Raw genomic sequence first — 56,968 nt, forward strand, 5'->3', positions numbered from 1 at the left:
GGAGCGCTGACGGGGGAGACCGCGGCAGCCAGCACGCCTGGACCGGGGACAAGGAGGTCCCGGAGGAGGACTTCGAGGACTGAGTCCGTCCCGAGGCCGGAAAGCGGAACCGGCCCGCAGGCCCCGAGGATCGGGGGCCGGTGCGCGCCCTGCGCCCGGACCCCTCTAACGCTTACCCGCCTCCCATTCCTCGCTGGCGCTCGGCGCGGGTCCCGCGGCGGATAACGCTTACCCGCCTCCCACGCCTCGCTGGCGCTCGGCGCGGGTCCCGCGGCGGATAAGCTGGGACCCATGCGCATCGTGGTTCTCGTTTCCGGCACCGGCTCCAACCTCCAGGCGGTCATCGACGCCGTCAAGGCCGGTGAACTGGATGTGGAGATCGCGGCGGTCGGCGCGGACAAGCACGGCACCTACGGGGTGGAACGTTCCGCCGCCGCCGGCATCGAGACCTTCGTGGTGAATTTCAAGGACTACGCCGACCGCGGCGAATGGAACCACGCCCTGACCCAAAAGTGCCTCTCCTACGCCCCCGACTACGTGGTCTCCTCCGGGTTCATGCGCATCGTGGGCCAGGAGTTCATCGACGCGTTCGACGGCACCTACATCAACACCCACCCGGCCCTGCTGCCCAGCTTCCCGGGAGCCCACGGCGTCCGCGACGCCCTGGCCTACGGGGTCAAGGTCACCGGCTGCACCGTCCACATCGCCGACGCGGGGGTGGACACCGGTCCCATCTTGGCGCAGAAGGCCGTGGAGGTGCTGCCGGACGACACCGAGGAAACCCTGCACGAGCGCATCAAGGTCGAGGAACGCGCCCTGCTCATCGAGACCCTGCGCCGGCTCGCGGTCCAGGCCGCGAACTAGCTAACGGCCTCCCACCGCTCCTACCGCTCGCTTCGCTCGCGGCGGGGCCCGGCCTCTAGTCCAGGACCTTGCCGGTGGTTTCCGGGGCGTTGAACGCCATCCAGACAACGGCGAGCAGGACCAGGCCCGCGGCGACCAGGAACGTGGCGGCCAGGCCGAACACCGGCCAGGCGATGGCGAACACCAGCGGGCCGAACCCGGCGCCCACCCGGCTGAACGTCGAGGCCCAGCCGAAGCCGGACCCGCGCAGCTCCGTGGGGTAGAGCTCGGAAACGTAGGTGTAGAGCACCGGGATGGCGATCTGGACGGTGAAGCCGAACACCAGCAGCCACGCCACCGCCACCTGCGGGGTCCCCAGCGTCAGGGCGACCAGCACCAGCACCAGCGCGCTGAGCGGGCCGGTGACGCCCAGCAGCCACTTGCGTCCGGTCCGTTCCACCAGCAGCGCGGACACCCCCACGCCCAGCAGGCCGACGGCGGCCATGCCGGCGCTGCTGAACAGGGCAGCGACGCCGCCCATGCCGGCGTCGGTGAGGATCGAGGGCATCCAGGTCAGCGCCAGGTAGTAGACCAGCAGGACGGTGAAGAAGAGCGACCAGGCCGCCAGGGTGGTCCTCCAGCCGAAGGCCCAGACCCTGACCAGCTGCTCGCCCCAGGAACCGGCCGACAGCCGCGGGGCGCCGACGGCCGCGGGGAGCTCATACTCCTGTACCGGGGTGCCGGTGCGTCGCACCAGGTCGTCGATGACCCGCCGCGCTTCGTCCTGGCGTCCCCGCCTGATCAGGTACAGCGGGGATTCGGGCACGCCGCGGCGGACCCAGAAGACCAGGAACGCGGGCAGCACCATCACGGCCAGGATCAGCCGCCAATTGTCGGTGGAGGCCTGGATCAGGGCGGAAACGAAGAACGCCAGGGCCGCGCCTACCGGCCACCAGCCATCCATTGCCGTGAGCACCCGTCCACGCTGGCGGGTGGGGGTGAACTCGCCCACCAGCGCGTAGTCGACCGGCACGCAGCCGCCCAGGCCGAAGCCGGCCAGGAAGCGGAACGCCGCGAAGAGCGCGAAGTTCGGGGCCAGCGCCCCGGCAACGGTGAAGATGGAGAAGATCAGCAGGGTCCAGGTGAATGCCGTCTTGCGCCCCACCCTGTCGGCTATGGTGCCCCAGACGAAGGCGCCCAGCGCCATGCCGATCAGGTTGGCGGTGCCCAGCAGCGCCGCCGTCGGCCTGTCCAGCGACCATTCCTGCATCACCAGCGGAATCAGGGCGCCGTTGAGGGAGACGTCCCAGGCATCGAACATGAAGCCCAGCCCTCCGATCACGAAGATCTTCCCCTGAACACCCCAGCGCCACGGAAGGTTCTGGACCACTGACTGGCCGGAAGGCAAGCTACGGGTGTCGGTCATGGCAGGCGGATCCCCTCGGTCTTGGAGCCCGTTGTCCGGGCGCGTCGATCCTACCCCTCCGCTCCCCGCCGGGCCGCAGGCGCGCGCCCCGGATCGCCTCTACAGCCGCGGCCCAGACGGGGGTAGAGTTCCGGCATGGGAGTAGATTGGGCAGCCTTGGAAGAAGCGATCCGGAAGTCCGCGCTGCGCCAGGCCAAGGAAATCATCGACAACCATCCCGGCGACGTGTTCTACGCCGTGGCCCTGGACGGAGTGTCCACCGAGCCCGCGGCCCGGATCGAACTGCCCGTCCTGGCCCTGAACTCCGAACAGGCCCTGCGCCGCGACCTTCGCCTCAACGCGCCCGTCCCCGAGGATGAGCCGGAACCCGCCGGAGATCCCGCGCCCGCGGAAGACACCCGCGGCGGATTCTCGGAGGACGGCTCCGATTTCCAATCCGAACTCCACGACGTCGTGGTCTCCGGCACCGAGGACATCATCCTGCACGAGGCCGGCCCCGAAGCCGAAGCCGAAGCCGAGGAAGGCAACGTGGACGCCTCCGCGGCCGAGGAGGACACCGAATCCCTGGATGATCTGCTGGGGGAGGACCTCGAGGAGGAGCCCGCGGAGGACGGAAGCAACTTCTACTCGACCCGCTGGAACCCGCCGGAGTGGCACTGGTGTTCCATGGAGCTGTTCGACGAGTCCGCTTCCGAGCTCTGGAGCGAGGCGCTCACCTCCGTCGCCCGCCGGCACGGGTGGGAAGAGACCGTCCGCCGCTACTACCGGATGCTGGTCTCCATCACCATCGACGTGGGGCGCGAACTGGCCGTGGGACGGAACTCGAACCTGATCGCCTACGTCTCCGACGAGGACCACGCGGACCAGTTGCTGCGGGCCTGCCTGACGCCGGAACAGCTGGCCACGCATTTCCCCGACCTCGCCGCCTTGCCGGCGGACCTGCCCCGTTCCTGAAGGCCGCGGGAAATACCCGTGGCCGCCGTGCCCGGCGGCGGTGATAATGGCCGCATGGAAGCGCATTCGCACTTGGAAATCGAGCGGAAGTACGACGTCGGCGGGTCGGTTCCGGTTCCGGACTTCGCCGCCGTGCCGGGTGTCGCCACGGCCATCGGGTTTCCCCCGGTGGAGCTGCGCGCCGACTACTTCGACACCGGCGGCGGGATCCTGGGTGAACGCAAGATCACTCTCCGCCGCCGCCTCGGCGGGTCGGACGAGGGCTGGCACATTAAGTCGACGGCCGTGGGCGGCCGAATGGAAACGCACTTCCCGCTCGGCGGCCAGGAAGCCAACGTGCCGGAGGCGGTCCTGGACGTGGTCAGGGTCCACACGCGCTCCGATCCGCTGCGCCCGGTGGCCCGCGTCCGCACCCAACGGACCGTGGTGCGCCTGCTCAGCGGCGTGGGCGCCCTGCTGGCCGAGTTCTGCGACGACGAGGTCCGTGCCCGCGCGGTCGGAGGCGCCGAGTTGGTCTGGCGGGAATGGGAGGTGGAGCTGGGGCCGGCCGGGAGCGAGGACCTGTTGGACGGGGTGGAGGCCGTGTTGCTGAAAGCGGGCGCGGCTCCCAGCACGCACGTGTCCAAGCTGCGCCGGGTGCTGGAGGCCGCGGGTCCCGGACGGCGGCCGGACCCCGCCCCCGGACGGGTGCCCCAAACCGCCCCCCGGACCGCCCCCCAAGAACCCGGCCCCCAGAAGCCAGGTCCCGGGGAACCCACGCCGAAGGAACCCCGGCCGCAGGAACCCAAACCCGGCGAGCCTGAGGAGCCCGAACCTGAAGAAACCGGCCCCGACAAGCCCAGCACCGATGAACCCAGCGCCGCCGTCGTACTGACGGCGGCGCTCCGGTCCGGGCTGGAGACGCTCAAGCACTGGGACCCGCTGGTGCGCCGCGACGCGGAGGACGCCGTGCACCAGATGCGCATCGCCACCCGCACCCTTCGTAGCGTGCTGCAGATCTACGGCGACCTGTTCGCCCCCGAGGCCTGCCGGCGGCTGGAGGACGGGCTGCGCCGGTTGGGCCGGGCACTGGGAGGCACTCGCGACGCCGAAGTGATGCGCGACCTGGCCGCCAAGCGGTGCCAAGCGGTGCCCGAGGGCATTCCGGCCGCCGTGGAGAAGAAGCTGTGGGCCGGCAAGGAAGCCGAACGCCAGGACCATTTGGCCCGGCTGCGCCACCGGATGTGTGGCGCCAAGTACTTCGCGCTGTTCGATGACCTGGATGCCTTCGCCCAGGCCCCGCAACTGCTTTTGGTGGCGGCCGGGCCGGCGGGCCAGGTGCTGGAGGCCCGGCTGGAACGCGGCATCGCGGAAGTCCTGGACCTTGCAGGCCGGGCCGCGGCGGCCGAGGTGCGCGACGACAGGATCGAACTGCTGCACGAGGTCCGCAAGACCGCGAAGCGGCTGCGGTACGCCGTCAAGTCCGTGAACATCAGGGATGTCGGGCCCGGGAGAGGGGACGCGGACCAGGCCGCGGGCTTCGAGGTCGGCCCCGGCCCGTCCGCCCACATGCGCCTGGCAACGGACGTGCAGGACGCCCTGGGGACGCACCGGGACAGCGTGATGTTCCAGAGGTACCTGCGGCGCAGCACGGGACGGGGCCGGAAGGCCGGGCGCAACGCGTTCGCCTACGGGATGCTGTACGGGGCGGAGTTCGCCGTCCAGGACCGGTCGCTGCGGGAGGCCGAAGCCGCGCTGGAACGGTTGCGCCCAGCCTAGCGGGCGAGGGACCCGCGGCGAGCGAAGCGAGTCGGGGGAGCCGGTAGGCGCCTAGCGGGCGCCGGGCCGCGGGGCGGGCCGTCGGGCGGCTAGACTGGGTGCCAACCCCCAGCCACCCGTACCAGGGAGACTTTTGTGAGCCATACCGTTCTTGACCGCGTCCCGATCCGCCGGGCCCTCATTTCCGTCTACGACAAGACCGGTTTGGAGGACCTGGCCCGTGGGCTGAACGACGCCGGCGTCGCCATCGTCTCCACCGGCTCCACCGCCTCCCGCATCGCAGCGGCAGGGGTCCCGGTCACCGAGGTCTCCGAGGTCACCGGCTTCCAGGAGTGCCTGGACGGGCGCGTCAAGACCCTGCACCCGCGCGTGCACGCGGGCATCCTGGCCGACCGCCGCCTGCCGGAGCACGTCCGGCAGCTGGCCGAGATGGACATCGAGCCGTTCGACCTGGTGGTCGTGAACCTGTACCCGTTCGTGCAGACCGTGAAGTCCGGGGCCACCCAGGACGAAGTCGTCGAGCAGATCGACATCGGCGGCCCCTCCATGGTCCGCGCCGCTGCCAAGAACCACCCGTCGGTGGCGATCGTGGTGGATCCGGCCAAGTACGGCGACGTCATCGAGGCCGCCCAGGCCGGGGGCTTCGACCTGAAGACGCGCCGCCGCCTTGCCTCCCTGGCGTTCGCGCACACCGCCGCCTATGACACCGCCGTCGCCAAGTGGACCGCCGCGCAGTTCGGCGACGATGCCGACGCCGGCGAGGTCCCGGCCTTCCCGCCGTACGCCGGCGTGGCCCTGGAACGCTCCGAGTCCCTGCGCTACGGCGAGAACCCGCACCAGCCCGCCGCCCTCTACGCCGAGGTCGGCGCGGAGCCGGGCATCGCCCAGGCCGAGCAGCTGCACGGCAAGGCCATGAGCTTCAACAACTACGTGGACGCCGACGCCGCCGTGCGCGCCGCCTTCGACTTCGCCGAGCCGGCCGTCGCCGTCGTCAAGCACGCCAACCCGTGCGGCGTCGCGGTGGCCTCCGCCGACGCCGCGGACCCGATCGCGGATGCCCACGCCAAGGCCCACGGCACCGATCCGGTGTCCGCGTTCGGCGGCGTCATCGCCGCCAACCGCACCGTCACCGCCGGCATGGCCAACACCGTCAAGGACATCTTCACCGAGGTCGTCGTCGCGCCGGGCTTCGAGCCCGAGGCCGTGGAGATCCTCTCCAAGAAGAAGAACATCCGCCTGCTGGCCCTGCCGGAAGGCTTCGCCCGCGACACCGTCGAGTACAAGCAGGTCTCCGGCGGCATGCTGCTGCAGTCCTCCGACGCGATCGACGCCGCCGGCGACGACCCGGCCAACTGGACCCTCGCCGCCGGCGCTGCCGCGGACGAAGCCACGCTCGCGGACCTGGCCTTCGCCTGGCGTGCCGTGCGCGCCGCGAAGTCCAACGCGATCCTGCTGGCTGCCGGCGGGGCCGCCGTGGGCATCGGCATGGGCCAGGTCAACCGCCTGGACTCCTGCCGCCTGGCCGTGGAGCGGGCCAACACCCTGGGCGTGGCCGTCGAGTCCGGCGCGGATTCGGCCGGCGGGGCCGCCAACGTCGAGGGCGCCGGCGCGCCGGAGCGCGCCCGCGGCGCAGTGGCAGCCTCCGACGCGTTCTTCCCGTTCGCCGACGGCCTGCAGATCCTCATCGACGCCGGCGTCAAGGCCGTCGTCCAGCCGGGCGGATCCGTCCGCGATGAGGAAGTGGTGCAGGCAGCCAACGAGGCCGGCATCACGATGTACTTCACCGGCGCCCGCCACTTCTTCCACTAGGAGCCGGCGCACCGGAAGGCAGTGCACTGGAAGAACAGTGCCCGGGTGGCCCGGTCCCCTTGGGGCCGGGCCACCCCCTTTGCGGCAACACCCGGCACGGGTCCCCGGAGTCCGGGACCGGTGCCGCCGAACCAGCGAGGACAGCATGATCACTTACGCAGCAGCCCTTTCCGCCGTGCCCCTGGCCGCGGCGTCCCTTGCGGCGGATGCCGAGCCGGCCTCCGGCCCCACCCCCGGGGTGCTGGTGGGCGTGGGTTTGGTGGTGCTGGTCTTCCTGGGCTGGGTGTACCGGCTGCTGACCGCCCACGGACGCGCCACCCGCCGCTCCCGCCTGGACGGGAACGACGCCGGCCCCCGCGACGCGGGCGCCCCCAGTGCCGGCTCTGACGCTGGCACGGACCCCGGCCCTCGCGACTGAGCCGCACGACGACGGCGGCGGGCGCCTCGCCGCCGTCGTGCCCTGCTGCGCTGCCTTCCGTGCCGGTCTTCCATGCCCCTGCTCGGTCGCAATGTTACGGCCCCCGGCCGGCCCCAAATTGGGCGCGAATCCGCGCGGCTGACGTGTCCGGACGGGCGCCTGGTGGACGGATGTTAAGCGCGGAAACGGTCCGTGGACCGGAACCCTCCGGCACCCGAAGGGCGGCGAGGGCGCCACCTCGGGTAAATTGGGGTCGTTGAGATCAGATCAGATCAGATCAGATTTCCGGATAATCCGTAGACCTTGCAGGGAGACGCCTCACCAATGGCCAAGATCATCTATACCCACACAGACGAAGCGCCCATGCTGGCAACGTACTCCTTCCTGCCGATCGTTGAGGCGTTCGCCTCCACGGCGGGTGTGGAAGTGGAAACCCGCGACATCTCCCTGGCCGGGCGCATCATCGCCGCCTTCGGCGAGTACCTGACCGCGGAGCAGCGCATCGGCGACGCCCTCGCCGAGCTGGGCGAACTGGCCAAGAAGCCGGAAGCCAACATCATCAAGCTGCCGAACATCAGCGCTTCCATCCCGCAGCTGAAGGCCGCCATCGCCGAGCTCCAGGGCCAGGGCTACGCCCTCCCGGACTACCCGGACAACCCCGCCTCCGACGAGGAAACCAGCATCCGGTCCCGCTACGACAAGATCAAGGGCTCCGCCGTGAACCCGGTCCTGCGTGAGGGCAACTCGGACCGTCGCGCCCCGCTGTCGGTGAAGAACTACGCGCGCAAGAACCCGCACACCATGGGTGCCTGGAGCGCCGACTCCAAGACCAACGTCGCCACCATGGGCGTCAACGACTTCCGGTCCAACGAGAAGTCCGTTGTGATCCCGGCCGACACCACGCTGAAGATCCAGCTGGTGGCCGAGGACGGCACCGTCACCGAACTGAAGAAGGCCTTCCCGGTCCTGGCCGGCGAGGTCATCGACGGCACCGTGCTGCGCGCCGCCGCGCTGGACGAGTTCCTGGCCGCCTCCGTGGCCCGCGCCAAGGAAGAGGGCGTGCTCTTCTCCGCCCACCTGAAGGCCACCATGATGAAGGTCTCCGACCCGATCATCTTCGGCCACGTCGTCAAGGCCTACTTTGCCGAGCTGTTCTCCGCCTACGGCGAGCAGCTGGCCGCCGCCGGCCTGTCCCCGAACAACGGCCTGGCCTCCATCCTCAACGGCCTGGCCGAGCTGCCCGCCGACGTCCGCGAGGGCGTCGAGGCCCTGATCAAGAAGGGCCTCGAAGAAGGCCCGGCGCTGGCCATGGTCGACTCCGACAAGGGCATCACCGGCCTGCACGTGCCCTCCGACATCATCGTCGACGCCTCGATGCCGGCCATGATCCGCACCTCCGGCCAGATGTGGGGCCCGGACGGCAAGGCCGCCGACACCCTGGCGGTCCTGCCGGACAGCTCCTACGCCGGCATCTACCAGGTGGTCCTCGACGACTGCCGTGCCAACGGCGCCTTCGACCCGACCACCATGGGCACCGTCCCGAACGTGGGCCTGATGGCCCAGGCCGCGGAGGAGTACGGATCCCACGACAAGACCTTCGAGCTGCAGTCCGCCGGCACCGTCCAGGTCGTCGACGCCGCCGGCGCCGTGCTGATCGAGCACGAGGTCGCCCCGGGCGACATCTGGCGCGCCTGCCAGACCAAGGACGTGGCAGTGCGCGACTGGGTCAAGCTGGCCGTCACCCGCGCCCGCGCCTCCCAGACCCCGGCCGTCTTCTGGCTGGACGAAACCCGCGCGCACGACGCCAACCTCATCGCCAAGGTCACCGAGTACCTGAAGGACCACGACACCGAGGGCCTGCAGATCGAGATCATGTCCCCGGAGAAGGCCACCGCCTTCACCATCGAGCGCATCCGCCGCGGAGAGGACACCATCTCCGTCACCGGCAACGTGCTGCGTGACTACCTCACCGACCTGTTCCCGATCCTCGAGCTGGGCACCTCCGCCAAGATGCTCTCGATCGTGCCCCTGCTCAACGGCGGCGGCCTCTTCGAGACCGGCGCCGGCGGCTCGGCCCCGAAGCACGTCCAGCAGCTGCTCTCCGAGAACCACCTGCGCTGGGACTCCCTGGGCGAGTTCCTGGCCCTGGCGGCGAGCTTCGAGCACCTGGCCGCGACCACGGGCAACGCCCGCGCCCAGGTCCTGGCCGACACGCTGGACCGCGCCACCGGCACCTTCCTGCTGGAGAACAAGTCCCCCAGCCGCAAGGTCGGGGAGATCGACAACCGCGGCAGCCACTTCTACCTGGCCACCTACTGGGCCCAGGAACTGGCCAAGCAGACCGAAGACGCCGAGCTGGCGGCAGCCTTCGCGGACGTCGCCGCCGGGCTGACCTCCAACGAGGAGGCCATCGTCGGCGAGCTGGCCGCCGTGCAGGGTTCCCCGGCCGAGATCGAGGGCTACTACCACCCGAACGCCGACCTGGCGTCCGCGGTCATGCGCCCCTCGGAGACGCTGAACAAGGTCCTGGCCACCCTGGCCTAACCGCGCGGGGCAGGCCCTCTCGTGTCGACTTCGTCGCCACGCAGGGGCCCGGCTGCCCCGCGCTGGCGGGGGACGGCCCTCTCGTGTCGACTTCGTCGCCACGCAGGGGCCCGGCTGCCCCGCGCTGGCGGGGGACGGCCCTCTCGTGTCGACTTCGTCGCCACGAGAGGGGACCCTGCTGCCCCGCGCTTAGCACGGCACGTTCGAACAGCGGGCGGCGCACCGGAATCCTCCGGTGCGCCGCCCGCGCACTTAAGCACCGCGGAGCCCTTCCCGCGGCGCGGGGAGCGGCCGGCCGGTGTGCGGAGCAGGGGGCCTGCGGCAGAATGGGCACATGGCCGTCTTTGAGCACGAGACTTTCCTGCCCCATCCGCGCGAGGAGGTCTTCGCATGGTTCGAACGGCCCGGCGCGCTGCACCGGCTGACCCCGCCCTTCTCCGGGCGGGTCCTCTCGGCTCCCAGCGACGGCATCCGGGTCGGCTCGACGGCGGTGATCGCCATCGGCGCCCCGGGGGTCCTCGGCACGGGGCTGTCCGCCGCGGCCGCGGCGCTCGCCCCCCTGGTGCCGTCGACACCGCGCCCCCAACTGGCCTGGACCGCCCGGCACACCGCCTATGAGAAGGACCGGCTTTTCCGCGACGAGATGGTCCGCGGGCCGCTAGGGCACTGGGTGCACACGCACTCCTTCGAGGACGCGCCCGGAGGCACCCTCATGCGCGACACCATCGACTACGGCGTCCCCGCCGAACGGCTCTTTCCCGGTTCCACCGCCGAGTCGGCGGCCCGGCTGTTCGCCTCCAGCCTGCGCCGCATCTTCGACTACCGCTCCGATCAGTTGGCTGCCGATCTCGCGTTCCACGCCACCCACCCCGGACAACCGCCGGCGGGGCGCCCGCTGACCATCGCGATCTCCGGAGCCTCCGGCATGATCGGCACCCAACTGCGGGCGCTGCTCGAAGGCGGCGGCCACCGGGTGCTCCCGCTGGTCCGCCGCGCTCCGGCGGCCCCGGACGAGGTCTTTTGGGACCCCGCCACGGGAACCCTGGACCCGGAGGACCTCCTCGCCTGCGACGCCGTGGTCAACCTGGCCGGAAGTCGCATCGGCAGGCGCTTCACGCCCGCGGTGAAGGAGGACATCCTGCGCAGCCGCCTCTCCGGGACCGATCTGCTGGCCCGCACCGCTGCCCGGCTGGCCGGGGACGGTTCGGTGCGCACCTTCGTCTCAGCCTCGGGAATCGGCTACTACGGTGCGCACCCGCACCGGGGTCCCGCTCCGGAACCGCTGCGCGAGGACGCCCCGGCCGGGAACGACTTCCTGGCCGCGGTCTGCAGCGCTTGGGAGGCTGCGACGGCGCCCGCCGCGCGGGCGGGGGCGCGGACGGTCCGCATGCGGACCGGCCTGGTCCAGAGCTCGGCCGGCGGCATCCTTGCCCAAATCCTGCCGCTGTACACGGCCGGAGTGGGCGGGCCGTTGCGCGTCCCCGGCACCGGGGAGGATCCGTGGCAAAGCTGGATTTCGCTGGACGACACCGTGGGCGCCTACGCCCATGCGGTGCTGGGAAGCTCTGCGGAGGGTAGCCCGGCGGCGGAGGGAGGTGCCCTGGAAGGCCCCGTCAACCTCGTGGGCCCGGAGCCGGTGCCCGGGTCCGTGTATGCGCGGACGCTGGGCAGGGTGCTGCACCGGCCCGCCGCCGTTCCGGTCCCCGCGGCCGGACCGCGCTTGCTGCTCGGCCACGAGGGCGCGGCGGACCTGGCGTTCTCCAGCCAGCGCGTCTCTTCCTCCAAGCTGGAGGCCTCCGGCTACGCGTTCCGCCACCGGAGGCTTGAGGACGCGCTGCGGCACGTGCTGCCCTAGCATCCCGTTTCGCCAAAGGTTGGTGCCGTGTTTGGGCGCCAAAGCCAGCAGCAACCTTTGGCGAAGCGGGTCCGATTTCAGCGAGCTTTGTCGAAACACGGCAAAGCGCTGCCCCGGCCTGCCCTTGGTGGCGGCAGCCCGGCGCGCCGGTCGATGATGGAGCGTGAGGATCCTGCGCTTCCTGCAGCGGTACCCGCTGGTGACGGCCACACTAGCGGTGGGCCTGGCCGTCGCGGTGCTGCTGCTGGCGGGGCAGGAGCCGGTGGCGCGATGGATGGGGTCCGTGTATTCGCTGGCAGTGGCCGCAAAGGTTTCCGTGGGCATGGTCCGGGACGTGCTACACGGCCACTGGGGGATCGACATCCTCGCCGTCACTGCGATCGTCGCCACAGTGGCCGTGGGGGAGTACGGGGCCTCGCTGATCATCTGCCTAATGCTCACCGGCGGCGGCGCGCTGGAGGACTTCGCCGAACGCCGCGCCACGCGTGAACTCAGCGCCCTGCTGGACCGGGTTCCGGGTACCGCCCACCTGTGCCGTCCGGACGGGTCCCTCGCCGAGGTGCCGGTCGGGGACGTGGCGGTCGGCGACGAGGTGCTCCTGCGTCCGTCCGAGGTCCTCGCCGTCGACGGCATCCTTCTGAGCGAAGCCGCCGACTTTGACGAGTCTTCCCTCACCGGCGAACCACTGCCGGTGGCCCACTGGGCCGGCGATCCGGTCGTGTCCGGCGTCCTCAACGGAAACGTTGCCGTGCGGATCCGGGCCACCGCCGCTGCCGCCGACTCGCAGTATGCGCGCATCGTCGCGCTGGTCCGTGAAGCGGCGGCTTCCCGCGCCCCCGTGGTGCGGCTGGCGGACCGCTACGCCGTGCCTTTCACGCTCTTCGCCTACCTGCTGGGAGGGCTGGGCTGGTGGATCTCCGGCGATCCGGCACGCTTCGCCGAGGTGCTGGTGGTCGCCACGCCGTGCCCGCTGCTGATCGCGGCCCCGGTCGCGTTCATGGGCGGCATGAGCCGGGCGGCCAAGCGGGGCATCATCGTCAAGAACGGCGGAACGCTGGAACGGCTCGCCCGGGTGCGGACCGCCGCGTTCGACAAGACCGGGACGCTCACCCACGGAACCCCGCAGCTGATCGAGGTTCGGGTGGCGCCCGGTATCGCCGACCGGTTCGACGCCGACGCCCTGCTGCGGCTTGCCGCTTCCGCAGAGCAGTACTCCTCGCACGTGGTGGCCGCTTCAGTCATGCGTGCGGCGGCCGCTCGCGGGCTGGGCCTGGTCCCGGCCTCGGTGGCCAGCGAGGAGGCCACCAACGGGGTGCATGCGGTGTTCGACCCCGCCACCGTGCTGGTCGGCTTGCCGGCCGGGACGGCTTCCGGGCCGCCGGGGGCGGATCCGCCATCGACGCGGCTGGACGTGAGGGTCGGCAAGCGCCGCTGGATCGGGCAGCACTGCCGCGGGATGGCGGAGTACCCGCTCGGGGAGGGGGAGATGGCGGTCTACCTCGCCGTGAGCGGCGAGTTTGCCGGGGTGCTGGTGATGAGTGACGTTCTCCGCGAGGACGCGGCGCCGACGCTCGCGAGGCTGGACCGCCTAGGCGTCACCCGCCGGCTCATGCTCACCGGCGATGCGGCCGGCACCGCCAACCACATTGCCCGGAGGGTGGGCCTTACGGAGGTCCGCGCCGACCTGCTGCCGCAGGACAAGGTCCGCGAGATCGCCCACGCCGCCGGGCCCGTGATGATGGTCGGAGACGGCGTCAACGATGCGCCAGTGCTTGCGGCAGCCGACGTCGGCGTGGCGATGGGCGCGAAGGGGGCCACGGCGGCGAGCGAAAGCGCTGACGTCGTCATCATGACCGACGACATCTCCAAGGCGGCCTTGGCCGTGGAGATCGGGCAACGGACCGTCCGGGTCGCGCTGGAGAGCATTTAGCTGGGCATCGCCCTGTCCGTGGCATTGATGCTGGTGGCGGTGTTCGGAGCCCTGCCGGCCGTGTTGGGGGCCCTTAGCCAGGAGGTCGTGGACCTGGTCGCGATCCTCAATGCGTTGCGTTCCCTGAAGGGCCCGCACGGCATCCAATGAGCCTGCGCCGCGGCCATCCCGCCAAGAGCCGTCCCCGGGGATCAGTGGTGGTGGTCGTTGGGGTACTTGAGGCCCAACTGGGCACGCAGGCCGTCGAAGAGGCGCATCGTCGCCAGTGTGTGGTCCCAGGACATGGTCGGGCTCTGCTGCAGGCCCTCCTGGATGCATCGGGTGGTTTCGCGCAGTTCGTAGGTGTAGTTGTGTCCCACCGGCTCGAACCGCTCGACGCGGTCCTCCCCGCCGACCGGGTGGATCTCCAGCAGGGGTGGATTGTGCAGCGGATCGCCCGTGCGCAGCCAGCCGCCCGTGCAGGACACCGTTGCGTTGCGCGGGCAGGAACCGACCAGGCTCATCATCAGCTGCGCCTGCCGCCCGCCGGGATAGGTCAGGGTGACGGCCTCCTGCGGGTCCACGCCGTCGTGGTTCAGCCATCCCGAAGCCTGCGCCGACTGGGGGAAACCCAGGACCCCGACCGCCCAGGTGAGCGGGTAGACGGCCAGGTCCAGCAGGGCCCCGCCCCCGGCGGCGGGATCCCACAGCCGCCACCGCGGGTCCTGGTCGGCGGGGAACCCGAGGTCCGCGTGCAGCCAGGCCACCTCGCCCAGCTCTCCCGATCCGACGACGGACAGTGCCCGGTGGATGCCCGGCAGGAAACGGGTCCAGACGGCCTCCATGAGGAACAGCCCGCGCGTCCGGGCCAGTTGCACCAGTTCCGTGGATTCGGCGGCATTGATGGTCAGCGACTTTTCGCAGAGCACGTGCTTGCCCGCTTCCAAGGCCGCCCGCGCCACCTCGTAGTGCTGTCCGTGCGGGGTGGCGATGTACACGACCTCGATGTCCGGATCGGCGAAGAGGTGCCCGTGGCCAGGCACCCCGCCGTTGTCTCCGTAGGACCGCGGGGCTCCGTAGCGGCCGGCGAACCCGGCGGCCCGGGCGGCGTCGCGCGAGCTTACCGCCACCAGTTGCGCATCCTCGAGCATCAGCAGGTCGTGGGCCACCAGTTCGGCGACGGTGCCTGTGGAAACGATGCCCCAGCGCAGCGTCCGCCCGGTGGCCCGCACGGGGGAGGGGGCGCCCTCGGCGGCGCACGGGGGGACCGGGATGAAGGGCGGGGCGGACGTCGCAGCGGAGGTGAGCGGCGGGCGGGGGCTGGATCCGGTCATGCGCACAGCCTGCCATCGGGGCAGGGGTGCGGCAATGGGCGTGGGGCAAACCCGCGTCTTCGGGACCGCGTGGTTTTCGGAGCACCTATTGACAGAATTGGTAAAGCGTCGACTAATATCGTGATTGTGGGTTGACCGCAGGCGCCTTCCGGAGGACGGACCGGAGGGTACGGTGCGGCAGAGGCCCCCGCTGGGCCGGCACGTCCCTGATCGAAGATCAAGGGACGCGCCAGCGCGGCGGGGGCCTCTGCTTGGTTAAGGTTTCCGGCCCGGGGCTCCGGAAGGGTCAGGCGTTTGCGGCGCGGTGCTTGGCGGCGAGGACCAGGTAGGTTTCGGCGTTGCGGCGGAGCGATTCCACCTCTTCGTCGGTCAGTTCGCGCCGCACCTTCGCGGGTGCGCCGGCGACCAGGGACCGCGGCGGCACGACCGTCCCCTCAAGGACCAGAGCTCCCGCTGCCACCAGCGACTCAGCGCCGATGACTGCGCGGTTCATGATGGTCGCGCTCATGCCCACCAGGGTGTTGTCGCCGATGGTGCAGCTGTGGATAACGGCCGAATGGCCCACGGAAACGCCGGAGCCGACGGTGCAGGGGATCCCGCGGTCGGCGTGGACCACGACGTTGTCCTGCAGGTTGCTGTTGGCGCCGATGCGGATGGGGGCGGAGTCCCCGCGGACGGAGACGCCGTAGAACGCGCTCGATCCCGGCGCCATCCCGACGTCGCCGGACAGGGCGGCGGTCGGTGCGATGAAGGCGTCGTCGGCGACCTGCGGGGTCGCGCCGTCAATGGTGATGATGTGGCTCATGGCAGGATCCTAGCCCCGGGCAAGGGCAGGCGCCCGCAGCCGGAGGCCGCGGGCGCCGGTAGGCATGGGGTCGTCCCCCGCTAGAGTTCCCAGCCGGATACGGGCAAGCGGCCCAGCAGGGCGTATTCGCCGACCTCGCGCCGCTTGTGGGCGGCGGGGTCGTGCAGCTTGTGGCGGTGGGCGTTGCGCCAGAAGACGTCCAACCCCAGCTTGTTGGACGTCGCGGGGCTCCCCGACACCTCGAACACCCGGTCCACGATCTCCAGGGCGGCGGCGGCGGCGCTCTGCTTGGCGGCGGAGACCCGCACCGCGATTTCCCCGCGGTCCTGCGCGGTCAGGGCGCCCCGGTCTCCGTGCAACAGCGCGGAGAGCCGCGCGTCCACGGCGTCGGTCAGGGCCTGGGCCGCCCACAGCTTGGATTGCAGGTCCCCGAAGGTTTCCAGCGCATAGCCCTGCGTTCCGGTCTCGCGGGCCCGGTCCCCGCCGTCCGCCGCCTGCGGGCGGGCGCATTCCAGGGCGGTGCGCAGCGCGCCCTCGGCGATGCCGACGTAGATTTCCGCAAAGATCTGCTGGGCCAAGGGGACCGCCAGCGTCTTGGGGGTGGCGTCCGCCGCATAGCGGGCGGCGCGGTCCCAGCCCGCTTCGACGTCGGTCAGCACGGCGGTGCCGCGCGGCAGTGACTGGGGATCGGGCGCATCCTCGGGGGCGTGGAAGGTGATGCCGTCCTGGCGGGTCGGGACGATCGCGAACACATGGCCGCCGTCGGCTTCCCGGCCCTCGATCACCAGCAGGTCGGACACGGGAGCTCCGGAGGCGAAGGACTTGTGGCCGTTGAAGTACAGGCGCCCATCGCGTTCGATGACCCGCACCGATCCTTCGCCGGGGTCCGTCGCGGCGCCGAAGAACAGGTTGTTGCGGGTGTAGAGCTCCTCGAGTTCGCGGATCTGTTCCCCGCTCCCGCCCACCCGCACCGACCAGGCCCAAAGCAGGTGGCACCCCAGCAGTTCGCCCACCGCGGCGCAGCCGGCGGAGACGGCGCGGATCGCACGCAGGGCGGTGGCCCAGGTCTGTCCGCCGCCCCCGGCGGAGGCCGGGCCCAGCATGATGGTCAGCCCGGACTCCTTCAGGAGGCGCACCTTGAACTCGGGCGACAGGCCGTCGCGGTCGCGATCCGCCGCTCGCGCGGTCAGCAGGGCGGAAACATCCTCGGCACGGGCAAGCCATTCCGAGGCGGTCAGGGGCAGGGAACGTCCTGTCCGGAGGGATTCGGTCAGCGCATCATTCACAATGGTGGCCAAGTAAGGTCCTTCGGTGCGTGGGCGGATACCCGGCCCGCGCCCGCGGTCCGGGGCGCCGGACGAAATTCGGCGCTGTTCCCATGGTTATCACATGTGATCCCGGGCACATAGGGCTATGGACGAATTTGTGCATCCGATGGCGCAAAATGACGCATTTCATCTGCGGGTACCCCATTTTCCGGCAGGGTGTTCCAGCCGGGGCCGCCGGCCGTAGCGGGGCGAGCGAAGCGGTCTTATGCCTCAGCCGGCCCCGGCCGGGGGCACGTCAGTTGAAGACAACCGTGCGGTGGCCATCCAGCAGGACGCGGCGCTCGGCGTGCCACTGCACCGCATGCACCAGGGTGCGGGCCTCGACGTCGCGGCCCATGGCCACGAACTGTTCGGCCGTGCGCGCATGGTTGACCCGGATGACTTCCTGCTCGATGATCGGGCCCTCGTCCAGGTCGGCGGTGACGTAGTGGGCGGTGGCGCCGATCAGCTTCACGCCGCGCGCATAGGCCTGGTGGTACGGCTTGGCGCCCTTGAAGGAGGGCAGGAATGAGTGGTGGATGTTGATCGCGCGCCCCTGCAGCGCCCGGCAGAGGTCGTCGGAGAGGATCTGCATGTAGCGGGCCAGCACCACCAGTTCGATCTCGTGCTCGGCCACGAGTTCCAGCAGTCGGGCCTCGGCATCGGCCTTGGTGGCCGGGGTGACCGGGATGTGCACGAACGGAACCCCGTAGAAGTCGGCCATCGGCTTCAGGTCCAGGTGGTTGGAAACGATCGCCGGAACCTCGATCGGCAGCGTTCCGGTGCGCTGCTGGAACAACAGGGCATTGAGCGCGTGCCCCTCCTTGGAGCACATGACCAGGGTGCGCAGCGGGCGCTCCTCCGCGTACACGCCCAGGGTCATCCCGAACTCCCGCGACACCGGAGCCAGCGACGCGTTCAGCGCGGTTTCGCCAGCCTGCGTCGACACCGCGATCCGCATGAAGAACGTCCCGCTTTCGGGGCTCTCGAACTGCTGGGACTCGGTGATGTTGCATCCGGCCTGCAGCAGGGCGCCGGAGACGGCGTGCACGATTCCGGGGCGGTCGGCGCAGGAGAGGGTCACGATGAGGTTCTGTGTGCTGGTCACCCCGAGATTCTACTGGGGAGCCGCTGCAGCGCCGCCCGGGCCGCGGCCCTGCCGGCGCGGGTGGCTCCGAGGGTTGACGCCGAGGCCCCGTAGCCGACGAGGAACAGCGCCGGCTCCCGCGGGACGGACACGCCGTCGGACCCCATGCGGATTCCTCCTCCGGGCTCGCGCAGCCTCAACGGGGCCAGATGGTCCAGCGAGGCCCGGAAGCCCGTGGCCCACAGCACGGCGTCCAACTCCTCGGCCGAGCCGTCCGCGAACACCGCGCCGGTGGCCGTCAGTTTCCGCAGCGGACCGCGGGAGGCCAGGACGCCGGAAGCGATGCCCGCCCGGTAGTCCGGGGTCAGCGGCAACCCGGTGACCGCGGAGACGCTCAGCGGCGGCAGCCCGGCCTGGGTGCGCCCGTTGACCCGCCGTTCCACCGCGGCGCCCCAGGCGGGGTCGAACGGCCGGTCCGTCCACTCCGGTGCGCGCCGGGTGGACCATGCGGTGCGCGCGCCGGCGGCGTCCAGCTGCAGCAGGAACTGCACCGCCGAGGTGCCGGCGCCCACCACCAGCACCCGCTGGCCGCGGAACTCTTCCGCGGAGCGGAAGTCGTGGGTGTGCAGCTGGCGTCCCCTGAATGTTTCCCGGCCGGGATAGTAGGGCCAGTAGGGGCGGTCCCACGTGCCGGTCGCGTTGACCACCGCGTCCGCGGCCCACGCGCGGCCGTCGGTCGCGCGCACCAGCAGTGAGCCGCCGTCGTGCTCCGGGTACCGGGACACTGACGCGACGCGCACGGGGCGTTCCACCGGGAGCCCGTACCGTGCCTCGTAGGCTCCGTAGTACCGGGCGACGACGGCGGAACTGGGCTCCTGCGGGTCCGGGGCGCCGAGGGGCAGGCCGGGGAGGTCGTGCAGGGCATGGGCCGCGTCGAACGTGAGCGCGTCCCAGCGGTGGCGCCAGGCGCCGCCCGGGCCGGCGTTTGCGTCCAGCACCACGAAGTCGTCCCAGGGACGCATCCCCTGCCGGGCCAGATGGTACGCCGCGCTCAGCCCCGCCTGCCCGGCGCCGATCACCACGACGGCGACCCGCGCCGGCGTCTCGTGGGTGGGGGCCTCGTTTGCCTGGACCCGGTTGGCCGGGACCTCGTTGGTGCGCACGCTTCCTCCTCCTGCCGATCCGTTCCGGGCCCGGCGTGGATGATTGAATCATCAATTACTAGGGAAACATTGCGCGGTTCTCCCGTATTCCGCCGCACTCCCGCCGGCGGGACGGTTCACGTTTCCGCGGCTGGGGGGCTTCTCCGTTAGCATGGAACCCGTCGCGACTGGCGTTGGGTGGATGACCACCGGGGAGCGGCACGAGCGTCGACCACGGACCGCGCGCCTGGGCCCGTGGAGCATGTTTCGGCTGCGTGCCGAAAACCTGACCCAGCCCGCTTCGTACCACGATTCCGCCCCCAGGAGATTACACACGTGAGCAGTGAGAACACCGTGACCAACCAGTCCCTCGCCGAGGTCGATCCGGAAATCGCCGCCGTCCTGACCGACGAGCTTGGCCGCCAGCGCAACACCCTTGAGATGATCGCCTCGGAGAACTTCGCGCCGCGCTCCGTCCTCGAGGCCCAGGGCTCCGTCCTGACCAACAAGTACGCCGAGGGCTACCCGGGCCGCCGCTACTACGGCGGCTGCGAGTTCGTCGACGTCGCCGAGAACCTCGCGATCGACCGCGTCAAGTCCCTCTTCGGGGCCAAGTTCGCCAACGTCCAGCCGCACTCCGGCGCTTCGGCCAACGCCGCCGCGCTGGCGGCGATGATCAAGCCCGGCGACAAGATGCTCGGCCTCTCGCTGGCCCACGGCGGACACCTGACCCACGGCATGAAGCTGAACTTCTCCGGCAAGCTCTACGCGGTTGCCGCCTACGAGGTCGAGGCCGACACGTTCCGCGTCGACATGGACAAGCTGCGCGAGCAGGCGCTGCGCGAACGCCCCCAGGTGATCGTCGCCGGCTGGTCGGCCTACCCGCGCCAGCTGGACTTCGCCGCGTTCCGCTCCATCGCGGACGAGGTCGGCGCGCTGTTCTGGACCGACATGGCGCACTTCGCCGGCCTGGTGGCAGCCGGACTGCACCCGAACCCGGTTCCTTACTCCGACGTCGTCACCTCCACCGTGCACAAGACCCTCGCCGGTCCGCGCTCGGGCATCATCCTCTCCAACGAGGCGGAGATGGCGAAGAAGATCAACTCCAACGTCTTCCCGGGCCAGCAGGGCGGTCCGCTTATGCACGCTGTCGCCGGCAAGGCCGTGGCCTTCAAGATCGCCGCCTCCGAGGAGTTCAAGGAGCGCCAGGAGCGCACCCTCGAGGGTGCGCGGATCCTCGCCGAGCGCCTGACCTCCTCCGACGTCGTGGATGCCGGAGTGTCCGTCCTCACCGGCGGCACCGACGTGCACCTGGTCCTCGTCGACCTGCGCAACTCGCAGCTGGAAGGCAAGCAGGCCGAAGACCTGCTGCACGAGATCGGCATCACCGTGAACCGTAACTCCGTGCCGTTCGACCCGCGCCCGCCGATGGTCACCTCCGGCCTGCGCATCGGCACCCCGGCGCTGGCGACCCGCGGCTTCGGCGCCGACGAGTTCACCGAGGTCTCCGAGATCATCGCCACCGCCCTGAAGGACGGCGCCGCCACCGACGTCCAGGCCCTCAAGGCCCGCGTCGACAAGCTGGCCGCGGCCTTCCCGCTCTACCCCGGACTGGAGCAGTGGTAGGCCAGATGACCGCACGGATTCTTGACGGCAAGGCCACTGCCGCCGCGATCAAGACCGAACTCACCGGACGCGTCGCCGCACTGAAGGCCAAGGGCATCGTCCCCGGCCTGGGCACCGTCCTGGTCGGCGAGGATCCGGGATCCCAGTGGTACGTCGGCGGCAAGCACAAGGACTGCGCCGAGGTCGGCATCCAGTCCATCCGCCGCGACCTGCCGGAGAGCACCACGCAGGAGGAGCTGCTGGGTGTCATTGCCGAGCTGAACGCCAACCCGGAATGCACCGGGTACATCGTCCAGTTGCCGCTGCCCAAGCACATCGACCAGGACGTGATCCTCGAGGCCATGGACCCGGCCAAGGATGCCGACGGCCTGCACCCGATGAACCTGGGCCGGCTGGTCGCCAACGTCAACCGCCCCATGTCCTCCCCGCTGCCGTGCACCCCGAAGGGCTGCGTCGTGCTGATGGAGCGCCACGGAATCGACCTCAACGGCAAGCGCGTCGTCGTGGTCGGCCGCGGCGTGACCATCGGCCGTCCCATCGGGCTGCTGCTGACCCGCCGCGACGTCAACGCGACCGTGGTCCTGGCCCACACCGGGACCGCGGACCTGGCCGCGGAGCTGCGCCGGGCCGACGTCGTCATCGCCGCCGCCGGCGTGCCGCACATGATCAAGGCCGAGGACCTCAAGCCCGGCGCGATCGTGCTGGACGTGGGCGTCTCCCGCGTCGACGACGGCAGCGGCAAGGCCGTGGTGACGGGCGACGTCGACCCGGCCGCCGCCGACGTTGCCGGCTGGCTGTCCCCGAACCCGGGCGGCGTGGGGCCGATGACCCGCGCCATGCTGCTGGCCAACGTGGTCGAGGCCGCCGAACGCCAGGCGGAGGAACTCCAGGGCGCCGGCGCCAGCTAGGCGGCGAGGGCCCCGCGGCGAGCGAAGCGAGACGTGGGAGCCGCGTAGCGCTAGCCACGCAGGAAACACCGCACCAACCACGCAGCACCATCCACGCCACGGCGCCCCACCGGTTTTCCGGCGGGGCGCCGTGGCGCGTTCGGGCGGGGCCGCGCTCGCCCCGGCCCTGCCCGGCCTCGCGGTCCATCCATGTGCGAGTCCTATCCCTGTGCATGGCGGGCCTGTAGTGGTACAAAGAGGCTGGGTACAGTAGCGGGTCCTGTGCAAACAGCCTCCACCGGTCCTGCCGGCGGAGCCACCCACCACCGGGAACGAGGTTCGCGAACCATGGACACCATGCAGATCTTCTGGATCGTCGTCGCCATCGTTGTGGTCGTTGTGTTGGCCGTGGTCATCGCCAAGGCCTCCGGAGCGGCCAAGCGGAAGCGCCAGGCCAAAGAGGCCGAGGAGCACCGGGAGGAGGCCGTCCGGCTGGAGGAGGAGGTGGCGGAACGGGACCGGGCCGCCCGCCAGCATGATGTGGAGTCCCGCCGGGCCAGCCTGCAGGCCGAGGAGGCCGCACTACAGCTGGACGAGGCGAACATGGAAGCCGAGCGCAAGCGCCGGGAGTCGCAGCGGCTTCAGCAGGAGGCGCAGGAGGCCCGCGGCACCATGGCCGAGGAGCAGCGCAAGGCCGAGGAGTTGGAGCCGGGGGACGCGACTACCGCAGCCACTACGGACGCAGCCGCCGCCGGCACGCCGGCCCAAGAAGCGGCAGCACGGGAGCAGGCATCCCCGGAGGCCGGGCAGGCAACGGAAGGCGGCACCGTGCGGGAACGGGGTGCGCACGCAGCGGATGTGCAGGACCCGAACCGGCCGGACGATGAACCCGAGCGGCCGACCCGCAGCGGGGACCAGGCATAGGTCCGCCTCGCGTGATCCAGGTGCCGATCCGACGGTTCCTGAGTGATTTCCCTTGAGTGATTTCATGGATCCGTAGGAAGAGGGACCATGGCTGCCGGAACCGAAACCGCACCGAGCAAGCTCAGCCTGCCCGCGCTCACCGCGATGGTGGTCGGTTCGATGGTCGGCGCCGGGGTCTTCCAGCTGCCGTCCCGGTTCGCGACCCAGACCGGAGTGTACGGAGCGGTCATTGCCTGGGCCATTGCGGGCGCCGGCATGCTCATGCTGGCGTTCGTCTTCCAGAACCTCGCCAACAGCAAGCCCACGCTCGACAACGGCGTGTACGTCTACGCCCGGGAGGGATTCGGGGTGTACCCCGGCTTCCTCTCGGCGGTCGGCTTCTGGGCGTCCTCGTGCGCTGGCAACGCCTTCTACTGGGTGCTCATCATGACCACCCTCTCCCAGCTGTTCCCCGGCCTGGAGCCGGTGCTCGGCGACGGGGACACCTGGTGGGCGTTCCTGTTCTCCGCCGCCGCGGTCTGGGGCTTCTACGCGCTGATCCGCAGAGGCGTGCAGGGGGCCGCGTGGATCAATGCGATCGTGACCGCGGCCAAGCTCATCCCGCTGCTCCTCTTCCTGGTGCTCGTGATCTTCTTCTTCAAGGGGGACGTGTTCGTCGCCAACCTCAGCGGCGGATACGACATTTCGGGTGGCGAATCGCTGTTCGCCCAGGTGCAGGGCACGATGCTCATCACCGTCTTCGTCTTCCTCGGAATCGAGGGGGCGAGCGTCTACTCGCGGTACGCCCAGAAGCGCTCCGACGTCGGAAAGGCCACGGTGCTCGGCTTCCTGTCGGTGCTGGCCCTGTTCGCGAGCATCTCGATCCTGTCCTACGGCATCCTCCCCAAGGCGGAGATCGCGGCGCTGCCGCAGCCCTCGGTCGGCGGCGTCCTGGAGGCGGCGGTCGGCCCGTGGGGCGGCGCGTTCATCCGCGTCGGCCTGATCATCTCCGTCCTCGGCGCCTACCTTGCCTGGCAGCTGCTCGCCGCCGACGTCGTCTACGCCGCCGCGAAGGACAACGACCTCCCCACCTACTTCAGCAGGTCCAACGCACACGGCGCCCCGGAGAACGCGGTGCTGTGGACCTCGATCCTGGTCACCGCCATCCTGTTTGCCGTGCAGTTCCTGGACAATGCCCTCGACTTCACCCTCGACCTCACCGCGGCCCTTGCCCTGGCCCCGTTCGCGCTGGCGTCGGCGTACGCGGTGAAGGTCGCCGTGACCAGGGACGGGTACGACGGCGTCCTGCCGCAAACGCGCAGCCGCGAACTCACCGTCGCGATCCTTTCGCTGGTCTACACGCTGTTCCTCGTCTGGGCGGCCGGGTACCTTTTCCTGTTCCTCGCCTGCGTGCTGCTCGCCCCGGCAACGGTGCTCTACATCATGGCCCGCCGGGAGACCGGGTCGCGGATCTTCACCACCGCAGGCCTGGCCGTCTTCATCGCCGTGGTCATCGGCGCCGTCGTCGGCATCGTGCTGATGGCCACCGGCGTCGTCTCGATCGACGCGCCGATACCCGCCGAGCCCCCGTACCCTCCGCACGAATAGCCAGGAGACCCACGTGACCACTGACCAGCCGTACGGCGTCCACTCCGAGGTCGGAAAGCTCAACAAGGTGCTCGTGTGCCGCCCGGGCCTGGGCCACGAGCGGCTCACCCCCAGCAACAACGATGCCCTGCTCTTCGACGACGTGCTTTGGGTGGACAACGCAAAGCGGGACCACGCCGAGTTCGTGGCGAACCTGCGCGGACGCGGCGTGGAGGTCGTCGAGCTCCACGACCTGCTGGCCGGCACGCTCGCCGTGCCCGACGCGAAAGGGTGGCTCCTGGAGCGCAAGATCGTGCCGAACGAGGTCGGCGCCGGCCTGGTCGCCGACACCCGGGCGTTCCTGGAATCCCTCCCGGACGCCGACCTGGCGGAGTTCCTCATCGGTGGCCTGTCCACCCGCGACCTTCCCTCCGAGTTCCGGTCCGGCTACCTGGCGCTTGCCCGCGAGTCGACCGGCGTGAACGAGTACCTGATGCCCCCGCTTCCCAACACCCTCTACACCCGCGACACGACGTGCTGGATCTTCGGCGGCCTCACGCTGAACCCGCTGTACTGGCCCGCGCGGCACGACGAGACGCTCCTGATGAAGGCGATCTACGGGTTCCACCCCGACTTCGCCGGCAGCACCGTCTGGTGGGGCGACCCGGAGCAGGACTGGGGCCAGGCCACCCTTGAGGGCGGAGACGTCATGCCGGTCGGGAAGGGCGCCGTGCTCATCGGCATGAGCGAACGCACCAGCCGGCAGGCGATCACGCAGGTCGCCGCGGCGCTGTTCGCGGCCGGGGCCGCCGAACGGGTGCTCGTCGCCGCGATGCCGAAGCTGCGCGCGGCCATGCACCTGGACACCGTGTTTACGTTCGCCGACCGCGACCTGGTGACCTACTACCCGGACATCGTGGACGGCATCCATCCGTTCGAGCTGCGCCCGGGCGAAGCAGGGGAGGTGGACGTCGTCGACCACGAGGGGCAGCACTGGATCGACGTCGTCGGCAGGGCCCTGGGCCTGGCGCTGCGCCGGGTCGAGCCCGGCGGCGGCTGGTATGCCGGGGAACGCCAGCAGTGGGACAGCGGCAACAACGTGGTCGCCGTCGAGCCGGGCGTGGTCTTCGCCTACGACCGCAACACCCACACGAACGCGCTGCTGCGGCAGGAGGGAGTGGAGGTCATTGAGATCGTGGGCGCCGAGCTGGGCCGCGGCCGCGGTGGGGGACACTGCATGACCTGCCCGATCTCCCGGGACGCTGTCGAGTTCTAGCCCGTAGAATTCTGGCCGCTGCGGCGAAAGGACCGCGCCGGCGCCGCCTTCCGCCGTCGTGCTCCTCTGGGGTCCGGAGCGTTCCGGGGTTATTGTGAAGCACATGCCTAACAGTCCGGGGTCCCAAGCGGTGGTCTCCGCCCGCGACCTGACCAAGCGCTTCGGCGACTTCGCCGCCGTGGACGGCATCTCCTTCGAGATCTCCGCCGGCGAGTCCTTCGGGCTCCTCGGCCCCAACGGGGCCGGCAAGTCCACCACCATGCGCATGCTCGGCGGCGTCTCCCGGCGCACCTCCGGGGACCTGGAGATCATGGGCCTGGACCCGGAGCGGCAGGGACCGGAGGTCCGCGCGCACCTGGGCGTGGTGCCGCAGCAGGACAACCTGGACGAGGAGCTGCGGGTTCGCGACAACCTGATCGTCTACGGCCGCTACTTCGGGCTGCCGATGTCCTACCTCAAGCCGAAATCCGCCGAGCTGCTGGAGTTCGCCCAGCTGGGGGACAAGGCCGGGGCCCGCATCGACGACCTCTCCGGAGGCATGAAGCGGCGCCTGACGATCGCCCGCTCGCTGATCAACGACCCGGGCATCCTCCTGCTGGACGAACCCACCACGGGGCTGGACCCGCAGGCGCGGCACGTGCTGTGGGACCGGCTTTTCCGGCTCAAGGAACGCGGCACCACGCTGGTCCTGACCACCCACTACATGGACGAGGCCGAGCAGCTCTGCGACCGGCTGATCGTGGTGGACCGGGGCCGGATCATGGCCGAGGGCAGCCCTGCGGACCTGATCCGCGCGCATTCGACCCGCGAGGTCGTGGAACTGCGCTTCGGCGCCGACCGCAACGCCTCCGCGGCGGCCGCGCTCGCCGGGCTCGGCGAACGCCTCGAGGTGCTGCCGGACCGGATCCTGGTCTACGCGGACGACGGCGAGGCGGTCCTGGAGCAGGCGGCAGGGCGCGGGCTTCAGCCGGTCACGTCGCTGGTGCGCAGGTCCTCGCTGGAGGACGTCTTCCTCCGGCTGACCGGGAGGAGCCTCGTTGATTGAGCGCCAGGAGGCCGTTCCCGGGGCGGAACGGCCCGCGCCCCCGCCGTTGCGGCCGCACTCCGCGGCGGCCAGCGCGGCCAGTGCCCGCCGATGGGGCACCTGGTACGTCGCCGAGCACAAGCTGCGCGGCATGCGCGGCTATCTGGGGGTGATCATCGCCTACTCGATCGGCAACCCGTTGATGTACCTGTTCGCCATGGGGGTGGGGCTGGCCTCGCTGGTGGACTCCAACTCCGGCGCCGAGGCGTTCGGCGGGGTGACCTACCTGCAGTTCATCGTCCCGGCGCTGCTGGTCTCCGCGGCGGTGATGGCGGCCTCGGAGGAGTTCAGCTACCCGGTGGTGAGCGGGTTCAAATGGAGGCGCACCTACTACGGGCCGCTGGCGTCCCCGATCTCGCCCCAACAGATCTGCCAGGGCCACGCGCTGGCCGTCGCGGTGCGCCTGCTCGCCCAGTCCGTGGCCTACCAGGCGATCGTGATCGCCTTCGGGGCCACCGGGGCGTGGGGATGGGCGTCCTCACTCGTGGCGATGCTGGCCGGCCTGGCCTTCGGACTGCCGATGATGGCGTATTCGGCCTCCATCCGCGAGGACCGCGGGCAGTTCGCTCTGGTGCAGCGGTTCGTGGTGATGCCGCTGTTCCTCTTCTCCGGGACCTTCTTCCCGCTGTCGACGCTGCCGTGGTTCCTGCAGTGGATCGGCTGGATCTCGCCGGTCTGGCACGGTTCCGAACTGGCCCGGGTGCTGGGCTACGGGCAGGCGGAGCCGTGGTGGCTCTCGGTGGTCCACCTGGCCTTCCTCCTGCTGCTGGCCGGGGGCGGGCTGGCTGCGGCCCGGCGGGTTTACGTCCGACGGCTGGAGGCCTGAGATGGCCCTGGAGCACGACGCCGCCCCGCGCCTTGCGCCCGACGAGCGCCCGTTGGCGGGCCTGTACTCCCGCAACGCGCGCGCGGTCATCGCGCGCGGGCTGCTGGCCACCCGCACCAGCAACTGGACGGTGATGGTCTCCGGGTTTTTCGAACCCGTGCTGTACCTGCTGTCCATGGGCATCGGCCTGGGCGCCCTGGTGGGGGAGGTGGCCGGCCCCGGCGGCCAGCAGATCAGCTACGCGGCCTACATCGCCCCGGCCTTGCTGGCGGTTTCGGCGATGAACGGGGCGGTCTACGACTCCACCTGGAACGTGTTCTTCAAGCTCAACTTCGCCAAGCTCTACCAGAACATGCTCTACACCTCGTTGGGACCGCTGGACGTGGCGATCGGGGAGATCTTCCTGGCGCTGCTGCGCGGCTTCCTCTACGCCACCGGCTTCACCGTGGTGATGGCTGCCATGGGGCTGCTCACCTCGCCGTGGGCGCTGCTGATGGTGCCCGCCTCGGTGCTCATCGCCTTCGGTTTCGCGGCGATCGGCATGGGCATCACCAGCTTCATGACCCGCTTCCAGCAAATGGACTGGATCGGGTTCGCGCTGCTGCCGATGTTCCTGTTCTCGGCCACCTTCTACCCGCTCTCCGTCTACCCCGAGCCGATCCAGTGGTTCATCCAGGCGCTGCCGCTCTGGCACGGCGTCGAACTGCTGCGTGAGCTGAGCGTGGGCCAGGTCGGCACGGCCACCCTGGGTCACCTGGCCTACTACGTGGCGATGGCCGCAGTGGGGCTGGTCCTGACCACCGCCCGGCTGCGCGCCCTGTTCCTCCGCTAACGCGCGGGGCAGCCGGGAGGCATGGCCAAGACGGTGGCGAGCGAAGCGAGACGGGGGAGCCCGGTAGGCGCTAGGGTGTGGGAAAACCCAGTCCCAGGAGGCGTCCCCCATGATTGGAAAATGGCAAGCGATGGTCATCGACTGCGAGGACACCGACCAGCTCGCCACGTTCTACGAGCAGTTGCTGGGGATGGTGCGGGTCCAGCAGGACGGCGACGGGTGGATTTCGATCGGCGACGCCCCGGATCGCCCGGCCATCGCCTTCCAGCGCGTGGACCCCTATGTGGCCCCGGAATGGCCGGGGCACCTGCATCCGGCGCAGGCGCACGTGGACGTCCGGGTCGAGGACCTGGACCTCGCGGAGGAGCAGGTCCTCAAGCTCGGCGCGGTGTCGATGAACTTCGGCGGTCGCAACCACCGCGTCTACCTTGACCCGCAGAAGCACCCGTTCTGCCTGGTGGCCTGGTGACCCGTGGCCGGGTGAACGCGGCACGGTGACCCGGACCCGAGGTAGCCTGCCGCACAGCCCCCTGTTCGCCCCCGGTTGAACCGGTACGGGGCAGTCCGCGCGGTTTGAGAGAATGGATCCATGCAATCTCTCGGCAGCACTCCCGGCACGCAGTCCAACAGCGCCTCGGGCAAATCGCTCACCCTTTCCGCGAGCACCCTCTCCCTGGCCGTTATGGTCACGGTGTTCCTTGTCGCCGTGGTGTTCGCGGCCAACCAGAACGATGTCATCGGCTGGTTCGTCGTGATCATTTCGCTGGGGTGGCTGCTGCTGTCCGCATTCCTGGTGTTCGGCCTGCGCCGCGGCGCCAAGGCCGTCGGCAAGCAGCTGCAGCAGGCGACGGCGGGCATGGCCACCCGGGGCGACGCGTCCCTGCCGGTGGTCGTTGACGAGGCCACCAGCGCCCGCGACCTGAAGCTGGACCACTCCTTCAAGATCGTCCAGGTCCAGGCCGGGGTCATCAAGGAGCACTTGTCGCAGGAGGGGCCCGAGGCCCGCGAGATGGTGGCGCGCGCCCTTGAGACCATCGAGATCACCGCCTCCAACGCCCGCGACCTGATGAAGCCCTCCGGCGGCGCCAAGCCGATGACCGGCGAGATCATCGACTAGCCCAAGGTCTGTAAGGTGGATGGGGTGAGTGCTGCAGTGGAAACGAATGAAATCGCCGTTGCCCTGGATGCCGCTGCCGGCGGCACCGGGGCCATGAACAACTACGGGGCCAAGAACGCCGGTGCGCTGCGCGTGGCCAGCGTCAACGTGAACGGAATCCGGGCCGCCTACAAGCGCGGCATGGACGCGTGGCTGGCCGGCCGGGACGTCGACGTCCTGTGCCTGCAGGAGGTCCGCGCGCCCGACGCGATCGTGCGCGAGCTGATCGGCGAGGGGTGGCACGTGCTGCACGCCGAGGCCGAGGCCAAGGGCCGCGCCGGGGTCGCCATCGCCTCCCGCGTCGAACCGGTCGCCGTCCGCGAGCACATCGGCGACGACTACTTCACCACCACGGGCCGCTGGGTGGAGGCCGACTTCGCGGTCGACGGCGGCAAGATCCTGTCGGTGACGAGCGCCTACGTGCACTCGGGCGAGGTGGACACGCCCAAGCAGGTGGACAAGTACCGGTTCCTCGACGTCGTCTCCGAGCGCCTGCCCAAGCTCCGTGTCGAGAAGGACTACGCGCTGGTGGTCGGGGACCTGAACGTCGGCCACACCACCCGCGACATCAAGAACTGGAAGGGCAACGTCAAGCGCGCCGGCTTCCTGCCCGAGGAACGCGCCTACTTCGACCGCTTCTTTGGCGAGGAGATCGGCTTCAAGGACGTCCACCGCGAACTGGCCGGGGACGTCGATGGCCCCTACACCTGGTGGTCCTGGCGCGGGCAAGCGTTCGACAACGACGCCGGCTGGCGCATCGACTACCACATGGCCACCCCCGAGCTCGCCCAGCGGGCGGGCAACGCGGTCGTCGACCGCGCGGCGACCTACGACGCGCGCTTCTCCGACCACGCCCCGATCGTCGTCGACTACCAGTTCTAGAAGGACCAGATGACCCAGACCAGCACCGCATCCAAGACCACTGCGCAGGAGTCCGGCACCGCCGCCGTTCCCGAAGGCACGCGCCAGCGCGTGGTGTCCGGGATGCAGCCCTCCGGGGACTCCCTGCACCTGGGCAACTACCTGGGGGCCCTCGTCAACTGGGTGAAGTCGCAGGACGAGCACGACGCCTTCTTCTTCATCCCGGACCTGCACGCGATCACCGTCCCGCAGGACCCGGCCGAACTCCGGGCGCGCACCCGCAAGACCGCTGCCCAGTACATCGCCGGCGGCATCGACGTGGAGAAGTCCACCCTGTTCGTGCAGTCCCACGTGCCCGAGCACGCCCAGCTCGCCTGGGTGCTCAACTGCATCACCGGCTTCGGCGAGGCCTCCCGGATGACCCAGTTCAAGGACAAGAGCGCCAAGGGAGGGCAGGAGGCCGCCAGCGTCGGCCTGTTCACCTACCCGGTGCTGATGGCCGCCGACATCCTGCTCTACCAGCCCCACGGCGTGCCGGTCGGCGACGACCAGCGCCAGCACGTGGAGCTGGCCCGCGACCTGGCCCAGCGCTTCAACCACCGCTACGGCAAGGCGTTCACCGTGCCGCAGGCCCTCATCCAGAAGGAGGGGGCCCGCATCTACGACCTGCAGAACCCCACCTCGAAGATGTCGAAGTCGGCCTCCAGCCCCAACGGCCTGATCAACATCCTGGACGACTCCAAGACCGTCACCAAGCGGATCAAGTCGGCCGTCACGGACACCGACACGGTCATCGCGCACGACCGCGCGAACAAGCCCGGCGTGACCAACCTGCTGGAGATCCTCTCCACGCTCACCGAAACCCCGATCCCGGACCTGGTCGCCGGCTACGAGGGCAAGATGTACGGGCACCTGAAGGTGGACGTCGCCGAGGCCGTGGTGGCGCGGATCGAACCGATCCGCACCCGCACCCTGGAACTGCTGGACGATCCGGCCGAACTGGACCGGCTGCTGGCGCGCGGTGCCGAGAAGGCCCGCGAGGTCGCCTCCGCCACGCTGGCCGACGTCTACGACAAGGTGGGCTTCCTGCCGCTGGCCGGGCCGGGGACGGCCCGCTAGGCCATGCGCCGCACGGGCGAGGTGCCGGCGGCCCCGGGGGAGTCCTCCGGGCCCGCGGAAGAACGCCTCGGGATCGTGATCCCGGTTCCCGAGCCGCTCTCGGGGGAACTGGGCCGGGCCCGAGCCTCCTACGACGACCCGCTGGCCTCCGTCGTGGCCCCGCACATCACGCTGGTCACCGGGGGCTTGACGGACGACTTGGCCGGGGCGACCGCGCACGTGCGCGCGGTCGCGGCCGCCACGGCCCCGTTCACCGTGCGCCTGCACGGGACCGGGACCTTCCGCCCGGTCTCCCCGGTGGTCTACCTGGCGCTGGCCGAGGGCGGCGACGCGTGCGCGCGGCTGCACCGCCGCCTGCTCGAGGGCCCGCTGGAGGCGGAACCCACCTTCGACTACCACCCGCACGTGACGCTCGCGCAGGAGGTCGCCGAGGCCTGCCTGGACCGGGCGATGGCGGACATGGCAGGCTTCACGGCCGAGTTCCGGGTGGACACGATCGGCCTGTTCCAGACCGACGCTTCCGGCCTGTGGGCCCTGCGGGAGGAGCTGCCGCTTGGCCGCGCCACCGAGGCGCCGCACTAGCGCGGCGATGCCGGTGCGCGTCCACGCGGGCACCGGCGTCCGCCACCGGCCGCCCCAGCCCGACCCGCTGAACCGGGACGCCCTGCGCACCGCCGCCTTGCGCCGGCGGGCCCTGTACGGGACCGCCCGGCGGCGCGGCGACGGGCGGTTCAAGGTGGCTGGCGCCGGATTCCAGTGGCTGGAGGCGCAGGCCGCCGCCGCCCGGCCCATGCGCACCTGGAACCTTTACCTCCGGCGCCACGGCCCGCTCATGGCCGCCGGCTGCGCCTATAACATGTTCTTTTCCATCGCCGCGCTGTTGGTGGTGGGGTTCTCCATCCTGGGGCTGGTCCTCAGCGACAACCCCCGGTGGCAGCAGGCGGTAATCGATACCGTCGCGCGCGCCATCCCGGGGCTCATCGACACCGGAAACGGTGGCTTGGCGGACCCCGCGCAGCTGTTCAGCGCCAGCAGCTTCAGCTTGGCGCTGGCCATCTCCACCGTGACCATGATCTTTACGTCCCTAGGCTGGATCCACGGGGTACGGCAAGGCACCCGCGGGATGTTCGGGCTGGGGCCGGAGCGCATCAACCCGGTCCTCAGCGTGGTCCGCGACCTGGGCCTGCTGGCCCTGCTGGGCGTGGCGCTGCTGCTGACCACCGGATTGGGCCTGCTCACCGGCGCGACCCTGACCCGGCTCATTGGGTGGCTCGGGGTCGAGGACGTGCTGGGGGCGCCGCTGGCGCGGGCCACGGGCCTGGGCGTGATGCTGGTGCTGGACATACTGGTGGCCCTGGGCCTGCTGCGGCTCGCCTCGGGGGTCAGGATGCCGCGGGCCGCGATGCTCCAATCCGCGCTGCTGGCCGGCGGCGGGGCGACGGTGCTGCGCTACTTCTCCTCGACGCTCCTCGGCGGGGTTGGAAACAACAACCCCTTGCTGGCCCCCTTCGCCGTGGTCCTGGGCCTCTTTGTCTGGTTCTACCTGCTCAGCCAGATCTACATGGTCGCCACGGCGTGGGGAGCCGTTGCCGAGGCGGACTACCGGGCGCACGCCGCCACGGCTGGGGGCCGCGACGGACTGAGTCTCCGGCGTCGTGCCCTGCTGCGCAAGCCCGGTCGCGTGCCCACCCGCAGACACGGTTAAAGCGCGAAGGCGCCGCGCCCCGCAGCGGGGGAGCGGCGCCTTCGCGCGTCGGCCGAAAGCCGGACGGCTAAAGGGAGCGGGCCAGGATGGCCTGCTTGACCTCGGCGATCGCCTTCGTGACCTGGATGCCGCGCGGGCAGGCCTCGGAGCAGTTGAAGGTGGTGCGGCAGCGCCACACGCCTTCCTTGTCGTTGAGGATCTCCAGGCGCATGTCGCCGGCCTCGTCGCGGGAGTCGAAGATGAAGCGGTGCGCGTTCACGATCGCTGCCGGGCCGAAGTACTGGCCGTCGGTCCAGAACACCGGGCACGAGGAGGTGCACGCGGCGCAGAGGATGCACTTGGTGGTGTCGTCGAAGCGTTCGCGGTCCTCGACGGACTGGTAGCGCTCCTTGGACGGCTCGTGGCCCTTGGCGACCAGGAACGGCATGACCTCGCGGTAGGACTGGAAGAACGGCTCCATGTCCACGATCAGGTCCTTCTCGACCGGCAGGCCCTTGATGGCCTCGACGGTGATCGGCTTGGACGTGTCCAGGTCCTTCAGCAGGGTCTTGCAGGCCAGGCGGTTGCGGCCGTTGATGCGCATGGCATCGGAGCCGCAGACGCCGTGGGCGCAGGAGCGGCGGAAGGACAGCGAGCCGTCATGCTCCCACTTGACCTTGTGCAGCGCGTCCAGGATACGGTCCGTGCCGTACATGGTCAGCTTGAAGTCCTCCCACGAGGCATCGTCGGAGACCTCGGGGTCGTAGCGGCGCACGCGCAGGGTGATGTCGAACTTGGGGATCTCCCCGCCGCCGCCCACGCCCGGCGCGAGCTTGACGACAGATGCTGGTTCCGGAAGTTCCGTGCTCATTAGTACTTACGCTCCATCGGCTGGTAACGGGTAAAGACGACGGGCTTCGTCTCCAGGCGGATGCCGGAGATGCCCTCGGAGACGGCGGTGGCGTCCTTGTAGGCCATGGAGTGCTTCATGAACTGCACGTCGTCGCGGTCCGGGAAGTCCTCGCGGTAGTGTCCGCCGCGGGATTCCTTGCGGTGCATGGCCGTGGTGGTCATGACCTCGGCCATGTCCAGCAGGAAGCCCAGCTCAACGGCCTCGAGCAGGTCCAGGTTGAAGCGCTTGCCCTTGTCCTGGATGGCCACGTTCTTGTAGCGCCCGCGCAGGGACTCGATGACGTTCAGCGCCTCCTGCAGGGACTCGGCGGTGCGGAACACCTGGACGTTGGCGTCCATGGTGTCCTGGAGCTCCTTGCGCAGCACGGCGACGCGCTCGGTGCCGTTGGCGTTGCGCAGGTCCTCGAGCAGGGCGGTGGTGTACGTCTCCGGATCCTCCGGCAGCTCGACGTACTCGGCGTCGCGGGCGTACTTGGCGGCGGCCAGGCCGGCGCGCTTGCCGAACACGTTGATGTCCAGCAGGGAGTTGGTGCCCAGGCGGTTGGAGCCGTGCACGGACACGCACGCCACCTCGCCGGCGGCGAACAGGCCCGGGATGACGGTGTCGTTGTCCTGCAGGACCTGGGACTCGATGTTGGTGGGGATGCCGCCCATCGCGTAGTGCGCGGTCGGGTAGACCGGCACCGGCTCGGTGAACGGTTCCACGCCCAGGTAGGTGCGGGCGAACTCGGTGATGTCCGGCAGCTTGGACTCGATGTGCTCCGGCTCCAGGTGGGTCAGGTCCAGGAGCACGTAGTCCTTGTTCGGGCCGCAGCCGCGGCCCTCGCGGACCTCGTTGGCCATGGAGCGGGCCACGATGTCGCGCGGGGCCAGGTCCTTGATGGTCGGTGCGTAGCGCTCCATGAAGCGCTCGCCCTCGGAGTTGCGCAGGATCGCGCCCTCGCCGCGGGCGCCCTCGGTGAGGAGGATGCCCAGGCCGGCCAGGCCGGTCGGGTGGAACTGGAAGAACTCCATGTCCTCCAGCGGGATGCCGCGGCGGAACGCGATGCCCATGCCGTCGCCGGTCAGGGTGTGGGCGTTGGAGGTGGTCTTGAAGACCTTGCCGGCGCCGCCGGAGGCGAAGACGACGGACTTGGCCTGGAACACGTGCAGTTCGCCGCTGGCCAGGTCGTAGGAGACGACGCCGGCAACGCGCTTCTGCTTGTAGGCGGTGCCGTCCTCGCGGACCGCGTCCTCCTCGACGAGCAGCAGGTCGAGCACGTAGTACTCGTTGTAGAACTCGACGTTGTGCTTGACGCAGTTTTGGTACAGCGTCTGCAGGATCATGTGGCCGGTGCGGTCGGCGGCGTAGCACGCGCGGCGGACCGGGGCCTTGCCGTGGTCGCGGGTGTGGCCGCCGAAGCGGCGCTGGTCGATCTTGCCCTCGGGGGTGCGGTTGAAGGGCAGGCCCATCTTTTCCAGGTCGAGGACCGCGTCGATGGCCTCCTTGGCCATGACCTCGGCGGCGTCCTGGTCAACCAGGTAGTCGCCACCCTTGATGGTGTCGAAGGTGTGCCACTCCCAGTTGTCTTCCTCGACATTGGCCAGGGCGGCGCACATGCCGCCCTGGGCGGCGCCCGTGTGCGAACGGGTCGGGTAAAGCTTGGTGAGTACCGCCGTGCGCGCGCGCTGGCCGGACTCGATCGCGGCGCGCATGCCGGCGCCGCCTGCGCCGACGATGACAACGTCGTACTTATGTACCTGCATACCGGATGCTCTCTCTAATCTTTCGAATTCTCAGTGTCGGCGAACGGTGCCGGGACTACTTGCAGACCTCGAGGGTGGACCCCGGGATGCACGGATCGAAGGTGAAGATGACCAGGGTGCCCAGGATGATGATCACGGCCGTGCAGATGTACAGCACGGTCTTGAGCCACATGCGGGTGCGGGTCTTCTCCGCGTAGTCGTTGATGATGGTGCGCAGGCCGTTGGTGCCGTGCAGCATGGCCAGCCACAGCATGGCCAGGTCCCAGAACTGCCAGAACGGATCGGCCCACTTGCCGGCAACGAAGCCGAAGTCGACGGCGTTGATGCCGTCGCCGACCAGCAGGTTGGTGATGAGGTGGCCGAAGATCAGGACCACCAGGACGACGCCGGAGAGGCGCATGAACAGCCAGGCGGCCATCTCGAAGGTGCCGCCGCGGTTCTTCATGCGGTTGTACTGCGGCTCGATGCGGCCGGTGCGCGGCGCTACGAATTCCGTCGATGCCATGGCTTAGTGACCTCCGAAAGCGAGGGAGAGGTGGCGGATGGCGAATCCGCCAAGGGCGATCGCCCAGAGAATGATGACGCCCCACAGCATCTGGCGCTGGTACTTGGGACCCTGCTTCCAGAAGTCCACGAGGATCAGGCGCAGGCCGTTGAAGGCGTGGAAGATGATCGCGGCCACCAGGCCGGTCTCGCCCAGAGCCATCAGCGGGTTCTTGTAAGTGGCGATCACGGCGTCGTAGGCCCCGGGCGACACGCGCACCAGGGACGTGTCGAGCACGTGCACCAGAAGGAAGAAGAAAATGACGACACCGGTGATACGGTGTCCCACCCAAGACCACATGCCTTCGCGGCCGCGGTAGAGGGTGCCTGACGAAGTCTTCGACACTGAATTAACCTCCATGCATCGCAAGGGCGTTGTGCGGTTTCCACACAAGAATTGACGCCGGTGCGTGAGCGTTCCTACGCATACCCTAAACCACTATGGGGGGTTGCGTCGGGTCGGGGTAGGTGCCATGTGTGCAGGGTCACTATCATGACGCGGCCCGCCCGAAAGCCTTGGAATCTCGCGGAATTACGCAACGTTGGAGTGGCCTAAATCGGAGCCCGGGGGTGGCCGCCCCCGTCCGCGCCTGGCGCCCCGGCGCCGGGTACATCGACTAGCCTTGGACAAATGAGTGAAGACCTGTTGCAGCGATTCCACGGCGTCATCCCGGCCGGTGGGGTGGGAACGCGGCTATGGCCGCTGTCCCGGGCCGCTGCCCCCAAGTTCCTCCATGACCTGACCGGATCGGGCAGCACGCTGATCCGCGCCACCTACGAGCGGCTCGCCCCGCTGACGGGAGACCGCATCATGGTGGTCACCGGGCAGGCGCACCGCACCGCCGTGCTGGCGCAGCTTCCCGAGCTGGGCGATGACAACCTGGTGCTGGAGAGCGAACCGAAGGATTCGGCGGCCGCGATCGGGCTGGCCGCGGCGATCCTGAGCCGGCGCGATCCGGACACCATCATGGGTTCCTTCGCCGCCGACCAGGTGATCGGTCCGGTGGAGGTCTTCCAGGAGGCCGTCCGCGAAGCCGTCGCCACCGCGGCCACCGGCAAGATCGTCACGATCGGCATCCGGCCCACCCTGCCCTCGACCGCCTTCGGCTACATCCGCCAGTCCGGCCGCCTTGACGTCGAGGGCGCCCCCAGCGCGATGGCCGTCGCCGAGTTCGTCGAAAAGCCCGGGGAGGACCTGGCCCGCAAGTACCTCGCCAGCGGCGACTACCTGTGGAACGCCGGCATGTTCGTCGCCCCGGTGGGCCTGATGCTGCGCCACCTGGCGGCCAGCGAACCCGAACTCTACGTGGGCCTGATGGAGATCGCCGCCGCCTGGGACACCCCGATCCGCGACGAGGTCATGGCCCGCATCTGGCCGGACCTGCCCAAGACCGCCATCGACTACGCGGTCGCCGAGCCGGCCGCCGCGGCCGGCGACGTGGCCATGATCCCGGGCGTGTTCACCTGGGACGACGTGGGGGACTTCGCGGCGATCGGGCGCCTGAACCCGGCCAGCGAAAGCAACAACATCACGGTCCTCGGCGAGGGGGCGCGCGTCTACGCGGACCAGGCCTCCGGCGTCGTCGTCTCCGACACCAAGCGCGTGATCGCGCTCATCGGGATCTCCGACGTGGTGGTGGTGGACACCCCGGACGCGCTCCTGGTCACCACCAAGGACCACGCGCAGTCGGTGAAAAAGGCCGTCGAACACCTCAAGGCCGCCGGCGACGTCGACGTCCTTTAGCCGGGACGTGCGCGGCACCCGCCACGGCGGCGCCGCGTCATTGCGGGGCGGCGGCGCTGCCGGAGGAGGGAAACCCGAGTAGGGTTTTGCCGTGCGATTCACTTCCGAGGCCCAGTACCAGATTCCGACGCTCGCCGGCTGGGTGGACCCGCTGGTCGACCGGTTGGTCGAGTTCCGGCGGGACATCCACGCGAACCCGGAACTGTCCTTCCGCGAGTTCCGGACCACCGGCCGGATCATCGCCGCCCTCGAGGAGGCCGGGCTGGTCCCGCAGCGGTTCGAGGGGGTCGGGGCGTTCGTCGACGTGGGTAGCGGCCCGATCGCCCTGGGGCTGCGGGCGGACATCGACGCGCTGCCGGTCCTCGAGGAGACCGACCTGCCCTACGCCTCCGGCAACGAGGGCGTCTGCCACGCCTGCGGCCACGACATCCACACCACCGTGATGCTCGGCGTCGCGCTGCTGCTCAAGAACATGGACGACGCCGGCCAGCTCCACGGCCGCGTCCGCGTCATCTTCCAGCCGGCCGAGGAGACGCTGCCCAGCGGCGCGCTCTTCGTCATCTCCCAGGGGGCGCTCGAAGGGGTTCCGCGCATCCTGGCCCTCCACTGCGAGCCGCGCATCGACGCCGGGAAGATCGGCACTCGCATCGGCGCTATCACCAGCGCCAGCGACACGATCAAGATCGAGCTCACCGGCCGCGGCGGCCACACCTCCCGCCCCCACCTCACCGAGGACATGGTCTTCGCGCTGGCCCAGATCGCGGTGAACGTGCCCGCGGTGCTGAACCGGCGCATCGACGTGCGCAGCGCCGTGTCCGTGGTGTGGGGACAGATCCACGCCGGTTCGGCTCCCAACGCGATTCCCGCCTCCGGCTACATGGCCGGCACCATGCGCTGCCTGGACGCGGCGGCCTGGCACAGCGCCGGGGAACTGCTGGACGAGGTGGTGCGCCAGGTCGCCGCGCCCTACGGGGTGGACGTGAAGCTGGAACACATTCGCGGCGTGCCCCCGGTGGTCAACACCGAGGAGGAGACGGAGCTGATCGAGGACGCCGCCCGCGCCGAGATCGGCTCGTCCTCGATCGTGCTGACCCCGCAGTCGATGGGCGGGGAAGACTTCGCCTGGATGACGCAGCGGATCCCGGGAGCCATGATGCGCCTGGGCACCCGGACCCCCGGCGGGGACACCTACGACCTCCACCGGGGCGACTACATCCCGGACGAAAAGGCGATCGCCGTCGGCGTGCGCGTGATGGCCCGGGCCGCGCTGCGCGCCATCGCCACGTACGGAACGCAGGATTCGGAGCCGGTCGAGGCGTAGCCCCCGCACCCCGCCTTCCCCCTGCATGAAGGCGGAATCCAGCGTGAAGGCGCAATCCACAGTGCAATCCCCCGTGAAGGAGCAGCCGATGCCGGATGCCACGCCCCAGCCCCCACCATCCGAGCCCGTGGTGACCGAGGCGGAGTGGGAACGCCTGGCCCAGGCGGCCCGCGAGGCGGCCACCCGCGCCTACGTGCCCTATTCCGGGTTTCCGGTCGGTGCCGCCGCCCTGACCGAGGACGGGCGGATGGTCACCGGGTGCAACGTGGAGAATGCCTCCTACGGGGTGACGCTCTGCGCCGAATGCACGCTGGTCGGCCAGCTGCACCTGACCGGCGGCGGAAAGCTGCGCGCCTTCTACTGCGTGGACGGGCGCGGCAACGTGCTGATGCCGTGCGGGCGCTGCCGCCAGCTGCTCCACGAGCACCGCGGCGCCGGCATGCGCCTGATGACCGTCAGCGGCGTCCGGACCATGGACGAGGTCCTGCCGGACGCCTTCGGTCCCAACAACCTGTTCTGACCGCCGCGCGGCACCCGCGAACCCACGAAAGGCAGCCATGACCACTGAGGCCTTCGACGCCGTCGACATCATCCGCACCAAGCGGGACAAGGGAACGCTCAGCGCCGCCCAGATCGACTGGACCATCGACGCGTACACCCGCGGCGCGATCGCCGAGGAGCAGATGGCCGCGCTGAACATGGCCATCCTGCTCAACGGGATGGACCGCGCGGAGATTTTCCGCTGGACGGCGGCGATGATCGCCTCGGGGGAGCGGATGGACTTCTCCGCGCTGCGCACCCCGGACGGCCGCGTGAAGGCGACCGTGGACAAACACTCCACCGGCGGGGTGGGGGACAAGATCACCCTGCCGCTGGCCCCGCTGGTGGCCGTCTTCGGCGTCGCGGTGCCCCAGCTGAGCGGCCGCGGGCTCGGGCACACCGGCGGCACCCTGGACAAGCTCGAAGCCATCCCCGGCTGGCGTGCGGGGCTGTCCAACGCGGAGATGATGTCCCAGCTCCAGGACGTCGGGGCGGTGGTCTGCGCCGCAGGGTCCGGGCTGGCCCCGGCGGACAGGAAGCTGTACGCCCTGCGCGACGTCACCGGGACCGTCGAGTCGATCCCGCTGATCGCCAGCTCCATCATGAGCAAGAAGATCGCCGAGGGCACCGGGGCGCTGGTCCTGGACGTGAAGGTCGGCTCCGGGGCGTTCATGAAGGACCAGGCCTCCGCCCGCGAGCTCGCCGAAACCATGGTCGCCCTCGGCACCGATGCCGGGGTGCGGACCGTGGCCCTGCTGACCGACATGCAGACACCGCTCGGGCTGACCGCGGGCAACGCGATCGAGGTCGAGGAGTCCGTGGAGGTGCTGGCCGGGGGCGGCCCGGCCGACGTCGTCGAACTCACCGTCCGCCTGGCCGAGGAGATGCTCGAGGCCGCCGGAATCCACGGGGCGGACCCGGCCGCGGCGCTGCGCGACGGCCGCGCGATGGACGTGTGGAACCGCATGGTCGCCGCCCAGGGCGGGGACCCGCACGCCAAGCTCCCGGTCGCCCGGGAAACGGACACCGTGTACGCCCAGGCGGACGGGGTGCTGGTGGAGCTGGACGCGCACGCCGTCGGGGTGGCCGCCTGGCGGCTCGGCGCCGGCCGGGCCCGCAAGGAGCACGCGGTGCAGGCCGGGGCCGGGGTGCGCCTGCACGCCAAGCCGGGGGACACGGTCCGGCGCGGGCAGCCGCTGCTGACGCTGCTGACCGACACCCCGGAGCGGTTCGGCCGGGCCAGGGAGGCCCTCGAGCGGGCCGTGGTGATCGCCCCGGAGGGGGACCGCCCGTCCCGGAGGCTGATCCTGGATCGAATCGGCTGACGCGGGACCCCATCGGCTGGCGCGGGCCGCGCTTCCGGTGGGCGACAATGGTGTGCACCGGCCGATTTCCGTGCCGGTGCCGGCCGCCGCCGGGCGCCGAGGGAAAGCGAACCTACGTGGATGTCATCAATGAGGCCATTCTCCACGCCGCCAACGCGTGGTGGATTCTGCCCATTGTGTACCTGTTCTGCCTGATCGACGGGTTCTTTCCGGTGCTGCCCAGCGAGACCCTGCTGGTGGCGCTGGCCAGCGTCGCGGTGACGACCGGAACGCCGAACATGGTGTTGCTGGCCCTGGTCGGCGCCGCGGGGGCGATCACCGGCGACCAGATCGCCTACCGGCTGGGGCGGCGGATCGGCACCGAACGCTTCCGCTGGATGCGCCTGCGGCGCAGCCGCAAGGCCTTCGCCTTCGCCCACCACGAGCTGATGAAGCGCGGGGCGATGCTCATCTTCACCGCCCGCTACATCCCGATCGGCCGCGTCGCGGTCAACTTCACCGCCGGGGCCACCCGCTACCCGCTGGGCCGCTTCACCGTGCTGGACATCCTCTCCTGCCTGGCCTGGGGCGCCTACTCGGTCGGCGTGGGTGCCTTCGCCGGGCAGTGGTTCCATGACAACAAGGTGCTCGGCATCGGGCTCTCGATCGTGGTCGCGATCATCCTGGGCTACCTGCTGGACCGGATCGTGTACGCCATCCTGCGGCGGCTGGGCAAGCAGACCGAGGCCCCGGAGTACGAGCTGATGAAGGTGGAGGAGGCCGACGGCGACGCCGCCTGACGTGGGCGCGGGCGCTATCGCGGGCCCCGGCCCCGCAGTAGGCTGGTCGGGTGACTGACGAGCTGATCCACACCGCATACGACCCCGACTTCGACTTCCGCAGCCTCCCCAAGGTGTCGCTGCACGACCACCTCGACGGCGGCCTGCGCCCCGCCACCATCATCGAACTGGCCGCCGCGGCCGGGCACGAGCTGCCCGCCACCGATCCGGAGGCCCTCGGCGCGTGGTTCCGCGACTCCGCCGACTCCGGCTCGCTGGTGCGCTACCTGGAGACCTTCGACCACACCATTGCGGTCATGCAGACCGCCGAGGGGCTGGCCCGCGTGGCCCGCGAGTTCGTCGAGGACCTGGCCGACGACGGCGTCGTGTACGCCGAGGTGCGGTGGGCCCCCGAGCAGCACCTGACCGCCGGCCTGTCCCTGGACGAGGCCGTCGAGGCCGTCCAGGAGGGCCTGGAGGCCGGCGTCGCCGCCGTCGAGGCCAGCGGCCGCCCGATCCAGGTCGGGCAGCTGGTCACCGCCATGCGCCACGCCGACCGCGGCACCGAGATCGCCGAACTGGCCCTGCGCCACCGCGGCCGCGGCGTCGTCGGCTTCGACATCGCCGGCGCCGAGGACGGCTTCCCGCCCTCCCGCATGGCCGAGGCGTTCACCCTGCTCGCCGAGAACTTCTTCCCGGCGACCGTCCACGCCGGCGAGGCCGCCGGGCTGGACAGCATCAAGGACGCGATCGTCGTCGGCCGCGCCCAGCGCCTGGGCCACGGCGTGCGCATCGCCGAGGACATCGAGGTGCAGTTCGGGGGCCAGGACGACGACGGCGAGGAGGTCGGCGAGGACACCGGCCTGGTGAGCCTGGGACCGGTGGCGAACTGGGTCCGCGACCGCGGCATCGCCTTGGAGATCTGCCCATCCTCCAACCTGCAGACCGGGGCCACCGCCGAGTTCGGCGAGGGCATCGAAGCGCACCCGATCGACCTGCTCTACCAGACCGGCTTCAACGTCACCGTCAGCCCGGACAACCGCCTGATGAGCGGCACCACGCTCTCCGACGAGTTCGAACTGCTGGTCGAGGCCTTCGACTACGACCTCGACGACCTGCTGGAGCTGACCCTCAACGCGGCCGAGGCCGCCTTCCTGCCGCTCGAGGAGCGCGAGGCGCTGGTGGAGTACATCAACAACGCCTACGCGGAGCTCTCCGGCGAGGACGCGGTCGACGAACTGGACGACGAGTTCGAGGACGAGTTCGAGGACGAGGAGTAGCCGGGATGGGCGCCGCCGTCGACCGGCTGGTGGAGGTCGTTGCCGCCCTGCGCGAGCACTGCCTCTGGACGGCGGCGCTCACCCACGAGGGGCTCGTCGAGTACCTCGTGGAGGAGTCCTACGAGCTTCTCGAAACAATCGAGGAGCACCGGCCCGACGAGGAGCTGCGCGGGGAACTGGCCGACGTGCTGCTGCAGGTGGTGCTGCATGCGCGGATCGCCTCCGAGCGGGGAGCCTTCGACCTCGAGGGGATCGCGCGGACGCTGACGGAGAAAATGATCCGCCGCAACACTCACGTGTTTGCCCCGGACGGGACGCTCCGGGAGAGCTTCCCTGACTCCATCGAGGAGATCGTGCGGTCCTGGGACGCCGCCAAACGCGCCGAGCGGCCCGAACGCACCGACCCGTTCGCCGGGCTGCCCCGGCACCTACCGGCCCTGGTGTTCGCGGACAAGGCCCTGGGGCGCGGCGAGCGCTGGCTCGCGCTGGAGAACGGCGGTGGCGGGCCGGAGCCCGCGGACACGCCGGCGGCGCCGGAAGGGGACTTCGGGCGGGACCGGGCCGTTTTTGCCACCGAGGAGGAGCTTGGGGAGCACCTTCTCGGGATTGTCCGCGCGGCACGGGCCGCCGGACTGGACGCGGAGCGCGCGCTGCGCGCCGCCGTCGTCCGCCACACCGAGACCGGATGGCGCGCACCGCGCTGACCACAACCGAGGGGGACGGGACATATGGGGACTTGGGGAACCGGGCCGTTCGAGAACGACGGCGGCCTTGACTGGATCGACGAAATCGCCCGCGGCGGGACCGACCTCGCGCGGTTCCGCGCGGGGTTCGAGGCCGAACTGTCCGCCGACGGATACGTCGGCGAATACGGCGACGGGGTGCTGGCCCTGCTGCGGATTGCCCGGATGGTGGATGATGGCCGGCCCGTGGCCGAGGCCCCGATCCCGGCCGGCGGCACCGGAGAGGACCCGGCCGGGATCCGGCTGGAGGACTTCCGGGCCGGGCTGACCCCCGAATACCGCGGCTGGCTGGCCGCCGCCGCGGACAGGGTCCTGAGCCCGACGGCCTCGGACCTCTACGACCGGTGGGCGCTCACGGACGACCTGGACCAGTGGCTCGCCACCGCGCGGGAGGACCTGGAGTATCTGCGGACGGGGCTGGAGCACCCGCCGGCGGAGCCGGAGACGGAACCGGAGGGGCCGTCCGCCCGCTTCTGAAACGCCCGTCCGCAACATGGACCCAAGCTTCGTTAACCGGCCCGGCATCAGGCTAGGCTAGGGCACTGGCAACGGGGCCTTTTCTGCTGTGCGGTCCCGACCCACCAAACACACCACGAAGGAGCACCTTCCATGGCCCTGATCGATGCCATCCACGCCCGCGAGATCCTGGATTCGCGCGGCAACCCGACCGTCGAGGTTGAGGTCCTGCTGTCCGACGGCTCGATGGGCCGCGCCGCCGTCCCGTCCGGAGCCTCCACCGGAGCCTTCGAGGCCGTCGAGCGCCGCGACGACGACAAGGGCCGCTACCTGGGCAAGGGCGTCCAGAAGGCCGTCGAGGCCGTCATCGACACCATCCAGCCGGCCCTCGTGGGCATGGACGCCACCGACCAGCGCGCCATCGACCAGATCATGATCGACCTGGACGGCACCGCCAACAAGTCCAACCTGGGCGCCAACGCCATCCTGGGCGTCTCCCTGGCCGTGGCCAACGCCGCCGCCGAGTCCTCCAACCTGCCGCTGTACAAGTACCTGGGCGGACCGAACGCCCACGTGCTGCCGGTGCCGCTGATGAACATCCTCAACGGCGGTTCCCACGCCGACTCCGATGTGGACATCCAGGAGTTCATGATCGTCCCGGTGGGCGCCGCGACCTTCTCCGAGGGCCTGCGCTGGGGCGTGGAGGTCTACCACTCCCTGAAGTCCGTGCTCAAGGAGAAGAACCTCTCCACCGGCCTCGGTGACGAGGGCGGCTTCGCCCCGAACCTGCCGAGCAACCGCGCGGCGCTGGAGCTGATCTCCGAGGCCATCGCCACGGCCGGCTACACCCTGGGCGAGGACATCGCCCTGGCCCTGGACGTCGCGTCCTCCGAGTTCTACAAGGACGGCGCCTACCAGTTCGAGGGCAAGTCCCGCAGCGCCCAGGAGATGAGCGACTACTACGCCCAGCTGGTCGCCGACTTCCCGCTGGTGTCCATCGAGGACCCGCTGGACGAGGACGACTGGGACGGCTGGAAGACCCTCACCGACGCCATCGGCGAGAAGGTCCAGCTGGTCGGCGACGACCTGTTCGTCACCAACCCGGAGCGCCTGCAGGACGGCATCGACAAGGGCACCGCCAACTCGCTGCTCGTGAAGGTGAACCAGATCGGCTCCCTGACGGAGACCCTGGACGCCGTCGCCCTGGCCCAGCGCAACCGCTACACCACCATCACCTCGCACCGCTCCGGCGAGACCGAGGACACCACCATCGCCGACATCGCGGTGGCCACCAACGCCGGACAGATCAAGACCGGCGCCCCGGCCCGCTCCGAGCGCGTGGCGAAGTACAACCAGCTGCTCCGCATCGAGGAGGAGCTGGGCGACGCCGCCGTCTACGCCGGAAAGGGCGCGTTCCCGCGTTTCACCGCCTAGCGGACGCGAACACCCCGTAGTGTCGTGAGGGGAGCCGCCCGGTAGGGTGGTTCCCCTCACGCACTGAATCATCCAGCGCAGCTTCGCAACACGCAGTGCGGGCCTGGTCGCCGTTGGGCGGCCATCCCGCCGCCACCGAAGGCGCAGCAGACCGGCAGGAGTTCGATGGCCACCCGACGTCCCAACATGCCGCGCGCAACCGGCGCCGGCGGGCCGCAGGACGCCAGGACCGCGTCCGGCTCCGGCGCGGGGGATGCGGCACCGGAACGCCTCGCGAAGGTCATCCCGCTCGGCGCGGTCCCGCACACCGAAGACCAGCACGCCCAGGACCCGGACACCGCGGCCCGTTCCGGCGGCGGCGCGGACCGGCGTGCGGCCCGCCCCGTGCCGCGGCCCCAGATCCCGCGGAAGGGCCAGTCGGCGCGCAAGTCCCAGCCGGCGCCGGCCGAGCGGCCGGCCCGGGCCAGCCAGCCCGCGCCGAAGAGCCAGCCGGCGCGGAAGTCCCAGCCGGCGCCCAAGCCGGCCGGCCGCGGCGCCAAGGGGCCGGCGTCGGAACAGCGTGCCCGCGAGCGGGCCGAACTCTCCGGGGCCATCAGGGCCGGCGCGGCCACCGGCGGGCAGGAGGCCCGTCCGGTGGCCGATCCGGAGGCCCGTCCGGTTCCCGCCCGGACCTTCTCCGGGCGGATGCTCGCCCTGGCGCTGGTGCTGGTGACGATCACCGTGCTGCTGCTGCCCAGCGTGGGCACCTACGCGCGCCAGCGCTCCGAGCTGGAGACCCTGCGTTTCTCGATCCAGGCCAAGACCGCCGAGCAGGCCGACCTCAAGCAGCAGATCGCCCGCTGGGACGATCCGGCCTACATCAAGCAGCAGGCGCGCGATCGCATAAACTTGGTCATGCCCGGCGAACGGAAGTACATGGTGATCGGCGAGGTCGCCGAGGACGAGGCCGTGCCGGTCAACGAGAGCCCCAACCAGGTCCGCACCGACCTGCCGTGGATGGATGCGCTGTGGGACACCGTCAAGCGCTCCGCCACGGACTGACGACACCAGGAGGACCCGTGGCGGCCACCCCCCACATCCCAGCCCACAACGAGGCCCTCGACGCCGCCGAGCGCGTGCCGAGCGCCGCGGACTTGGACACCCTCAGCCGCCAGCTGGGGCGGCCCGTGCGCGATGTCGCCGAGATCGGCGCCCGCTGCGTCTGCGGCAACCCGCTCGTGGCCACCACCGCCCCGCGGCTGTCCTCGGGCATCCCGTTCCCGACGACGTACTACCTGACCCATCCGGTGATCACCGCCGCCGTCTCCCGGCTGGAGGCCGCCGGCGAGATGGTCGGAATGACCGAACGCCTCGGCACCGACCCGGAACTGGCGGCGGCCTACCGCGGCGCCCACGAGCACTACCTGGCCGTGCGCGACGCCATCGGCGCGCGCACCGGCGTCGGACCCGTCCCCGAGATCGCCGGCATCTCCGCCGGCGGCATGCCCACCCGCGTGAAGTGCCTGCACGTGCTGGTGGGCCATTCGCTGGCCGCCGGACCGGGCGTGAACCCGCTCGGCGACGAGGCGCTGGAGAAGATCTCCGAATGGTGGACCAAGGACCGGTGCTACTGCTCCGGCGCCTGGGACACCACCGGCGAGGTCCCCAACCGCGACCGCAGCCGCCACGTGAAGACCCAGGCCGGGGACCCGGCGGAGAAGAAGCGTGCGCGCGCCGCCGCCCGCGCGGCCCTCGCGGCCGACCAGGCTGGTTCCGGACCGGACGACGCCGGGAGCGTCGCTTGATGCGCGTCGCCGCGATCGACTGCGGCACCAACTCGATCCGCCTGCTGATCGCCGACGTCACCGAGCACAACGGCGTTGCCCGCCTCACCGACGTCGTGCGGCTGATGCGCGTTGTCCGCCTGGGCCAGGGCGTCGACGCCACCGGGCGGCTGGCCCCCGAGGCCCTGGAGCGCACCTTTGCCGCCTTGGACGAGTACGCGGAACTGATCCGCGAGCACCGCGCCGACGTCGTGCGCTTCGTGGCGACCTCCGCCACCCGCGACGCCTCCAACCGGGAGGAGTTCGTCGACGGCGTGCGCGCCCGGCTCGGGGTGGAACCGGAGGTGGTGGCCGGGGAGGAGGAGGCGCAGCTGAGCTTCGCCGGCGCCGTCTCGGTGTTCCCGCCGCTGGCCGGGGAAAAGGTCCTGGTCGTGGACCTCGGAGGCGGGTCCACCGAGTTCGTGGTCGGGGGAGCGCAGGGCGTCGAAGCGGCGCTGAGCGTGGACATGGGCTGCGTGCGCTTCACCGAGCGTTTCCTGCACGACGATCCGCCGACCGCGCAGCAGGTCGCCGCCGCCGAGGCGGAGGCCGACCGGCTGCTGGACGAGGTCTCGCGCACCGTGCCCCTCGGCGAGGCCACCCGCGTGATCGGGGTCGCCGGCTCGATCACCACCGTCACCGCGCACGCCCTTGACCTGAACGAGTACAGCTCCAGCGCGATCGACGGCGCCGAACTGCCCATCCGCGTGGTCGAGGCCGCCGCGAGCGAACTGCTCTCCTTCCCCCGCACGCGCCGCGCCGGACTGCCCTTCATGCATCCGGGCCGCGTCGACGTGATCGGGGCCGGCGCGCTGATCTGGCGCACCATCCTGCGCCGGCTCGAACGCGGGACCCGCGGGGGAATCGACACGGCCGTGGCCAGTGAGCACGATATCCTCGACGGGATCGCCCTCGGGCTGCCCCCGCGCACCCGGTGACCCGGTCCAGTAGCCCGAGCCATGGAGGTGTCCACATGAGGCCCAGCGCACTGCTGCGTGCCCGGCCCGCGGTCGGCGCCGCACTTGCCGCCGCGCTGGCCCTCGGAACGGCGCTGGCCGCCGCTCCCGCCGCCAGCGCCGATGCCGTGCGCGATGAGCAGTATTGGCTGAAGTCCTTCGGGATCGAGAAGGCCTGGGCCGAGACCAAGGGTGCCGGGGTCACAGTCGCCGTGATCGACACCGGCATCGACGCCAGCCACCCCGACCTGCACGGCCAGGTCGTGGGAGGCACCGACGTCTCCGGGGCCGGCAAGAAGGGCGGGACCGGTCCCATCGGCGCCCTCCCCGAGCACGGCACCCTGGTGGCCACCCTGCTGGCCGGACACGGCAACAACGGGGCGGAGATCGCCCGGGCCGAGGCGGAGAACGGCGTCCAGCGCACCGCGTGGGAACGAGCCGCCGCCGAGGCCAAGGCCAGCGGAAACCCGGTTCCCGCCGAACCCGCCGCCGTGAAGGTCCCCAAGCCCGGACCCGGCCCCGACGGGATCGTCGGTGTCGCCCCCGAGGCCGACCTGCTGGCCGTCTCGCTGTGGCTCGGATCGGCCAACCCGGGGGGCGTGGACGTCGAGGACCAGGTGCCGCGGGCGGTCCGCTGGGCCGTCGACCACGGCGCCTCCGTCATCAACATGTCGCTCGGATCCACCACCCCCGAGTGGCCCAAGAGCTGGGACGACGCCTTCCTCTACGCGGAGCGGAAGGACGTGGTCATCGTGGCCGCGGCCGGCAACCGCGCCGGCGGGATGGCCCAGGTCGGCGCCCCGGCCACCATCCCGGGCGTGCTGACCGTCGCCGGGGTGGACAAGGACGGCAAGGCCAGCTGGGATTCCTCCACGACCGGGATCAGCATCGGCGTCGCCGCCCCTGCCGAACCCCTGGTCGGCGGCCTGCCCGAGGGCGGCTACGCGACCTGGTCCGGCACCTCCGGGGCCGCGCCGCTGGTGGCGGGGGTCGCGGCGCTGATCCGGGCCAAGTACCCGGACCTGCCCGCCCGCGACGTCGCCAACCGCATCCTGGCCACGGCCCGCGACACGGGAGACCCGGGCGTGGACAACCTCTACGGGCACGGCCTGCTGGACGCCTACGCGGCCCTGACCGCGGACGTGCCCGCCGTGGCGGTCAACCCGATGGACACCATCGCCGAATGGATCCGCGTCCACCGCCGCGGGAGCGCGGCCTCCTCCTCCGGGGCCGCCGTCCCGTCCGCCGAATCGACGGTGCCCGTGGCGCAGGCTCCCGCCGCGGTGCAGCCCGGCCCGCCCGGGGGAGCGCTCCCCGCCGTCGTGCTGGCGGCCTTCGGGATCCTCTTCGCCGCGACCGTGGCCGGCGGCACCGTGCACCTGCTGCGGACGGGCCGCCGCGAGCGCTCCCTCCGTGCGGCGGAGGCGACCGTGGCCGAACTGGTGGTCGCGGCTCCGGGCCGCCGCCACGACGTGTTCGACGACCTTCCCGAGGCCTGACCGCGGCGTTTCCGGGGAGGTCGCGGGGAGCTAGTGAAGGTTTTCACATAATCCCCCAAAGGGGGCTATGATGGTTTGCATGGCACTCACCCCCCAACTTTCCGATCGTCCGCGCGTCCTCGTGGTCGGCGGTGGCTACGTAGGTCTGTACGTGGCCATGAAGCTGCAGAAGAAGGTCAAGGCGCACGGCGGCATCGTGACCGTCGTGGATCCGCTGCCCTACATGACCTACCAGCCGTTCCTTCCGGAGGTCGCTGGTGGCCAGATCGAGGCCCGCCACGCGGTCGTCTCGCACCGCAAGCACCTGAAGGATTCCGAGCTCATCAGCGGCAGCGTCACCGCGATCGACCACGCCAACCACAAGGCCGTCATCGCCCCGGCCGAGGGCGAGCCGTTCGAGATCGAGTACCGCGACGTCGTCGTTGCCGCCGGCGCGATCACCCGCACCTTCCCGATTCCGGGCCTGGCCGACCAGGGCATCGGCCTGAAGACCATCGAAGAGGCCGTCGCGCTGCGCAACAAGGTGCTGGAGCGCATCGAGACCGCGTCGATGATGACCGACGAGGCCGCCCGCAAGCGTGCGCTGACCTTCGCCGTCGTCGGCGGCGGCTTCGCCGGCATCGAGGCGATCACCGAGATCCAGGACATGGCCCGCGCAGCCGTGGCCAAGAACGACCGCCTCGAGCCGTCCGACGTGCGCTTCGTCCTGATCGAGGCCATGGGCCGCATCATGCCCGAGGTCACCGAGGAGCAGGCGCTGTGGGTCATCGACCACATGCGCAGCCGCGGCATCGAGGTCCTGCTGAACACCTCCCTGGCCAACGCCGAGGGCGGGCTGCTCAAGCTCATCAACATGGCGGACAAGTCCCCGGCCCAGGAATTCGAGGCCGACACCCTGATCTGGACCGCCGGCGTGCAGGCCAACCCGATGGTGCGCTCCACCGACTTCAACATCGAACCGCGCGGCCGCGTCACCACCGGCGCCGACCTGCGGATCGTTGACGCCGAGGGCAACCCGCTCGAGGGTGCCTGGGCGGCCGGCGACGTGGCCGCGGTGCCCGACCTGACCGGCGGCCTGCCGGACGGCACCTGCGTGCCCAACGCCCAGCACGCGGTGCGCCAGGCCAAGCGCCTGGCGAAGAACCTCTATGCCGCCCGCTACGGCGCGGGCTCCATCAAGGAGTACAAGCACAAGAACCTCGGCGCCGTCGCCGGCTTCGGCTCCTGGAAGGGTGTCGCCAAGGTCCTGGGCATCAAGCTCAAGGGCTGGCCGGCCTGGATGGCCCACCGCGGCTACCACGGCATGGCCATGCCGACGTTCGAGCGCAAGTTCCGCGTGGTCAGCGGCTGGTTCTGGTCCCTGTTCTTCAACCGCGACATGACCCAGATCTCCGACCTGGACAACCCGCGCCGCCAGTTCGTCGAGGCCGCCACGCCGAAGCCGAAGCCGGCCGAGAAGCCCGCCGAGGTCGAGGCCAAGGCCGCCGCGCCGGTCCAGCCTGTCGCGCAGGGCACCGCCAAGCCCGCCAGGACCCCGGTCAAGAAGTAGCGCAGCCGCACTGCCGCCGTCGAGGCCGTCCCCACTATGGGGGCGGCCTCGGTGCTTAACCGGCGGTTCCTGGCAGGCGGGCCTCACTGCCGCGGCCAAAAGCCCCCGGCGCGCAACGCTGCTTGGGAAGTGCACCTTATTCGCGGCGCATAAGGTGCACTTCCCAAGCAGCGTTGCGCGGGTGACCGCAACCGCGGATCGAGTAGGCTGGACGGGTGCCGCCCCCATGGCCCAATTGGGAGAGGCGGGGGACTTAAAATCCTTGTGTTGTGGGTTCGAGTCCCACTGGGGGCACCATTCATCGGCCCTATTTCCCTGTAATTTCGGGGAAGCAGGGCTGCCCTCCTTTTTGGCCCGATGGCCGAAAGGACGGCCATGCCTTGGGCTTCGGGGTCGAGGTGCCGCTGCGTCGTTTGCCTGCTAGCGTGCCCGCCCATCCATTGGCCGAGAGCCGGGACGACCTCGGATTCAGCATCGCCGGTCTCCGGTCATGCTTGCGCTTTCCGGTCGTATCGAACTCGGACTCATGGAGCTTCTTGATCGAGTCGGATTTCACGGACCCGTCCCACCGCACGACCAGGCACCCGTCGCCTGCTCCGTGGACGTTTTCGGCACGCAGGACGAGTGCCTCGGAGTTGCGGGACGCGGCGATCTCGTCCGCGAAGGCCTCCCACCGAGCCGGCGCCGGCTAGTGAAGCGAGTGCCGCTCGGCAGGAAACCCGTGGGGCTGTAGGGCGCCTACAGGGAATTGACGATATCTTTTTTCCGCTACGGAATCCGTTGTCGGTGAGGCGCGGCCATGCGAACATTCGGCTACGGAATCCTTCGAACGGATCGCCACCACTTCAGAAAAATCCGCGGCACGACGCCGGATGACTGTGACTGCACCAAGCCTCGGGCTCCCGCCGCGCTACGCCGCCGGAACCGAACCCCACACAAGCTGGACTCACACAGGAACCGTCATGCCCACCATCCGAAGAAATCGCCGGGGACGCCTGTTCACCCTCGCTGCCGCCCCCGCCCTGCTGACCGCCCTGCTCCTCCCGCTGGGCGCCTCCACCGCGTCGGCGGAGGCCTATCCCCGCACGGTGACACTGCGGGACTGCACCCTGACGCTCAACCGCCCCTACGAGAGCACCAAGCCGGGTGAAGTCATCCAGGATGCCACCCATTGGGGGTCCATCACCTGCAACAGCAACCGCAAGGTCACCGTCTACCTGCAGGCCATGGAGAACGACGGCAGCGTGAACAGCCTGGCCGGGGATGACAAGATCGGCAAGGGCTTCGCTGGCACCTACGACCTCAAGGCCGGAGTCGCCCAGCGCGTCAGCTACAGGGCAACCGTTCCGGACTGGGACAAGGACCATCGGGCCGACATCTTTACGCTGGGGTCCTTCAGGATCCACACCGGCGGCAACGAGGTGGAATCGGGACTGGCCCAGTCGAGGGAGCGCGTTATCCCGATCAAGCCCCAATAGCCGCATCCTTCGGCGGTCCTTCCCGCGACCGGCAACGCGCAGGCTCTGGGGAGCCGCGTGAACCGGTCCGGTGGGTGGCACTCACTGAGGCATCAATCACGACGAATTCAACGCCTCCCTGGCCGAGGCCAGCGCCTATCACCAGGTGCAACCAACCTGCTGGCTGAGTACAGCTAGAGGTAGAGCCCCATGGCGGTGTCCGGGTCCTCCGGTTGGGCCACCGCGTGCACGTCGCGCTCGCGCAGCAGGATGTACTCCCTGGCCCCGACCTCCACCTCGGAGCGGTCCTCCGGGTCGAACAGCACGCGGTCTCCCGGGCTGACCTGGCGCACGTTGGGCCCGGTCGCCACCACTTGGGCCCACGCCAGCCGCTTCCCGATCTGGGCGGTGGCGGGAATGACGATCCCGGACGCCGAACGCCGCTCCGCCGCGTCCTTGTCCAGCAGGACCAGGAGGCGGTCGTGCAGCATACGCAGGGGCAGGGAAGTGGGAATCTCGGTCACGATGTCCTTCACGGTGGGATTGTTACGGTTTCATGAGAAAACCCGGGAGCGGGACCTTATCGCAGCGCCCGGACGTTGTGCCACGTAGGCTACTTTAAACAACCACCAGAGGAGAGATCCGCATGGCACTCGGGGGCAACCCGGTCTTCAACTCGAAGACTTACCGCGAAGAGATCCGTCCCGGCGGCGCGCCGTCGGCCACCCAGGCTCCGCAGCAGTACGGCCAGTACGGCCAGTACGGGCAGCTGAGCCCGCAGCAGCTCCAGGACATGTACAACAAGCCGGCGGCGGGACCCGCGCAGACCGGCCGCATGACGTTCAACGACGTGGTGGCCAAGACCACGCTGACCTTCATCGTGCTGCTCGCCGGCGCGTTCATCGGCTGGCAGATCCCCGCCCTGATGCTTCCGGGCGTGCTGATCGGCCTGGTCCTGGGCCTGGTCAACAGCTTCAAGAAGGAACCGTCGCCGGTCCTGATCCTGCTCTACGCCGCGGCCGAGGGCCTGTTCATCGGCGGCCTCTCCGGGCTGCTGGAGACCATGTACCCGGGCATCGCGGTCCAGGCCGTCGCCGCCACGCTGAGCGTGTTCGCGGTGGTCCTGGTGCTGTACCGCTCCGGCAAGTACCGCGCCACCCCGAAGATGACCCGCATGTTCATGATCGCCATGATCGGCTACCTGGTCTTCGGCGTCGTGAACCTGGTGCTCTCCCTGACGGGGGTGGTCGACGGCATGTTCGGCCTGCGCAGCGGCTGGATCGGCCTGGCCATCGGCGCCTTGGCCGTGCTGCTGGCCACCTACTCGCTGGTGCTCGACTTCACCTCCATCGAGGAGGGCGTCCGCAACGGCGCCCCGGAGAGGTTCGCCTGGATGTGCGCCTTCGGCCTGACCGTCACCATGGTCTGGCTCTACGTGGAGATCCTGCGCATCATCGCGATCATCCGCGAGATGGCGGAGTAGTCCGCAGCGGAACCACAGCACTGAAGGACGACGGCGGAAGGCGACTTCCGCCGTCGTCCTTTCCGTTCCGGCCACGTGCGGCGCCGGAACCGCTAAGCGCGGGGCAGTCGGGTCCCTGCGTGGCGACGAAGTCGACACGAAAGGGCCTGCCCCGCGCGCTAGCGTAAGGCCAGAACCACCATGGGGACAGGGACGTTGGAGGGATTCGAGCAAGGATGGCAGATGAGCGGGAACCGCACATGAGCGGCCAGGAGACAGTCCGGGACACGGGAGCGGCGGTCACGGGGCGCCAGTTCACGATCCGCAACGGCGGGGCGGAGGCGACAATCACCGAGCTGGCGGCCGCCCTGCGCACCTACCGGCGGCAGGGGACCGACCTGGTCCAGCCGTTCTCGGCGGACGAACTGCCGCCGGGGGGATCCGGGATCCTCATGGCCCCGTGGGGCAACCGCGTCCGGGACGGGAAGTGGCTGCTGGACGGCAAGGTGCAGCAGTTGGACCTGACAGAGCCCTCCCGCGGCAACGCCTCGCACGGGCTCCTGCGCAACACCGGCTACGCGGTGGCGTCCGCCGCCCCCGACGCGGTGACCCTGGCCGGCGAGATCTTCCCCCAGCACGGTTTTCCCTTCCGCATGCGGCACACCGCCACCTACGCGCTCGACGCCGGCGGGCACCTGTCGGTGCGCCAGGAACTGGCGAACCTCGGGCGTGCGACGGCCCCGGCGGCCTTCGGCGCCCATCCCTACCTGCGCGTCGGGGACGTCCCGGTGGAGGACCTGGTCCTGACGGTCCGGGGGCAGCGGCGGCTGGTCGCGGACGAACGGCTCATCCCGGTGGGGGAGGAGGCTGTCTCCGGCGACACCGACTTCCGCGGCGGAAAGCGCGTGGGCGACGTGCGCGTCGACGTGGCGATCACGGAACTCGAAGCCGGCCCCGACGGCCGCTACGAGCATGTCCTCGCGGCCCCCGGCGGGCGCAGGGTGGCCCTCTGGGCGGACAAGACATTCCCCTACGCGCATATCTTCGTGACGGACACCTACCGCGGCGAGCCCTTGGCCGTGGCGGTCGAACCGATGAGCGCCCCCGCGGATGCGCTGAACAGTGGACGCTCGCTGGCCTGGCTGGAAACGGGCGAGTCCCTGGTCGGCACCTGGGGAATCAGGTCATGGCTGTGACGCGCCGGCCGTTTCTCTTGGCCCAATGTGTAAGTATGGGCATATGAAGCGCTTCGCAATCCGTGGCATCCGTTCGGGCCAACCGGACTCGGCTGTGCAGGGTCCGGTGGTCGCGCGTCCTGTGGCAGTCCGCCGGGCCGTTTCGCAGCCGGTCGCCGACGCGGCCCGCGACATGCCCTACGGAGTGCGCATCGCCGCAGCCTGGGCCTGGCGGGTCGGGCTCATCATCGCTGTCAGCGGCATCGTCGTCTGGCTGCTGTCCCAGGTGTCGCTGCTGGTCATTCCGGTCATGATCGCGGCCCTGCTCTCCGGCCTGCTCTCCCCGGCCGTCGTGTTCCTGCGCCGCTGGCACGTGCCCAACGGCCTGGCCACGGGCCTGACGATCGTGGCCTTCCTGGGCCTGATCGTCGGGGCGCTCTCGATCGTCGGACGGACCCTGGCCAGCGGCTTCGCAAGCCTGTGGGCCCAGGCCCTGGCCGGCATCTTCCAAGTGGAGGCCTGGCTCTCCCAGGGACCGCTGCAGCTGACCAACGCCCAGATCAACCAGTACATCGACAGCGCACTGAAGCAGTTGCAGAGCAACAGCTCCTCGATCCTCAGCGGCGCGCTCTCCTGGGGCACCACGGTCGGGCACTTCGCCGCGGGCCTGCTGCTGACTCTGTTCGCGCTGATCTTCTTCCTGCTTGAGGGCAACCGCATCTGGAGCTTCCTGGTGGGCCTGATGCCCCGCACCGCCCGGGCGGCCACTGACGGCGCCGGGCGCCGGGGCTGGAGCAGCCTGGTCAACTATGTCCGGGTCCAGCTTTTCGTCGCCTTCATCGACGCCGTGGGCATCGGCCTGGGCGCGTTCATCCTCGGCGTCCCGCTCGCCCTGCCCCTGAGCGTGCTGGTGTTCATCGGCTCGTTCATCCCGATCCTCGGCGCGCTCTTCACCGGCGCGATCGCCGTGCTGTTGGCCCTGGTGGCCAACGGCTGGGTGAACGCACTGATCATGCTCGCGATCGTGCTGGTGGTCCAGCAAGCCGAATCGCACATCCTCCAGCCGCTGATCATGGGCAAGGCCGTCAGCCTGCACCCGCTCGCGGTGGTGCTGGCGGTGGCCGGAGGCTCCATGGTCGCCGGCATCCCCGGCGCCCTGTTTGCGGTCCCGGCGATGGCCATCCTCAACACCGTGGTGCGCTACATCGCGGCCCGCGGCTGGGAAGCGCAGCCC

The 56,968-nt window shown here is 70.3% G+C and carries 53 protein-coding genes, 1 tRNA gene and 1 riboswitch (2 of these 55 running past the window's edge); of the genes, 43 read left to right on the plus strand and 11 right to left on the minus strand.

What is annotated here, in order from left to right:
• Both ABD912_RS21915 and purN read left to right on the plus strand, forming a co-directional pair.
• Window positions 1-83: the final stretch of a family 1 encapsulin nanocompartment shell protein gene (locus ABD912_RS21915; RefSeq protein WP_345154340.1), read on the plus strand. It extends 799 nt beyond the left edge of the window; the window shows 83 of its 882 coding nt (coding positions 800-882); its start codon lies beyond the left edge, outside the window; its stop codon occupies window positions 81-83.
• 208 nt (window positions 84-291) lie between these two features.
• A complete protein-coding gene (gene purN / locus ABD912_RS21920) occupies window positions 292-864 on the plus strand; it encodes a phosphoribosylglycinamide formyltransferase (RefSeq protein WP_345154341.1) in 573 nt (190 codons plus the stop codon).
• A 55-nt stretch (window positions 865-919) separates the two neighbouring features.
• Here purN and ABD912_RS21925 read toward each other — a convergent pair whose 3' ends face one another.
• Window positions 920-2,269, minus strand: coding sequence for an MFS transporter (locus ABD912_RS21925; RefSeq protein ID WP_345154342.1), 1,350 nt, complete (start codon window positions 2,267-2,269; stop codon window positions 920-922).
• Between the two features lie 135 nt (window positions 2,270-2,404).
• Between ABD912_RS21925 and ABD912_RS21930 the strand changes: the two genes are divergently transcribed.
• From ABD912_RS21930 to ABD912_RS21965, 8 genes are all read left to right on the plus strand, one after another.
• Window positions 2,405-3,223, plus strand: coding sequence for a hypothetical protein (locus ABD912_RS21930; protein ID WP_345154344.1), 819 nt, complete (start codon window positions 2,405-2,407; stop codon window positions 3,221-3,223).
• A gap of 54 nt (window positions 3,224-3,277) precedes the next feature.
• Window positions 3,278-4,981, plus strand: coding sequence for a CYTH and CHAD domain-containing protein (locus ABD912_RS21935; RefSeq protein WP_345154345.1), 1,704 nt, complete (start codon window positions 3,278-3,280; stop codon window positions 4,979-4,981).
• A 135-nt stretch (window positions 4,982-5,116) separates the two neighbouring features.
• Window positions 5,117-6,790, plus strand: coding sequence for a bifunctional phosphoribosylaminoimidazolecarboxamide formyltransferase/IMP cyclohydrolase (gene purH, locus ABD912_RS21940; RefSeq protein WP_345154347.1), 1,674 nt, complete (start codon window positions 5,117-5,119; stop codon window positions 6,788-6,790).
• A gap of 145 nt (window positions 6,791-6,935) precedes the next feature.
• Window positions 6,936-7,208, plus strand: a complete 273-nt coding sequence (locus ABD912_RS21945) for a hypothetical protein (protein ID WP_345154348.1) — start codon at window positions 6,936-6,938, stop codon at window positions 7,206-7,208.
• A gap of 324 nt (window positions 7,209-7,532) precedes the next feature.
• Window positions 7,533-9,752: an NADP-dependent isocitrate dehydrogenase gene (locus tag ABD912_RS21950; protein ID WP_345154349.1), complete on the plus strand. Its 2,220-nt coding sequence runs from the start codon at window positions 7,533-7,535 to the stop codon at window positions 9,750-9,752.
• 334 nt (window positions 9,753-10,086) lie between these two features.
• Window positions 10,087-11,607, plus strand: coding sequence for a TIGR01777 family oxidoreductase (locus ABD912_RS21955; protein WP_345154352.1), 1,521 nt, complete (start codon window positions 10,087-10,089; stop codon window positions 11,605-11,607).
• Window positions 11,608-11,770: 163 nt separating this feature from the next.
• Window positions 11,771-13,537 (plus strand): heavy metal translocating P-type ATPase, encoded by a 1,767-nt coding sequence (locus tag ABD912_RS21960; RefSeq protein ID WP_345154355.1) that lies wholly within the window; start codon window positions 11,771-11,773, stop codon window positions 13,535-13,537.
• 18 nt (window positions 13,538-13,555) lie between these two features.
• Window positions 13,556-13,687, plus strand: a complete 132-nt coding sequence (locus ABD912_RS21965) for a hypothetical protein (RefSeq protein WP_345154358.1) — start codon at window positions 13,556-13,558, stop codon at window positions 13,685-13,687.
• Window positions 13,688-13,728: 41 nt separating this feature from the next.
• Here the strand turns inward: ABD912_RS21965 and ABD912_RS21970 are convergent, their stop codons facing one another.
• The 5 genes from ABD912_RS21970 to ABD912_RS21990 form a co-directional block, all read right to left on the minus strand.
• Entirely contained in the window at window positions 13,729-14,850 is a 1,122-nt protein-coding gene (locus ABD912_RS21970) for a Gfo/Idh/MocA family protein (protein WP_345154361.1), read from the minus strand.
• A gap of 286 nt (window positions 14,851-15,136) precedes the next feature.
• Window positions 15,137-15,655, minus strand: a complete 519-nt coding sequence (locus ABD912_RS21975) for a gamma carbonic anhydrase family protein (RefSeq protein WP_345154363.1) — start codon at window positions 15,653-15,655, stop codon at window positions 15,137-15,139.
• Between the two features lie 80 nt (window positions 15,656-15,735).
• On the minus strand, window positions 15,736-16,953 hold the full coding sequence (locus tag ABD912_RS21980; protein ID WP_345154364.1) for an acyl-CoA dehydrogenase family protein: 1,218 nt from the start codon (window positions 16,951-16,953) through the stop codon (window positions 15,736-15,738).
• Window positions 16,954-17,218: 265 nt separating this feature from the next.
• A complete protein-coding gene (gene purU, locus ABD912_RS21985; protein WP_345154367.1) occupies window positions 17,219-18,070 on the minus strand; it encodes a formyltetrahydrofolate deformylase in 852 nt (283 codons plus the stop codon).
• Complete coding sequence (locus ABD912_RS21990) at window positions 18,067-19,131, minus strand: NAD(P)-binding domain-containing protein (protein WP_345154457.1); 1,065 nt, start codon at window positions 19,129-19,131, stop codon at window positions 18,067-18,069. Before ABD912_RS21990 ends, purU begins: the two co-directional genes overlap by 4 nt.
• A 234-nt stretch (window positions 19,132-19,365) precedes the next feature.
• Window positions 19,366-19,451, plus strand: a riboswitch (ZMP/ZTP riboswitch).
• 76 nt (window positions 19,452-19,527) lie between these two features.
• Between ABD912_RS21990 and glyA the strand changes: the two genes are divergently transcribed.
• The 14 genes from glyA (at window position 19,528) to ABD912_RS22060 (ending at window position 33,053) form a co-directional block, all read left to right on the plus strand.
• A complete protein-coding gene (gene glyA, locus ABD912_RS21995) occupies window positions 19,528-20,817 on the plus strand; it encodes a serine hydroxymethyltransferase (RefSeq protein WP_425548125.1) in 1,290 nt (429 codons plus the stop codon).
• Window positions 20,818-20,822: 5 nt separating this feature from the next.
• The gene (locus ABD912_RS22000) at window positions 20,823-21,725 is read left to right on the plus strand and encodes a bifunctional methylenetetrahydrofolate dehydrogenase/methenyltetrahydrofolate cyclohydrolase (protein WP_345154368.1); all 903 of its coding nucleotides are present in this window, start codon (window positions 20,823-20,825) and stop codon (window positions 21,723-21,725) included.
• 327 nt (window positions 21,726-22,052) lie between these two features.
• The gene (locus ABD912_RS22005) at window positions 22,053-22,628 is read left to right on the plus strand and encodes a hypothetical protein (RefSeq protein ID WP_345154369.1); all 576 of its coding nucleotides are present in this window, start codon (window positions 22,053-22,055) and stop codon (window positions 22,626-22,628) included.
• A gap of 87 nt (window positions 22,629-22,715) precedes the next feature.
• Window positions 22,716-24,215, plus strand: a complete 1,500-nt coding sequence (locus tag ABD912_RS22010) for a basic amino acid/polyamine antiporter (RefSeq protein WP_345154371.1) — start codon at window positions 22,716-22,718, stop codon at window positions 24,213-24,215.
• 13 nt (window positions 24,216-24,228) lie between these two features.
• Window positions 24,229-25,470, plus strand: coding sequence for an arginine deiminase (locus tag ABD912_RS22015; protein WP_345154372.1), 1,242 nt, complete (start codon window positions 24,229-24,231; stop codon window positions 25,468-25,470).
• 103 nt (window positions 25,471-25,573) lie between these two features.
• Window positions 25,574-26,515: an ABC transporter ATP-binding protein gene (locus tag ABD912_RS22020; RefSeq protein WP_345154374.1), complete on the plus strand. Its 942-nt coding sequence runs from the start codon at window positions 25,574-25,576 to the stop codon at window positions 26,513-26,515.
• Window positions 26,508-27,380 carry an ABC transporter permease gene (locus ABD912_RS22025; protein ID WP_345154376.1) on the plus strand — a complete coding sequence of 291 codons (873 nt, stop codon included), beginning with the start codon at window positions 26,508-26,510 and terminating at the stop codon, window positions 27,378-27,380. The genes ABD912_RS22020 and ABD912_RS22025 overlap by 8 nt, the downstream gene beginning before the upstream one ends.
• Before the next feature lies 1 nt (window position 27,381).
• Window positions 27,382-28,212 carry an ABC transporter permease gene (locus ABD912_RS22030; protein WP_345154377.1) on the plus strand — a complete coding sequence of 277 codons (831 nt, stop codon included), beginning with the start codon at window positions 27,382-27,384 and terminating at the stop codon, window positions 28,210-28,212.
• A gap of 109 nt (window positions 28,213-28,321) precedes the next feature.
• Complete coding sequence (locus tag ABD912_RS22035; RefSeq protein WP_345154378.1) at window positions 28,322-28,681, plus strand: VOC family protein; 360 nt, start codon at window positions 28,322-28,324, stop codon at window positions 28,679-28,681.
• A gap of 120 nt (window positions 28,682-28,801) precedes the next feature.
• Window positions 28,802-29,329 (plus strand): hypothetical protein, encoded by a 528-nt coding sequence (locus ABD912_RS22040; RefSeq protein ID WP_345154379.1) that lies wholly within the window; start codon window positions 28,802-28,804, stop codon window positions 29,327-29,329.
• 93 nt (window positions 29,330-29,422) lie between these two features.
• Entirely contained in the window at window positions 29,423-30,250 is an 828-nt protein-coding gene (locus tag ABD912_RS22045) for an exodeoxyribonuclease III (RefSeq protein WP_345154461.1), read from the plus strand.
• A 9-nt stretch (window positions 30,251-30,259) separates the two neighbouring features.
• Entirely contained in the window at window positions 30,260-31,348 is a 1,089-nt protein-coding gene (gene trpS, locus ABD912_RS22050) for a tryptophan--tRNA ligase (protein ID WP_345154381.1), read from the plus strand.
• A 3-nt stretch (window positions 31,349-31,351) separates the two neighbouring features.
• Window positions 31,352-31,930 carry a 2'-5' RNA ligase family protein gene (locus ABD912_RS22055; RefSeq protein WP_345154382.1) on the plus strand — a complete coding sequence of 193 codons (579 nt, stop codon included), beginning with the start codon at window positions 31,352-31,354 and terminating at the stop codon, window positions 31,928-31,930.
• Window positions 31,902-33,053: a YihY/virulence factor BrkB family protein gene (locus ABD912_RS22060; protein ID WP_345154383.1), complete on the plus strand. Its 1,152-nt coding sequence runs from the start codon at window positions 31,902-31,904 to the stop codon at window positions 33,051-33,053. The genes ABD912_RS22055 and ABD912_RS22060 overlap by 29 nt, the downstream gene beginning before the upstream one ends.
• A gap of 67 nt (window positions 33,054-33,120) precedes the next feature.
• Here the strand turns inward: ABD912_RS22060 and ABD912_RS22065 are convergent, their stop codons facing one another.
• The 4 genes from ABD912_RS22065 to sdhC are packed head-to-tail and all read right to left on the minus strand — an operon-like array spanning window position 33,121 to window position 36,594.
• Entirely contained in the window at window positions 33,121-33,903 is a 783-nt protein-coding gene (locus ABD912_RS22065; RefSeq protein ID WP_345154384.1) for a succinate dehydrogenase iron-sulfur subunit, read from the minus strand.
• The gene (gene sdhA / locus ABD912_RS22070; protein ID WP_345154385.1) at window positions 33,903-35,690 is read right to left on the minus strand and encodes a succinate dehydrogenase flavoprotein subunit; all 1,788 of its coding nucleotides are present in this window, start codon (window positions 35,688-35,690) and stop codon (window positions 33,903-33,905) included. Before sdhA ends, ABD912_RS22065 begins: the two co-directional genes overlap by 1 nt.
• A gap of 55 nt (window positions 35,691-35,745) precedes the next feature.
• Window positions 35,746-36,195, minus strand: a complete 450-nt coding sequence (locus ABD912_RS22075; RefSeq protein ID WP_345154386.1) for a succinate dehydrogenase hydrophobic membrane anchor subunit — start codon at window positions 36,193-36,195, stop codon at window positions 35,746-35,748.
• A 3-nt stretch (window positions 36,196-36,198) separates the two neighbouring features.
• Window positions 36,199-36,594, minus strand: a complete 396-nt coding sequence (gene sdhC / locus ABD912_RS22080; protein ID WP_425548127.1) for a succinate dehydrogenase, cytochrome b556 subunit — start codon at window positions 36,592-36,594, stop codon at window positions 36,199-36,201.
• 270 nt (window positions 36,595-36,864) lie between these two features.
• Here sdhC and ABD912_RS22085 point away from each other — a divergent pair, with 270 nt between their 5' ends.
• From ABD912_RS22085 to ABD912_RS22160, 16 genes are all read left to right on the plus strand, one after another.
• The gene (locus tag ABD912_RS22085; protein ID WP_345154391.1) at window positions 36,865-37,977 is read left to right on the plus strand and encodes a mannose-1-phosphate guanylyltransferase; all 1,113 of its coding nucleotides are present in this window, start codon (window positions 36,865-36,867) and stop codon (window positions 37,975-37,977) included.
• A 91-nt stretch (window positions 37,978-38,068) separates the two neighbouring features.
• Entirely contained in the window at window positions 38,069-39,298 is a 1,230-nt protein-coding gene (locus tag ABD912_RS22090; RefSeq protein WP_345154392.1) for an amidohydrolase, read from the plus strand.
• A gap of 88 nt (window positions 39,299-39,386) precedes the next feature.
• Window positions 39,387-39,818 (plus strand): cytidine deaminase, encoded by a 432-nt coding sequence (locus ABD912_RS22095; RefSeq protein WP_345154394.1) that lies wholly within the window; start codon window positions 39,387-39,389, stop codon window positions 39,816-39,818.
• A gap of 37 nt (window positions 39,819-39,855) precedes the next feature.
• Window positions 39,856-41,163 (plus strand): thymidine phosphorylase, encoded by a 1,308-nt coding sequence (locus tag ABD912_RS22100; protein ID WP_345154396.1) that lies wholly within the window; start codon window positions 39,856-39,858, stop codon window positions 41,161-41,163.
• 116 nt (window positions 41,164-41,279) lie between these two features.
• A complete protein-coding gene (locus ABD912_RS22105) occupies window positions 41,280-41,942 on the plus strand; it encodes a DedA family protein (protein ID WP_345154397.1) in 663 nt (220 codons plus the stop codon).
• 50 nt (window positions 41,943-41,992) lie between these two features.
• On the plus strand, window positions 41,993-43,201 hold the full coding sequence (locus ABD912_RS22110) for an adenosine deaminase (protein ID WP_345154398.1): 1,209 nt from the start codon (window positions 41,993-41,995) through the stop codon (window positions 43,199-43,201).
• A 5-nt stretch (window positions 43,202-43,206) separates the two neighbouring features.
• Window positions 43,207-43,905, plus strand: coding sequence for a MazG nucleotide pyrophosphohydrolase domain-containing protein (locus ABD912_RS22115; protein ID WP_345154400.1), 699 nt, complete (start codon window positions 43,207-43,209; stop codon window positions 43,903-43,905).
• Between the two features lie 24 nt (window positions 43,906-43,929).
• Window positions 43,930-44,421: a DUF4259 domain-containing protein gene (locus tag ABD912_RS22120; RefSeq protein ID WP_345154401.1), complete on the plus strand. Its 492-nt coding sequence runs from the start codon at window positions 43,930-43,932 to the stop codon at window positions 44,419-44,421.
• Window positions 44,422-44,553: 132 nt separating this feature from the next.
• Window positions 44,554-45,834, plus strand: coding sequence for a phosphopyruvate hydratase (eno, locus tag ABD912_RS22125; RefSeq protein ID WP_345154403.1), 1,281 nt, complete (start codon window positions 44,554-44,556; stop codon window positions 45,832-45,834).
• Between the two features lie 165 nt (window positions 45,835-45,999).
• Window positions 46,000-46,875, plus strand: coding sequence for an FtsB family cell division protein (locus ABD912_RS22130; RefSeq protein WP_345154405.1), 876 nt, complete (start codon window positions 46,000-46,002; stop codon window positions 46,873-46,875).
• A gap of 17 nt (window positions 46,876-46,892) precedes the next feature.
• A complete protein-coding gene (locus tag ABD912_RS22135; RefSeq protein ID WP_345154408.1) occupies window positions 46,893-47,618 on the plus strand; it encodes a DUF501 domain-containing protein in 726 nt (241 codons plus the stop codon).
• On the plus strand, window positions 47,615-48,574 hold the full coding sequence (locus tag ABD912_RS22140) for a Ppx/GppA phosphatase family protein (protein ID WP_345154410.1): 960 nt from the start codon (window positions 47,615-47,617) through the stop codon (window positions 48,572-48,574). The genes ABD912_RS22135 and ABD912_RS22140 overlap by 4 nt, the downstream gene beginning before the upstream one ends.
• A gap of 35 nt (window positions 48,575-48,609) precedes the next feature.
• A complete protein-coding gene (locus ABD912_RS22145) occupies window positions 48,610-50,091 on the plus strand; it encodes a S8 family serine peptidase (RefSeq protein WP_345154411.1) in 1,482 nt (493 codons plus the stop codon).
• A gap of 79 nt (window positions 50,092-50,170) precedes the next feature.
• On the plus strand, window positions 50,171-51,640 hold the full coding sequence (locus ABD912_RS22150) for an NAD(P)/FAD-dependent oxidoreductase (RefSeq protein ID WP_345154412.1): 1,470 nt from the start codon (window positions 50,171-50,173) through the stop codon (window positions 51,638-51,640).
• A gap of 220 nt (window positions 51,641-51,860) precedes the next feature.
• Window positions 51,861-51,937 (plus strand) — tRNA-Leu (locus ABD912_RS22155).
• A 665-nt stretch (window positions 51,938-52,602) separates the two neighbouring features.
• Window positions 52,603-53,118 (plus strand): hypothetical protein, encoded by a 516-nt coding sequence (locus ABD912_RS22160; protein WP_345154413.1) that lies wholly within the window; start codon window positions 52,603-52,605, stop codon window positions 53,116-53,118.
• A gap of 173 nt (window positions 53,119-53,291) precedes the next feature.
• Here the strand turns inward: ABD912_RS22160 and ABD912_RS22165 are convergent, their stop codons facing one another.
• Window positions 53,292-53,588 (minus strand): GroES family chaperonin, encoded by a 297-nt coding sequence (locus ABD912_RS22165; protein ID WP_345154463.1) that lies wholly within the window; start codon window positions 53,586-53,588, stop codon window positions 53,292-53,294.
• Between the two features lie 155 nt (window positions 53,589-53,743).
• Between ABD912_RS22165 and ABD912_RS22170 the strand changes: the two genes are divergently transcribed.
• The 3 genes from ABD912_RS22170 to ABD912_RS22180 form a co-directional block, all read left to right on the plus strand.
• Window positions 53,744-54,580, plus strand: a complete 837-nt coding sequence (locus tag ABD912_RS22170; RefSeq protein WP_345154414.1) for a Bax inhibitor-1/YccA family protein — start codon at window positions 53,744-53,746, stop codon at window positions 54,578-54,580.
• Window positions 54,581-54,819: 239 nt separating this feature from the next.
• Entirely contained in the window at window positions 54,820-55,755 is a 936-nt protein-coding gene (locus tag ABD912_RS22175; protein ID WP_345154416.1) for an aldose 1-epimerase family protein, read from the plus strand.
• Between the two features lie 43 nt (window positions 55,756-55,798).
• Window positions 55,799-56,968: the 5' portion of an AI-2E family transporter gene (locus tag ABD912_RS22180; protein WP_425548128.1), read on the plus strand. It continues 96 nt past the right edge of the window; 1,170 of the gene's 1,266 nt are visible here — the first part of the coding sequence; the start codon lies at window positions 55,799-55,801; the stop codon falls past the right edge of the window.

Source organism: Arthrobacter ginkgonis, assembly GCF_039540195.1.
GTDB classification, from domain to species: Bacteria; Actinomycetota; Actinomycetes; order Actinomycetales; family Micrococcaceae; genus Zafaria; species Zafaria ginkgonis.

Bases quoted from the DNA above. Each gene is read 5' to 3' on its own strand.
- purN (WP_345154341.1), top strand. From the start codon at position 292: ATGCGCATCGTGGTTCTCGTTTCCGGCACCGGCTCCAACCTCCAGGCG.
- ABD912_RS21925 (WP_345154342.1), bottom strand. From the start codon at position 2,269: ATGACCGACACCCGTAGCTTGCCTTCCGGCCAGTCAGTGGTCCAGAAC.
- ABD912_RS21930 (WP_345154344.1), top strand. From the start codon at position 2,405: ATGGGAGTAGATTGGGCAGCCTTGGAAGAAGCGATCCGGAAGTCCGCG.
- ABD912_RS21935 (WP_345154345.1), top strand. From the start codon at position 3,278: ATGGAAGCGCATTCGCACTTGGAAATCGAGCGGAAGTACGACGTCGGC.
- ABD912_RS21945 (WP_345154348.1), top strand. From the start codon at position 6,936: ATGATCACTTACGCAGCAGCCCTTTCCGCCGTGCCCCTGGCCGCGGCG.
- ABD912_RS21950 (WP_345154349.1), top strand. From the start codon at position 7,533: ATGGCCAAGATCATCTATACCCACACAGACGAAGCGCCCATGCTGGCA.
- ABD912_RS21955 (WP_345154352.1), top strand. From the start codon at position 10,087: ATGGCCGTCTTTGAGCACGAGACTTTCCTGCCCCATCCGCGCGAGGAG.
- ABD912_RS21970 (WP_345154361.1), bottom strand. From the start codon at position 14,850: ATGACCGGATCCAGCCCCCGCCCGCCGCTCACCTCCGCTGCGACGTCC.
- ABD912_RS21975 (WP_345154363.1), bottom strand. From the start codon at position 15,655: ATGAGCCACATCATCACCATTGACGGCGCGACCCCGCAGGTCGCCGAC.
- ABD912_RS22000 (WP_345154368.1), top strand. From the start codon at position 20,823: ATGACCGCACGGATTCTTGACGGCAAGGCCACTGCCGCCGCGATCAAG.
- ABD912_RS22005 (WP_345154369.1), top strand. From the start codon at position 22,053: ATGGACACCATGCAGATCTTCTGGATCGTCGTCGCCATCGTTGTGGTC.
- ABD912_RS22010 (WP_345154371.1), top strand. From the start codon at position 22,716: ATGGCTGCCGGAACCGAAACCGCACCGAGCAAGCTCAGCCTGCCCGCG.
- ABD912_RS22020 (WP_345154374.1), top strand. From the start codon at position 25,574: ATGCCTAACAGTCCGGGGTCCCAAGCGGTGGTCTCCGCCCGCGACCTG.
- ABD912_RS22030 (WP_345154377.1), top strand. From the start codon at position 27,382: ATGGCCCTGGAGCACGACGCCGCCCCGCGCCTTGCGCCCGACGAGCGC.
- ABD912_RS22035 (WP_345154378.1), top strand. From the start codon at position 28,322: ATGATTGGAAAATGGCAAGCGATGGTCATCGACTGCGAGGACACCGAC.
- ABD912_RS22040 (WP_345154379.1), top strand. From the start codon at position 28,802: ATGCAATCTCTCGGCAGCACTCCCGGCACGCAGTCCAACAGCGCCTCG.
- ABD912_RS22045 (WP_345154461.1), top strand. From the start codon at position 29,423: ATGAACAACTACGGGGCCAAGAACGCCGGTGCGCTGCGCGTGGCCAGC.
- trpS (WP_345154381.1), top strand. From the start codon at position 30,260: ATGACCCAGACCAGCACCGCATCCAAGACCACTGCGCAGGAGTCCGGC.
- ABD912_RS22055 (WP_345154382.1), top strand. From the start codon at position 31,352: ATGCGCCGCACGGGCGAGGTGCCGGCGGCCCCGGGGGAGTCCTCCGGG.
- ABD912_RS22065 (WP_345154384.1), bottom strand. From the start codon at position 33,903: ATGAGCACGGAACTTCCGGAACCAGCATCTGTCGTCAAGCTCGCGCCG.
- sdhA (WP_345154385.1), bottom strand. From the start codon at position 35,690: ATGCAGGTACATAAGTACGACGTTGTCATCGTCGGCGCAGGCGGCGCC.
- ABD912_RS22075 (WP_345154386.1), bottom strand. From the start codon at position 36,195: ATGGCATCGACGGAATTCGTAGCGCCGCGCACCGGCCGCATCGAGCCG.
- sdhC (WP_425548127.1), bottom strand. From the start codon at position 36,594: ATGGAGGTTAATTCAGTGTCGAAGACTTCGTCAGGCACCCTCTACCGC.
- ABD912_RS22085 (WP_345154391.1), top strand. From the start codon at position 36,865: ATGAGTGAAGACCTGTTGCAGCGATTCCACGGCGTCATCCCGGCCGGT.
- ABD912_RS22095 (WP_345154394.1), top strand. From the start codon at position 39,387: ATGCCGGATGCCACGCCCCAGCCCCCACCATCCGAGCCCGTGGTGACC.
- ABD912_RS22100 (WP_345154396.1), top strand. From the start codon at position 39,856: ATGACCACTGAGGCCTTCGACGCCGTCGACATCATCCGCACCAAGCGG.
- ABD912_RS22115 (WP_345154400.1), top strand. From the start codon at position 43,207: ATGGGCGCCGCCGTCGACCGGCTGGTGGAGGTCGTTGCCGCCCTGCGC.
- ABD912_RS22120 (WP_345154401.1), top strand. From the start codon at position 43,930: ATGGGGACTTGGGGAACCGGGCCGTTCGAGAACGACGGCGGCCTTGAC.
- eno (WP_345154403.1), top strand. From the start codon at position 44,554: ATGGCCCTGATCGATGCCATCCACGCCCGCGAGATCCTGGATTCGCGC.
- ABD912_RS22130 (WP_345154405.1), top strand. From the start codon at position 46,000: ATGGCCACCCGACGTCCCAACATGCCGCGCGCAACCGGCGCCGGCGGG.
- ABD912_RS22145 (WP_345154411.1), top strand. From the start codon at position 48,610: ATGAGGCCCAGCGCACTGCTGCGTGCCCGGCCCGCGGTCGGCGCCGCA.
- ABD912_RS22150 (WP_345154412.1), top strand. From the start codon at position 50,171: ATGGCACTCACCCCCCAACTTTCCGATCGTCCGCGCGTCCTCGTGGTC.
- ABD912_RS22160 (WP_345154413.1), top strand. From the start codon at position 52,603: ATGCCCACCATCCGAAGAAATCGCCGGGGACGCCTGTTCACCCTCGCT.
- ABD912_RS22165 (WP_345154463.1), bottom strand. From the start codon at position 53,588: ATGCTGCACGACCGCCTCCTGGTCCTGCTGGACAAGGACGCGGCGGAG.
- ABD912_RS22170 (WP_345154414.1), top strand. From the start codon at position 53,744: ATGGCACTCGGGGGCAACCCGGTCTTCAACTCGAAGACTTACCGCGAA.
- ABD912_RS22175 (WP_345154416.1), top strand. From the start codon at position 54,820: ATGAGCGGCCAGGAGACAGTCCGGGACACGGGAGCGGCGGTCACGGGG.